Annotated in this window: 57 protein-coding genes, 1 other RNA gene and 1 pseudogene (1 of these 59 running past the window's edge); 24 read left to right on the top strand and 35 right to left on the bottom strand. The window is 45.4% G+C overall.

The genetic code is table 11. The features are described from left to right. Both BLQ13_RS26880 and catA read left to right on the top strand, forming a co-directional pair. Nucleotides 1-302, top strand: the final stretch of a protein-coding gene (locus BLQ13_RS26880; protein WP_090924752.1) for a YkvI family membrane protein. 757 nt of this gene lie to the left of the window's left edge; only the last 302 of its 1,059 coding nucleotides appear in the window; its start codon lies beyond the left edge, outside the window; the stop codon is at nucleotides 300-302. A gap of 148 nt (nucleotides 303-450) precedes the next feature. Then, entirely contained in the window at nucleotides 451-1,101 is a 651-nt protein-coding gene (catA, locus tag BLQ13_RS26875) for a type A chloramphenicol O-acetyltransferase (RefSeq protein WP_090924751.1), read from the top strand. A 68-nt stretch (nucleotides 1,102-1,169) separates the two neighbouring features. Here catA and BLQ13_RS26870 read toward each other — a convergent pair whose 3' ends face one another. The 6 genes from BLQ13_RS26870 to BLQ13_RS26845 all read right to left on the bottom strand — a co-directional run bounded on the left by BLQ13_RS26870 (nucleotide 1,170) and on the right by BLQ13_RS26845 (nucleotide 7,917). After that, nucleotides 1,170-2,294, bottom strand: a complete 1,125-nt coding sequence (locus tag BLQ13_RS26870; protein ID WP_090924762.1) for a glycosyltransferase family 4 protein — start codon at nucleotides 2,292-2,294, stop codon at nucleotides 1,170-1,172. A 372-nt stretch (nucleotides 2,295-2,666) separates the two neighbouring features. Next, nucleotides 2,667-3,215 carry a GNAT family N-acetyltransferase gene (locus BLQ13_RS26865; protein ID WP_244159483.1) on the bottom strand — a complete coding sequence of 183 codons (549 nt, stop codon included), beginning with the start codon at nucleotides 3,213-3,215 and terminating at the stop codon, nucleotides 2,667-2,669. Nucleotides 3,216-3,417: 202 nt separating this feature from the next. Beyond that, entirely contained in the window at nucleotides 3,418-4,509 is a 1,092-nt protein-coding gene (locus BLQ13_RS26860) for a hypothetical protein (RefSeq protein WP_090924750.1), read from the bottom strand. A gap of 129 nt (nucleotides 4,510-4,638) precedes the next feature. Beyond that, on the bottom strand, nucleotides 4,639-5,442 hold the full coding sequence (locus tag BLQ13_RS26855; RefSeq protein ID WP_090924749.1) for a Cof-type HAD-IIB family hydrolase: 804 nt from the start codon (nucleotides 5,440-5,442) through the stop codon (nucleotides 4,639-4,641). 22 nt (nucleotides 5,443-5,464) lie between these two features. Beyond that, nucleotides 5,465-6,226: a pseudouridine synthase gene (locus tag BLQ13_RS26850; protein ID WP_090924748.1), complete on the bottom strand. Its 762-nt coding sequence runs from the start codon at nucleotides 6,224-6,226 to the stop codon at nucleotides 5,465-5,467. Then, nucleotides 6,223-7,917, bottom strand: coding sequence for an RsmB/NOP family class I SAM-dependent RNA methyltransferase (locus tag BLQ13_RS26845; protein WP_090924747.1), 1,695 nt, complete (start codon nucleotides 7,915-7,917; stop codon nucleotides 6,223-6,225). Before BLQ13_RS26845 ends, BLQ13_RS26850 begins: the two co-directional genes overlap by 4 nt. Nucleotides 7,918-8,137: 220 nt before the next feature. On the opposite strand from BLQ13_RS26845, the gene BLQ13_RS26840 reads away from it, so the two are divergent. Next, a complete protein-coding gene (locus tag BLQ13_RS26840; RefSeq protein WP_090924746.1) occupies nucleotides 8,138-8,686 on the top strand; it encodes a thioredoxin family protein in 549 nt (182 codons plus the stop codon). A gap of 107 nt (nucleotides 8,687-8,793) precedes the next feature. Here the strand turns inward: BLQ13_RS26840 and BLQ13_RS26835 are convergent, their stop codons facing one another. From BLQ13_RS26835 to BLQ13_RS26825, 3 genes are all read right to left on the bottom strand, one after another. Further along, nucleotides 8,794-9,315 carry a DUF309 domain-containing protein gene (locus tag BLQ13_RS26835; RefSeq protein WP_090924745.1) on the bottom strand — a complete coding sequence of 174 codons (522 nt, stop codon included), beginning with the start codon at nucleotides 9,313-9,315 and terminating at the stop codon, nucleotides 8,794-8,796. Beyond that, nucleotides 9,302-10,117, bottom strand: a complete 816-nt coding sequence (yjbM, locus tag BLQ13_RS26830) for a GTP diphosphokinase (protein WP_090924744.1) — start codon at nucleotides 10,115-10,117, stop codon at nucleotides 9,302-9,304. The genes BLQ13_RS26835 and yjbM overlap by 14 nt, the downstream gene beginning before the upstream one ends. A gap of 134 nt (nucleotides 10,118-10,251) precedes the next feature. Further along, entirely contained in the window at nucleotides 10,252-11,349 is a 1,098-nt protein-coding gene (locus BLQ13_RS26825) for a quinone-dependent dihydroorotate dehydrogenase (RefSeq protein ID WP_090924743.1), read from the bottom strand. Nucleotides 11,350-11,603: 254 nt separating this feature from the next. On the opposite strand from BLQ13_RS26825, the gene BLQ13_RS28625 reads away from it, so the two are divergent. Then, entirely contained in the window at nucleotides 11,604-11,741 is a 138-nt protein-coding gene (locus tag BLQ13_RS28625) for a hypothetical protein (RefSeq protein ID WP_167375854.1), read from the top strand. A gap of 86 nt (nucleotides 11,742-11,827) precedes the next feature. Here BLQ13_RS28625 and BLQ13_RS26820 read toward each other — a convergent pair whose 3' ends face one another. The 3 genes from BLQ13_RS26820 to BLQ13_RS26810 all read right to left on the bottom strand — a co-directional run bounded on the left by BLQ13_RS26820 (nucleotide 11,828) and on the right by BLQ13_RS26810 (nucleotide 15,081). Next, on the bottom strand, nucleotides 11,828-13,267 hold the full coding sequence (locus tag BLQ13_RS26820; RefSeq protein WP_090924742.1) for a L,D-transpeptidase: 1,440 nt from the start codon (nucleotides 13,265-13,267) through the stop codon (nucleotides 11,828-11,830). Nucleotides 13,268-13,440: 173 nt separating this feature from the next. Further along, nucleotides 13,441-13,683 carry a ferredoxin gene (locus tag BLQ13_RS26815; protein ID WP_090924741.1) on the bottom strand — a complete coding sequence of 81 codons (243 nt, stop codon included), beginning with the start codon at nucleotides 13,681-13,683 and terminating at the stop codon, nucleotides 13,441-13,443. 120 nt (nucleotides 13,684-13,803) lie between these two features. Further along, nucleotides 13,804-15,081, bottom strand: a complete 1,278-nt coding sequence (locus BLQ13_RS26810) for a DNA polymerase IV (RefSeq protein ID WP_090924760.1) — start codon at nucleotides 15,079-15,081, stop codon at nucleotides 13,804-13,806. 476 nt (nucleotides 15,082-15,557) lie between these two features. Between BLQ13_RS26810 and cimA the strand changes: the two genes are divergently transcribed. Further along, nucleotides 15,558-17,177, top strand: coding sequence for a citramalate synthase (gene cimA / locus BLQ13_RS26805; protein ID WP_090924740.1), 1,620 nt, complete (start codon nucleotides 15,558-15,560; stop codon nucleotides 17,175-17,177). 129 nt (nucleotides 17,178-17,306) lie between these two features. On the opposite strand, the gene BLQ13_RS26800 is transcribed toward cimA, so the two are convergent. Next, the gene (locus BLQ13_RS26800; RefSeq protein ID WP_090924739.1) at nucleotides 17,307-17,858 is read right to left on the bottom strand and encodes a TlpA disulfide reductase family protein; all 552 of its coding nucleotides are present in this window, start codon (nucleotides 17,856-17,858) and stop codon (nucleotides 17,307-17,309) included. A 167-nt stretch (nucleotides 17,859-18,025) separates the two neighbouring features. Here BLQ13_RS26800 and BLQ13_RS26795 point away from each other — a divergent pair, with 167 nt between their 5' ends. After that, nucleotides 18,026-18,532: a M67 family metallopeptidase gene (locus BLQ13_RS26795; protein ID WP_090924738.1), complete on the top strand. Its 507-nt coding sequence runs from the start codon at nucleotides 18,026-18,028 to the stop codon at nucleotides 18,530-18,532. Here the strand turns inward: BLQ13_RS26795 and BLQ13_RS26790 are convergent. Genes BLQ13_RS26790 through BLQ13_RS26780 form a run of 3 tightly spaced genes read right to left on the bottom strand, consistent with a single transcriptional unit; the run spans nucleotide 18,518 to nucleotide 21,776 of the window. Next, on the bottom strand, nucleotides 18,518-19,255 hold the full coding sequence (locus BLQ13_RS26790) for an exonuclease domain-containing protein (RefSeq protein WP_090924737.1): 738 nt from the start codon (nucleotides 19,253-19,255) through the stop codon (nucleotides 18,518-18,520). The genes BLQ13_RS26795 and BLQ13_RS26790 overlap by 15 nt on opposite strands. Beyond that, the gene (locus tag BLQ13_RS26785; protein WP_167375855.1) at nucleotides 19,252-20,337 is read right to left on the bottom strand and encodes a DUF294 nucleotidyltransferase-like domain-containing protein; all 1,086 of its coding nucleotides are present in this window, start codon (nucleotides 20,335-20,337) and stop codon (nucleotides 19,252-19,254) included. Before BLQ13_RS26785 ends, BLQ13_RS26790 begins: the two co-directional genes overlap by 4 nt. Nucleotides 20,338-20,378: 41 nt before the next feature. Continuing rightward, complete coding sequence (locus BLQ13_RS26780; RefSeq protein WP_090924735.1) at nucleotides 20,379-21,776, bottom strand: ammonium transporter; 1,398 nt, start codon at nucleotides 21,774-21,776, stop codon at nucleotides 20,379-20,381. A gap of 350 nt (nucleotides 21,777-22,126) precedes the next feature. On the opposite strand from BLQ13_RS26780, the gene BLQ13_RS26775 reads away from it, so the two are divergent. Both BLQ13_RS26775 and BLQ13_RS26770 read left to right on the top strand, forming a co-directional pair. Continuing rightward, nucleotides 22,127-22,555: a MerR family transcriptional regulator gene (locus BLQ13_RS26775; protein WP_090924759.1), complete on the top strand. Its 429-nt coding sequence runs from the start codon at nucleotides 22,127-22,129 to the stop codon at nucleotides 22,553-22,555. A gap of 26 nt (nucleotides 22,556-22,581) precedes the next feature. After that, nucleotides 22,582-23,262 carry a zinc metallopeptidase gene (locus BLQ13_RS26770; RefSeq protein ID WP_090924734.1) on the top strand — a complete coding sequence of 227 codons (681 nt, stop codon included), beginning with the start codon at nucleotides 22,582-22,584 and terminating at the stop codon, nucleotides 23,260-23,262. Nucleotides 23,263-23,315: 53 nt separating this feature from the next. On the opposite strand, the gene gltC is transcribed toward BLQ13_RS26770, so the two are convergent. Next, nucleotides 23,316-24,227, bottom strand: a complete 912-nt coding sequence (gene gltC / locus BLQ13_RS26765) for a glutamate biosynthesis transcriptional regulator GltC (RefSeq protein WP_090924733.1) — start codon at nucleotides 24,225-24,227, stop codon at nucleotides 23,316-23,318. Between the two features lie 72 nt (nucleotides 24,228-24,299). Further along, nucleotides 24,300-24,926, bottom strand: coding sequence for a rhomboid family intramembrane serine protease (locus BLQ13_RS26760; RefSeq protein ID WP_090924732.1), 627 nt, complete (start codon nucleotides 24,924-24,926; stop codon nucleotides 24,300-24,302). A gap of 148 nt (nucleotides 24,927-25,074) precedes the next feature. Here BLQ13_RS26760 and tpx point away from each other — a divergent pair, with 148 nt between their 5' ends. Further along, entirely contained in the window at nucleotides 25,075-25,593 is a 519-nt protein-coding gene (gene tpx / locus BLQ13_RS26755; RefSeq protein WP_090924731.1) for a thiol peroxidase, read from the top strand. 75 nt (nucleotides 25,594-25,668) lie between these two features. On the opposite strand, the gene BLQ13_RS26750 is transcribed toward tpx, so the two are convergent. From BLQ13_RS26750 to cshA, 4 genes are all read right to left on the bottom strand, one after another. Beyond that, nucleotides 25,669-26,061, bottom strand: coding sequence for a DUF1499 domain-containing protein (locus BLQ13_RS26750; RefSeq protein ID WP_090924730.1), 393 nt, complete (start codon nucleotides 26,059-26,061; stop codon nucleotides 25,669-25,671). A 213-nt stretch (nucleotides 26,062-26,274) separates the two neighbouring features. After that, a non-coding RNA gene (gene ssrS / locus BLQ13_RS26745) (6S RNA) lies at nucleotides 26,275-26,465 on the bottom strand. Between the two features lie 51 nt (nucleotides 26,466-26,516). Next, nucleotides 26,517-27,335, bottom strand: a complete 819-nt coding sequence (locus tag BLQ13_RS26740) for a YesL family protein (RefSeq protein ID WP_090924729.1) — start codon at nucleotides 27,333-27,335, stop codon at nucleotides 26,517-26,519. A 201-nt stretch (nucleotides 27,336-27,536) separates the two neighbouring features. Then, nucleotides 27,537-29,117 carry a degradosome RNA helicase CshA gene (cshA, locus tag BLQ13_RS26735; RefSeq protein ID WP_090924728.1) on the bottom strand — a complete coding sequence of 527 codons (1,581 nt, stop codon included), beginning with the start codon at nucleotides 29,115-29,117 and terminating at the stop codon, nucleotides 27,537-27,539. Nucleotides 29,118-29,421: 304 nt separating this feature from the next. On the opposite strand from cshA, the gene BLQ13_RS26730 reads away from it, so the two are divergent. The 4 genes from BLQ13_RS26730 (at nucleotide 29,422) to BLQ13_RS26715 (ending at nucleotide 33,573) form a co-directional block, all read left to right on the top strand. Beyond that, nucleotides 29,422-30,243 carry a YitT family protein gene (locus BLQ13_RS26730; protein ID WP_090924727.1) on the top strand — a complete coding sequence of 274 codons (822 nt, stop codon included), beginning with the start codon at nucleotides 29,422-29,424 and terminating at the stop codon, nucleotides 30,241-30,243. 167 nt (nucleotides 30,244-30,410) lie between these two features. Further along, a complete protein-coding gene (locus BLQ13_RS26725; RefSeq protein WP_090924726.1) occupies nucleotides 30,411-30,605 on the top strand; it encodes a hypothetical protein in 195 nt (64 codons plus the stop codon). A 161-nt stretch (nucleotides 30,606-30,766) separates the two neighbouring features. After that, a complete protein-coding gene (locus BLQ13_RS26720) occupies nucleotides 30,767-31,957 on the top strand; it encodes a putative glycoside hydrolase (RefSeq protein WP_090924725.1) in 1,191 nt (396 codons plus the stop codon). Nucleotides 31,958-32,223: 266 nt separating this feature from the next. Next, a complete protein-coding gene (locus BLQ13_RS26715) occupies nucleotides 32,224-33,573 on the top strand; it encodes an MATE family efflux transporter (RefSeq protein WP_090924758.1) in 1,350 nt (449 codons plus the stop codon). A 126-nt stretch (nucleotides 33,574-33,699) separates the two neighbouring features. On the opposite strand, the gene pfkA is transcribed toward BLQ13_RS26715, so the two are convergent. Continuing rightward, the gene (pfkA, locus tag BLQ13_RS26710; protein WP_090924724.1) at nucleotides 33,700-34,671 is read right to left on the bottom strand and encodes a 6-phosphofructokinase; all 972 of its coding nucleotides are present in this window, start codon (nucleotides 34,669-34,671) and stop codon (nucleotides 33,700-33,702) included. A gap of 53 nt (nucleotides 34,672-34,724) precedes the next feature. Beyond that, a complete protein-coding gene (locus BLQ13_RS26705; protein WP_186809557.1) occupies nucleotides 34,725-35,804 on the bottom strand; it encodes a tetraprenyl-beta-curcumene synthase family protein in 1,080 nt (359 codons plus the stop codon). Between the two features lie 180 nt (nucleotides 35,805-35,984). On the opposite strand from BLQ13_RS26705, the gene BLQ13_RS26700 reads away from it, so the two are divergent. Both BLQ13_RS26700 and BLQ13_RS26695 read left to right on the top strand, forming a co-directional pair. Beyond that, a complete protein-coding gene (locus tag BLQ13_RS26700; RefSeq protein WP_090924723.1) occupies nucleotides 35,985-37,325 on the top strand; it encodes a polysaccharide biosynthesis protein in 1,341 nt (446 codons plus the stop codon). A gap of 103 nt (nucleotides 37,326-37,428) precedes the next feature. Then, nucleotides 37,429-38,601 carry an MFS transporter gene (locus BLQ13_RS26695; protein ID WP_090924722.1) on the top strand — a complete coding sequence of 391 codons (1,173 nt, stop codon included), beginning with the start codon at nucleotides 37,429-37,431 and terminating at the stop codon, nucleotides 38,599-38,601. Between the two features lie 109 nt (nucleotides 38,602-38,710). Here BLQ13_RS26695 and BLQ13_RS26690 read toward each other — a convergent pair whose 3' ends face one another. Beyond that, nucleotides 38,711-38,908 carry a cold shock domain-containing protein gene (locus BLQ13_RS26690; RefSeq protein ID WP_056700251.1) on the bottom strand — a complete coding sequence of 66 codons (198 nt, stop codon included), beginning with the start codon at nucleotides 38,906-38,908 and terminating at the stop codon, nucleotides 38,711-38,713. A 163-nt stretch (nucleotides 38,909-39,071) separates the two neighbouring features. On the opposite strand from BLQ13_RS26690, the gene BLQ13_RS26685 reads away from it, so the two are divergent. The 5 genes from BLQ13_RS26685 to BLQ13_RS26665 all read left to right on the top strand — a co-directional run bounded on the left by BLQ13_RS26685 (nucleotide 39,072) and on the right by BLQ13_RS26665 (nucleotide 43,202). After that, nucleotides 39,072-39,305, top strand: coding sequence for a hypothetical protein (locus BLQ13_RS26685; RefSeq protein ID WP_090924721.1), 234 nt, complete (start codon nucleotides 39,072-39,074; stop codon nucleotides 39,303-39,305). A gap of 3 nt (nucleotides 39,306-39,308) precedes the next feature. Further along, the gene (locus BLQ13_RS26680; protein ID WP_090924720.1) at nucleotides 39,309-39,494 is read left to right on the top strand and encodes a hypothetical protein; all 186 of its coding nucleotides are present in this window, start codon (nucleotides 39,309-39,311) and stop codon (nucleotides 39,492-39,494) included. A gap of 248 nt (nucleotides 39,495-39,742) precedes the next feature. After that, a complete protein-coding gene (pepF, locus tag BLQ13_RS26675) occupies nucleotides 39,743-41,533 on the top strand; it encodes an oligoendopeptidase F (protein ID WP_090924756.1) in 1,791 nt (596 codons plus the stop codon). A gap of 134 nt (nucleotides 41,534-41,667) precedes the next feature. Then, nucleotides 41,668-42,054, top strand: a complete 387-nt coding sequence (locus BLQ13_RS26670; RefSeq protein ID WP_090924719.1) for a LapA family protein — start codon at nucleotides 41,668-41,670, stop codon at nucleotides 42,052-42,054. 107 nt (nucleotides 42,055-42,161) lie between these two features. Next, nucleotides 42,162-43,202, top strand: a complete 1,041-nt coding sequence (locus BLQ13_RS26665) for a M42 family metallopeptidase (RefSeq protein ID WP_090924718.1) — start codon at nucleotides 42,162-42,164, stop codon at nucleotides 43,200-43,202. A gap of 187 nt (nucleotides 43,203-43,389) precedes the next feature. On the opposite strand, the gene BLQ13_RS26660 is transcribed toward BLQ13_RS26665, so the two are convergent. From BLQ13_RS26660 to BLQ13_RS26645, 4 genes are all read right to left on the bottom strand, one after another. Then, on the bottom strand, nucleotides 43,390-44,334 hold the full coding sequence (locus tag BLQ13_RS26660) for a hypothetical protein (RefSeq protein WP_090924717.1): 945 nt from the start codon (nucleotides 44,332-44,334) through the stop codon (nucleotides 43,390-43,392). A gap of 195 nt (nucleotides 44,335-44,529) precedes the next feature. Then, nucleotides 44,530-46,467: an ABC-F family ATP-binding cassette domain-containing protein gene (locus tag BLQ13_RS26655; RefSeq protein ID WP_090924716.1), complete on the bottom strand. Its 1,938-nt coding sequence runs from the start codon at nucleotides 46,465-46,467 to the stop codon at nucleotides 44,530-44,532. Between the two features lie 83 nt (nucleotides 46,468-46,550). Then, nucleotides 46,551-47,129 carry a TetR/AcrR family transcriptional regulator gene (locus BLQ13_RS26650; protein WP_090924715.1) on the bottom strand — a complete coding sequence of 193 codons (579 nt, stop codon included), beginning with the start codon at nucleotides 47,127-47,129 and terminating at the stop codon, nucleotides 46,551-46,553. Between the two features lie 14 nt (nucleotides 47,130-47,143). Then, complete coding sequence (locus BLQ13_RS26645) at nucleotides 47,144-47,953, bottom strand: DUF92 domain-containing protein (protein ID WP_090924714.1); 810 nt, start codon at nucleotides 47,951-47,953, stop codon at nucleotides 47,144-47,146. A gap of 241 nt (nucleotides 47,954-48,194) precedes the next feature. Between BLQ13_RS26645 and BLQ13_RS26640 the strand changes: the two genes are divergently transcribed. After that, nucleotides 48,195-48,599, top strand: a complete 405-nt coding sequence (locus tag BLQ13_RS26640) for a hypothetical protein (protein WP_090924713.1) — start codon at nucleotides 48,195-48,197, stop codon at nucleotides 48,597-48,599. A 149-nt stretch (nucleotides 48,600-48,748) separates the two neighbouring features. Here BLQ13_RS26640 and BLQ13_RS26635 read toward each other — a convergent pair whose 3' ends face one another. The 6 genes from BLQ13_RS26635 to hemE all read right to left on the bottom strand — a co-directional run bounded on the left by BLQ13_RS26635 (nucleotide 48,749) and on the right by hemE (nucleotide 55,216). After that, nucleotides 48,749-49,381 carry a fumarylacetoacetate hydrolase family protein gene (locus BLQ13_RS26635; RefSeq protein ID WP_090924712.1) on the bottom strand — a complete coding sequence of 211 codons (633 nt, stop codon included), beginning with the start codon at nucleotides 49,379-49,381 and terminating at the stop codon, nucleotides 48,749-48,751. Nucleotides 49,382-49,456: 75 nt separating this feature from the next. Next, nucleotides 49,457-50,209: a glycerophosphodiester phosphodiesterase gene (locus BLQ13_RS26630; RefSeq protein ID WP_090924711.1), complete on the bottom strand. Its 753-nt coding sequence runs from the start codon at nucleotides 50,207-50,209 to the stop codon at nucleotides 49,457-49,459. 27 nt (nucleotides 50,210-50,236) lie between these two features. Beyond that, nucleotides 50,237-51,643 carry a CapA family protein gene (locus BLQ13_RS26625; RefSeq protein ID WP_090924710.1) on the bottom strand — a complete coding sequence of 469 codons (1,407 nt, stop codon included), beginning with the start codon at nucleotides 51,641-51,643 and terminating at the stop codon, nucleotides 50,237-50,239. Between the two features lie 138 nt (nucleotides 51,644-51,781). Next, nucleotides 51,782-53,209 (bottom strand): protoporphyrinogen oxidase, encoded by a 1,428-nt coding sequence (gene hemY, locus BLQ13_RS26620; protein ID WP_090924709.1) that lies wholly within the window; start codon nucleotides 53,207-53,209, stop codon nucleotides 51,782-51,784. Further along, nucleotides 53,209-54,159: a ferrochelatase gene (gene hemH, locus BLQ13_RS26615; protein WP_090924708.1), complete on the bottom strand. Its 951-nt coding sequence runs from the start codon at nucleotides 54,157-54,159 to the stop codon at nucleotides 53,209-53,211. The genes hemY and hemH overlap by 1 nt, the downstream gene beginning before the upstream one ends. Next, nucleotides 54,152-55,216 (bottom strand): uroporphyrinogen decarboxylase, encoded by a 1,065-nt coding sequence (hemE, locus tag BLQ13_RS26610; RefSeq protein ID WP_090924707.1) that lies wholly within the window; start codon nucleotides 55,214-55,216, stop codon nucleotides 54,152-54,154. The genes hemH and hemE overlap by 8 nt, the downstream gene beginning before the upstream one ends. Nucleotides 55,217-55,419: 203 nt before the next feature. Here hemE and BLQ13_RS26605 point away from each other — a divergent pair, with 203 nt between their 5' ends. The 3 genes and pseudogenes from BLQ13_RS26605 to BLQ13_RS26595 all read left to right on the top strand — a co-directional run. Next, nucleotides 55,420-56,640 (top strand): MFS transporter, encoded by a 1,221-nt coding sequence (locus BLQ13_RS26605; RefSeq protein ID WP_090924706.1) that lies wholly within the window; start codon nucleotides 55,420-55,422, stop codon nucleotides 56,638-56,640. Between the two features lie 120 nt (nucleotides 56,641-56,760). Then, nucleotides 56,761-57,435 (top strand): helix-turn-helix domain-containing protein, encoded by a 675-nt coding sequence (locus tag BLQ13_RS26600; RefSeq protein ID WP_167375853.1) that lies wholly within the window; start codon nucleotides 56,761-56,763, stop codon nucleotides 57,433-57,435. After that, nucleotides 57,432-57,671, top strand: a pseudogene (locus BLQ13_RS26595) (IS3 family transposase); the annotation flags it as partial. The gene BLQ13_RS26600 and the pseudogene BLQ13_RS26595, both read left to right, overlap by 4 nt.

Below are 57,671 nucleotides of genomic sequence, written 5' to 3'. Positions count from 1 at the left end.
TCGCTTTTCAACTGGGATGGATAGTGCAATCTGTATATGTCTCATTGATTTTCATGGAAATATTTACAACGTTTGTTGCCGACATCTACGGCATGACTTTGCAACTTAGACAACATATCGATGTTCATCCCCGGTTGATTACACTAGTCATCATGATGTTATGTTACTCGTTTAGCCAATTTGGATTCAGCTCCCTTTTATCCGTTCTTTATCCCATTTTCGGATGCATGGCACTCTTTTGGGCGGGTAAGCTCATTAGGGATCGCTGGGGTACATTTCGTGGTCGGAATAATATGAATTGAAGGCGTAGATATGAGGTTGAAGCCGTTTAAATGGATAAAGTTATGGTACAATTTAAAGTAAACCTTAGTAAAGGATGGGTTCTGATGAAAAAAGCAGACAACTTGGCCTCCTAAATTCGTTTTAGATAAAATTTAGGAGGCTCATCTAATGAATTTTAACAAAATTGATTTTAACACTTGGAATAGAACAGACATATTTCATCACTATATGAATCAAAATACTTCATTCAGCCTAACCAATGAAATGGATGTAACTGCTGTATATCAACTCATCAAACAAAAAGAATATCGATTCTATCCTGCATTTATCTTTTTAATTTCAAGTGTGGTTAACTCAAATCGTGCTTTTAGAACGGGTTACAACAACGATGGAGATCTGGGATATTGGGATATGCTGGAACCGCTCTATACCATCTTTGATCACTCATCTGAGTCGTTCTCTGCCATTTGGACTCGTGTTACCGATGATTTCAACACGTTTCAAGATGCCTACATTATCGATGTAGAGAAATATAAACGTTCAGGCAAATTGTTTCCCAAGACACCTATACCTGAAAATGTGTTTTCCCTTTCGATGATTCCTTGGACATCTTTTACTGGATTTAACTTAAATATCAACAATAATAACCGTTACCTTCTTCCCATCATTACGGCAGGGAGATTCATCCATAAAGGTAATTCGATATTTTTACCATTATCACTACAGGTTCATCACTCAGTTTGTGATGGGTTCCATGCCGGATTGTTCATGAATGCTGTTCAGGAATTAGCAAACAATCCAGAGGATTGGCTGTTGTAAAATCCGTTATATACAAAAATGCCGCTGTATCACTACAGCGGCTTGTTTCATATATTTGCTTTCCCGTTTTACGCCTGAAATTGCAAGTACATTTTTTTCAAATCATTCACCGATCTACCCAGCGAGTAAAATGTTTTGGCTTTTTCACAAGCGGAACGAGCCAGTTCATAGCGATATGCCGGGTCCAGCATAACCTTTTCCAAGGCATCAGCCAGTGCAGATGGATCTTCAGGCGGTACGAGCAGTCCATTTACACCATCCTCAATCTGTTCAGGGATTCCTCCCACATCGGTGCCTACAAGCGCCAGGCAGCTAAGCGCCGCTTCGGCGAACACTGAACCGAAGGCTTCTGCACGCGATGGCAGTACAAACACATCAAAGAATGGCATAAACTCTTCAGGATGTAGCGTATATCCATAAAAAATCGTTTCATTATAAATTCCCAGACGCTGTGCGAGCTCTTCCAGATCGGGACGAATCGGTCCATCTCCAATAATATGAAGTACATAATCATGTCCCCTATCCTTTAACTCCGCACACGCTTTAAACAAAATGTCTAGCCCCTTGGCAGGAACAAGCCGGCAGACCGTTACCAGTTGCGGGACCGCATTATCATGGGGAATCGGTTTGAACCGCTTCTCATCAAAACCATTAGGTATAATGCCGATGCGGTCTGGATGTTTCACATACGGGCTCAAATATCGACGGAACGAATCAGATACCGTTAGCAGACGCTCGGCACGATACTCAAGCTCTCCATAGATCGCCTGCAGGAATTGATGTTCCAGCCCATCAGGCTCTATACGGCCATTCAAAATAAGCTCTCTCTCATAACTGGAGTGAATGGTTTGAATGAGGGGAACCTCAGGAAACACCGACTTCATGGCAAGCCCTGCAATAGGATGATGAGCATGAATCAGATCATAGGGCTTCTGAATGCGAAGCTTGGTCCACCATAGATAGTCACGATATGTCTGAATATACTTTTGTACCACAGGACTATCCTGATAGAGGGTCCAGTCAAACGTATCAAACTGTACTTCCTCTCTCCCTTTGTTACGAATACGTTTGGGCAAGGAAAACAGGTCCATCTCCCATCTTGGGCTTGCAAACCTCTCTTGCATATAAGGAATCATAGAGGATACACCTCCGGGCTGCTCTGGAGGAAAGAATAGAGCCTGTAGCAATTTCAACGTCATTATCCCCCTTTCCAACTTCATTTCTCTTTTTCCACATTCATTTATGATATATTAGAACATATGTTCAGTAAAGCGGCTCTTGAGCCTCCAACTCCGTTCTTTACACGAAAATGTATTTTCATGCATTTTATTGCATATCATTAATGTTTATTATGACATAGAAAAGCAAGAACATCCACCGCTTTGACAACTTAATTATTGAGTCGTATATACAACATATTCAGTCAACTCCACATGCAGAAGCTTATGTTTTACATTTATCTCTTCATCGAAGGACTAAGCTGAATATAGAAAACTAGACGCATAAGCTTAACTGCTTCCAGGTCCTTCCTCATGACGTTCTCAACAACTCGTTACGAATTCTTGCTACAATTCAACCGGTTTCTCGTAAATGCTGAACCCATCATGCTTACCTGCATAGCCGAATCCATTTCCTGCATAAAACGTGTTTAACGTGACATTGTCAGCCCCGCAATCCAATCGTACAAGAGACTTATTTGCGAATTGTATGCCACGACTCGACCATTCCAATATGGACTTCCCCAGACCTGTTCGAGCATATTTTCTTCGTATGGCAAGCCGATGTAGATAGAGCGCCCCATCTTCCGCGTGGGCCTGATCTCCCCACAGCTTGAGATCCCATGGACTCGGCTTCTGCATGAGAATGACCATTCCAGCAATCTGCGCTACTTTTTTGAAAACAAAGACGTCCCCTCGGCGAATGGCCGAAGGTGTATCATGAGAATCTTCCCCTTGTAACAATGCATTCCATTGGGAAGAGCCTTTACTTTTCAACCAGGATGCCGTCTCTGCAAGCAATGAGAGCACCTCTTCCGTGTCCTCCGGCTGTGCTTGAACAGCTTGAAAGCCATCATTAATGTACTGGCTGTGAATGGTGAATGTGTGTATCATCATGTCCCTCCTATATGCTCCGGTTTCTACTGCTCGCTTCCCTTGGTTTGTACTACGTCCAAATCCAAAAGTCGCTCCCATTCGATACCATCACACTGCATTAATTATAAGAACTAGTCGTAATAATAACGGGAAATTTTTTTTCCGTCAAAATCAAAACCAAAAAGCATAAAGACAAAAAAAATGGATAAAAGGCTTTCGCCTCTTACCCATCCATTCTGGCTTCATCAATAATTTGATTCCTGTACAGCATGGTGAGATGTAATGAGTCGAATTCAATCTCTCTGTTTAGCTCCCTCATTAGCATTTCTACCAGGGTTTTACGCTGTTCACTTGTGCCTGGTACATCGTAATCCATATAACCTGTCAGATCGGAATGTGACGTATCGATGGTCGCTGTGCCCACGGGCAGACCTCCGCGCTCCTGAACGAAAAGATCATAGATTCTGAACTCCCGATCCTTGTTCCTGAGCATTACATAACATGCTTCTTCCGCCTCTTCTGGCTCAATCATATCTCCGATCGCATCAATGGAGTTATCTTGCTCTTCATCTTCCTCCAGCTCTTCGGAAAAATCACGATGCACCCATTCTAGCGTCTGCAACTCGTTCCCCTGATGCCATATCCGAATGGTAATCGTATCAATGATCTCCTCATCCAGTTCCCGTACAAGCAATTCTGCCGCAGCTTCCTGTACCATGTCGTCAGGTTCTTCGTACCAGTGAATCTCCCCCTGTGCATCGGCTCCATACTGTTTGAGCGTAGCCTCTGCTACCTCTTCCCCTTCAACATCATTGAATACATAGCTAGATAAGTTACGACCGGCGCTGATCATCTCCATTTCCAGCAGATGTTCCTGGTCTTCATATGTAAACGATCCATCCCGAGATGCGGGAATGATATTCACCTCGCCTGGAAAGTCATCACCATAACGGCTCTCTTCGTCATACAGTTCATCATCTTCCGTAGCCGCTGTTCCGCGATAAGACCATAACGTCTCCTCACTTCGTTCCGCTGGTTGCAGGACGGAATGCAACGTGCCACAGCTCACCAATACTTCATAGTAGGATGCCGCCACCGCATCTGCAAGCGCACGAACATAAGCATGTACCTTATCAATAATGAGCTGCTCTACAGCCTCTTCTATAGACTCCTGTTCCAGTTGAAGGCTGCCTGACAGACGCTCCCCTTCTCTGTAGATCAGTAAAAGCGAACCTGTATATCTGCCATCTACCATAATATCCTGCACTTCACCACTTGCTGTGCGCAGATCCGCCGTTAAATCAATCTGTACCATTGACAGTCCTCCTCATTCCTAACGTATTCTCTTAGGATGCCCCTAGAGACAGTAGTTTATGAGGCACTGTACATTTTCGAACGATGATGGAGCCTTTTTCGTAGATCAAGTAAGGAAGCAGCAGAAGATTTATACGGACAAAATATACTTGTGGATCGCGTGCGCAACCCCTTCATCATTGTTGGACAAGGTCACTTCATCGGATGCGGCTTTCACCTCTTCTGGAGAGTTATCCATCGCAATCCCTTTACCGGCGAAAGTGAGCATCGTAATATCATTGAAATAGTTACCAATAGCCATGATCTCGGATGGCACAATGCCTTTGGAATCAGCGAGCCTTTTGAGCGCCGTTCCTTTGGAAGCTTCGGGATGCATCAGATCAATGAAAAAGTCACCGCTGCGTGTCATGTAATAAGGCAAATTCCAGGACGCCCATTCGCGCTGGACCATATCCATCTGCTCGATGGGGCCAAAAGCTGTAAACTTCGCCAGAGGTTCAGTCATATCTGCCCAACGGGGTAGCTTAAGCGGCTCAGCCAGGAAATTATAATACATCTGCCTTACCTGTAATTCCAAACCCTCGGGTTGATCCACATATAGTCCAAAGGCGGTATTAATGTCGAAATGTACACCATTTTCACGGCAGTATGTCATAATAGGTTCAAGTCCCTTAGTATCCAGAGCAAACTGATGAATAACTTCACGTGTCTCCACATGCGCAGTAACCGCACCATTATGAGTAATAACATAACCATCCAGACCCATCTGTTTCATAAAAGGAATCGTGTTGGCCGGGCCTCGGCCTGAACAAAGTACAATCTCTGCCCCTTGGCGTGAGGCCTGAATCAGTGTTTCTTGTGTCCATTCAGTCAATTCATGATCATCATTCAATAAAGTTCCGTCAACATCCAGTGCAATCAATTTGTACGTCATATGCTTCTCATCCCATCTGTGGTTAGTTGGTTGCATTGTTATTTCGCAAACAAGTCAGCTCTTCTGCAGTTAACTCGCGGTAACTCCCGATTGCCAGATCGGAATCCAGCTTAAGTTCTCCCATGGCTACACGTTTCAAATAGATAACACGTTTGTCCACAGCCTGGAACATGCGTTTGACCTGATGAAACTTCCCCTCATGGATAATAAGCGAAATAAGCGATACGATGCCTTCATCTATTTCTTCATATCCCAGCACAGTCAGCTCCGCCGGCATGGCCTCATACCCGTCATCGAGTCTAACGCCAGCTGCGAAACGCTGCACGTCATCCACATCCACTTTCCCGAGCACCCGTGCTTCGTATGTTTTGGGTACATGTTTTCGAGGGGATAACAGATCATGGGCAAGAGGGCCATCATTTGTCAAAATAAGAAGTCCCTCCGTATCTTTGTCCAGCCTCCCTACCGGGAATGGTTGAAAGATCCGATCTTCTTTGCGCAACAGATCCAGCACCGTTTTATCCCGAGCATCTTCCGTCGCAGATACAACACCGGGCGGTTTGTGAAGCATCAGATAGATCATTTCACGGTAAACAATCCGCTCACCATCCGCTTCAATGATGTTTATTGCCGGATCAACCTGAATGCCGCTGTCCTTTACCGCTTTGCCATCCACATGAATACGTCCCTGCTTCACTATTTTTTTAAGCTCGCTGCGTGTACCTACACCCATATGACTCAAAATTTTATCCAATCGCTGTGTTTGTTTGCCTTTCCCACTCATACCGATGTCCACCTCCATCCTGCAGGGTATTCATTTTTCAATACACCATCCAGCCATTTGCCCCAGCCGGCCGCATATCCATCCACGCATACGAGCACATACCCCTTAGGCGCTGCTCCTTCCAGAAGGTTAAGCCGTTCTTGCTCTATATTCAGCGTTTCCCCTTTCAAGTACCTCACTGCTTCTCCATCTTCAGAAGACAGATGCACACTTCGATGTGCCTCGGATGCACGCAAAGCGCACGCAAGGGGATGGGACGGAACGAATCTCCCATTTTTAACCGTGCCCATAAACCATCCGGGGCGAATCACTTTCAACCCTTCCAGACGGGCAGCACCTACCGCTGACTGGTATACACGATCCCCGTAACATACCGTCTCACCTTCAAGCGGTATAACCAGATTCTCATTTACAAACTGAGCATAGACCGCTAATGGATCAGCTGAACTGGAATCCGCACCTCGTCCTTGCCCTCGCTCAGACTTGCGACCACCAGCCTCTTTCCCTTTTTTGCTTGGTTTCGCGGTGTGTTTACCACCGCGTGTACTTTTGTCGTTGCTTGCTCTAGATTCAACCCGTAACAAACGTTCCTTTTTACGATCGGCTTTGGTTATAGGAAGCGAAGCCGATCGTAAAAAGGAACGATCCTCACTCGGTTCATGCAACAATCCGGACTCAGGCACACGTTGTCCAGCACCACGTTTTTCTTCATGTAACTCTTTACCTAACTCTAGATTAGATTCATCAGAGTGTTTGATCACAGCAACATAATGTCCCTCTCCTTCTAACAAGTGAGGCCACAATCGGGCTGTACCGCGCGTCTGATCCAGCACTTCTTCTGTCTCCGTCGCCTGATCTGGCAACATCTCACGCACCCAATCCGGACGTCCTGGGGCAAATCCAGCGGTATCAGCAATATTAACTACAGCAAAATCACGATTTAACTTCAAAAACTCGGCAATCATCGCTTCGTTTTCCTCCGGCGCAAAGGTACAGGTCGAATAAACAATCGTTCCTCCTGGAGCCAATAACCGCGCTGCCGTTTCGAGAATATCTCGCTGCATCAACACACACTTCTCCACAGAATGATGTTCCCATGATTTCACCATGTCTTCATCCTTACGGAACATGCCTTCGCCTGAGCACGGTGCATCGATCAACACTTTATCAAAATAATGAGGAAACGCATCCGCGATGCGCTCAGGTGACTCATTCAGCACAACGGCATTTCTTACGCCGTACAGCTCCACGTTTTTGGCAAGTGCTTTGGTACGCTCTGAATGAATGTCATTCGTGACAAGCACCCCCTTACCTTGCAACTTGGCAGCAATCTGGGTTGATTTCCCCCCAGGAGCAGCACACAAGTCTAGGACGCGATCTCCAGGCTGGACGTTCAGTTGCTCCACGGGAGCCATTGCACTCGGTTCCTGAATATAATAGAGACCCGCGTGGTAATAGGGATGCAGGCCAGGCTTCACCCCATGAGGCACGTAAAAACCAGTTTCGCACCACGGAATAGGTCTTAAGTCAAACGGGGCAATCTCTTTAAATTGTTCCATTGATATTTTAAGCGTATTTACGCGGAGCCCGGCATGCGGGGATTGTTCATACGATTGTATAAAAGATTCAAATTCATCGCCAAGCAAACGTTTCATTCGCTCTGCGAAGTCCAAAGGCAACTGTACGGCCATAGTTCCACTCATCCTATCCTGTTAAAATGACATATTGCTCTATGTTATCATATCCTGATTTTGCTTGCCTATCCTATCATGTGTATTCCACTACAGCGTGTAATGTAGTATAATGCTAATAGATTGTTTTATCAGCAAAAATTCGGTTGTTTATGCATATTATCCCAGCCTGCATTTTTGTTGCAAATTTTATCTCGATATGAAAAATGGGGGATGAACAATGAATTCCAAGAAGAAGAAGAAAAGCGCTACAATCCTTATCTTCCTCGGCATACTAGTCGTCATGATTGCTGCGCTGGTTCTCGTGAACCAACAATCCAAGAAACAGATGGATACTGTAGAAAACGCTTATGGCATTGCAGCTTCCAAGCTTAATCCGGCTACAAGAGAGTTGCTCAAAGATCCTAACTATCAACAAATCATTCTGCCGGCTGATCTGAAAACCAGAATCGATAACAAAGATAGCTTCTTTGTTTATTTCTTTGCTTCCGACTGCTCACACTGCCGTGCAACGACACCACAATTGATGCCGCTGGTAGACAGTGAAGGAATTAAGCTTCCACAGTTTAACCTGCGCGAGTTCGAATCCGGCTGGACAGATTACAACATTGAATTCACACCTACTCTCGTTTATTACCAAGATGGCGTTGAGAAAGACCGCATGGTTGGCGGTTTGAAAGAGAACGGAAGCGACAACGGTTATACTCTGGACGACTACAAGCAATTTTTTGATAAGTATAAAGGCAGTGCAACTCCAAGTAAAAGCTAGTTCAATGAACTTTGGTAAAATTAAATTCAATAAACCAAAAACACCCCGATCATTCCTGTAAAGGAGTCGTCGGGGTGTCTTGTTATACAAACATAGGATGTAGGACCCTAATTATTTGCTTGATGATTAGCGTTCTCGTCATGCTCATGTAACTCCGTCTGCTGTAGTGCCTTCATTTTCTCTTCGTAAATTCGTCCCCGGGTTGGACTTCGCCGTTGCGGAACATTAGGTTTCAGCTCCAGCGACCTTTTCTGTATATGCTGTACAAGTGCCTTATCCTCAATAAGGATAGACAGATCACGATACTCCAGTTTTTCAGAATCATGATCTTGTAACTCGTTTACAATTCTGTGAACGTCAGCTTTCAAATCGCCCAGATGGATACCGAGAATACTGTCAGGATACGATTCCAGCAGTTCGAGAGAACTTTGCAACATCATTCGTCCACCGCGAAAATTACGATTTCTATAGTGATACAGTCCCACCGCGATTTGCAACAGGCCTTTGTATAGCGGATCTCGATCTCGTTCCAACCACAATTCTTCAAGCACCTCATGACACTCGAAATAATCCCGATCCCGATTAAAATAAATCAGATAATCAATGTAGAGCGGTTCATAACTGCTCATCTGGATTTTCGCCCTTTCTGGCGTTGTTCAGAAGTTCCTTCACATCATCCAGCAGCACTTTGAGCCCCTCCATATCATTCCGTTCCCAGCAGTCATTGAATCGTCTCTGTGCTTCAATTGCCTCATGAACCAGATGATAGAAATACAGCTGTTGAATGATACTGAGCGTTCTTGACACAATATTGGAATCATCCTCGAAAGCCTTCTGCGCTTCCAGAATCTGCAGACGGATCGCTGACATCTCATTATCGAGGACGAAAGCGGCCTCCGCTGTTTTCTTAAGTCTCGCTCGCATGTCTTCCGGCAGACTTTCCCGGTATTTATAGCTCAAAGAATGTTCAATCGTTGCCCAAAAATTCATGGCAAGTGTCCGAATCTGAATTTCGGCAAGCACTTTTTTCTGTCCCAAGGCCGTCTGTACAGGATACTCAATGATCATATGAAAACTGCGATAACCACTTTCTTTGAAGTTGGTTATATAATCTTTTTCAATCAATACGGTTAAATCTTTCCGTGCTCTGATGTACTCGGCAACACGCCTAATATCATCCACGAATTGACACATAATCCGAATACCCGCGATATCCTCTATCCCCGTCTCCACATCATCCAGTGCCACATTCAGACGTCTTGATTTTTCCAGAATACTGGAGATTTTTTTGACACGGCCCGTAACGAATTCTATCGGGGCATATTCTTCCCGTTTCTTCAATTCGGCCCGCATCGTTTTGAATTTGACCTTCAATTCCTCTACCGCTTGTTCATAAGGAAGTAAAAATGTACCCCAGTCTCTACCGTCCATCGTTAAGCCTCCTGTCTCTATAGCATCCCCTGTTCTTATCCATTATACATGATGTTTGCCGGGGGGAAGAGTCCCGATCCATTCTACACTCTCCCACGCTTCTATTATTCCGTGTTCTGGGGGTATATCGCTCTTTAACGGTGGTCTGCACCAACCGCCTCTGAAATATGATGATATCCGTCCTTACGCAGTAATTCGCGCAATCCAGCATGGATTTTACGGTTTACTTCTGGTCCTTCATAGATTAACGCAGTATAGATTTCTACCAGGCTTGCTCCGGCTTTAATTTTCTCATAAGCATCCTCACTGGTAAAAATGCCACCGGAGCCGATAATGGGGAGCTTGCCTTCAGTCTGTCTGTATACCTGACGAATGATTTCTGTTGAACGTTCACGTAGCGGCTTTCCACTGAGCCCGCCCGTTTCCTTCGCGTGCTGATGCGAGAGACCTTCACGACTAATCGTTGTATTCGTTGCAATGATGCCCGACACCCCACTCGCCGCAATCGTCTCAACCATATATTCGAGTTCTTGCTCATTCACGTCAGGCGCTATTTTGACAAGCACGGATTTGGCTGCTCCACCAACCTTAGCCTGTTGGCGATTCATCTCTTCCATCACTGCGGCCAGCAGTTCTTTCAATTCATTCCCATGTTGCAGATTACGCAAATCCGGTGTATTTGGTGAACTGATATTGACCACAAACAAATCGGCATAAGTATATAACGCTTGTATACATTTCGCATAATCCAGATGAGCTTCCTCATTTGGTGTGACTTTATTTTTCCCAATATTGACCGCTACAGGGATACGACGTTCTTGCAGACGCGCCAGTTCTCCTGCCATCGCTTCTGCACCGAGATTGTTGAAGCCCATCCGGTTCACCAGCGCTTCATCTGGCGGTAAACGGAATAGGCGGGGTTGATCATTGCCAGACTGTGCGAGCGGTGTCACCGTTCCAACCTCCATAAATCCGAACCCAATCGAAGAGAAGCCGGTAACAGCCTGTCCGTTTTTATCCAGACCTGCGGCTAGACCAACCGGTGTAGGAAAATGACAACCGAACATGTCCACCGCCAGATCCGGGGTTTCACGCACGCCGTACATGACACGTAGTCCGGATGGAACTGGACGGACACTACCCACACCGCTTAGGCCACCAATAATCAGATGATGGGCCTGTTCAGGGTCCATTTTAAACAATAAAGGTTTAGCAAGACTTTTGTATAACAAATCACTCACTCCGTTCTGGTTCGGTACGCCATATGGCCGCTCTCCGTCTCTTATATGTAAAAAAACTCTACACACAAGTCTAGCCGTTTCTCCTTCAAAAAGAAAGTCATTTACGCATAGACAAACAAATTTCAAATCAGATGATCTAAGCATAAGAAATCGACCTACCCACTGGAAATAGCAGGCTGAATTCTTTACAATGAAAGCATGGTTACTCTAGACCATTTCGATACCTATGAAGGAGGAAAAAAGCCATGGCTCAGAAACGTAAACCACCTGCATTGCAACAAAAAAAAGAAGAGGTCAATCGCAAAGCCATCATATGGACAGCAGCCAGCGTTGGCGGTTTGATCGTTATCATTGGTGCTTTGCTTATTATTGCCAATATGTAGTTGAATCAGCATCCACTAACCGAACTTACATATAGTAATCTCTGAGCTTAAAGGGAACTTTACGATTATATCAGAGAACTGCAGGGTCAATTTAGCCAGTGATATGTTTTGTTTGGATTGTTCTGCTGAGGAACAAGTTTGTACTTATACCGCTGTTCGGCTTTTGGCACAGATGTTAGCTCTGGGAGCAGATCTTTACCAATGCGCACCGGAGTTCCTTGCGGAGCAAGAGCGAACAACTCTTCCACATCCGCTTTGCTCATCCTCACACATCCAAGGGACTCATCAAGGCCGATGCTATCAGGCTCATTAGTCCCGTGGATGGCATAATTCGTATTCGAGAGCTGCATGCCTCGAGTTCCGAACTCTCCATTAGAGTGGCCATTCGGATTAACCACTTTATCCGTAATGACATAAGAGCCCTCAGGCGTCCGCTCTCCGCCCAGACCCACTTCATACATCCGAATGATCGTATCCCCGCTGATGAGTGCCAACCTGTGGTTACTCTTGTCGATCACAATCTCAAGCGGCTCTTCAAAAAATGGCTGTCCCCCTAACGTATCAGCAAACGGTGCCTTTTTCGTCTTGGATGACCCGGTAGCCTGTTGTTTCCCGTTACCGTTAGAACTTGCCTCTTGAGCCTTGGATTGATGAGCGGCTAACAGCTGTGGAAACATCTCACTCATTTCAGCTGAAGTTTCTCCCAAAATATTGTTAGGAAACGGCTGGGCCAGTGCTGTGACAGTCTTTGGCCAGGATTTGTGTTGTTTATGATATGAAAGGATTGCACTTGACAACGCTGCGGCTGTCTCCTGTTTAGCTGTCCACGCGGATGCCATACGTTTGATCTTAGAGGATACTTTAGGCGGTTCACAGTTACATTGTTCTGCGTCATAACTTTGGGCCGTGAGCTTGCCTTTTTCATTAGTCTGCACAATGTATTTGACTGGCATATCCCGCTTCCAGACAGACCATTTCTCTGAGGTCTGCATGCCGAGAACAGCCGTCGTATTCATTCCAGCACCTGATCCGGACCAGGCAGTAGCAAGAGCATCTCCCCCATCGTTTCCATTGCCAAATCCAGCCGCTGTGAACACATTGCTCTGCTCTATGGACGTTGGACTCACTCCTTGTTGCTCTTTAGCAGGCTCTGCAGGAGGTGTGTCGTCCTCTGACTCCAAGGCTTCAGACAGGGCATCCGTCGCTCCTTTATGGGCACCAGGAGCATCTGCAGGCGGTAAACCCGCTAAGAGTAGTAGCATTAACAGAGTCAGCCACATTTTGCGTCTGCGTTTCTTTTTCTCCTTAAGCTCAGACATCTCTACTAACTTATCCTGATAGTCCATCCATATGTCAGCAGGGGCTTTACTCCGCTCGAAAGCTTCATACACTTCGCCCGCTTGCTGAAAACAATAATTGGCCTTTCCTTCCTGTCCTTCGCCAAGGTACTCTTTGCCTAACAAATACCATGCCATTTTATTATCTGGATGTTTCTTGACATATGACCTTAGATCTGTATTTTGCATCTAATCCTCCACTATTCCGGCTTAAGCTTATAGAGTTATATATCGGCATCCAGCGTCAAAATATGCATAGGACTTCAGTACTTGGTACTAACCATTTGAATTTAACATATAAAAAAGCACATCTCCTGTCTCTGCGACAAAAAATGTGCTTTGATGTACATGAAATGAAAAACTTAACCTTCTTTATTAAAAGGCTCGTCCGCTACTTTAATGGAGTCTGTAGGGCAACCATCGCATGCATCCTGCATATCATCGAACAAATCATCAGGGATGGCCTTGATTCCTTTGTTAGCATCGCCATCAAAGATCACTTCTGCCAAACCTTCATCATCATAATCATAGATATCTGGAGCTGTTGCTCCGCAAGCGCCACATGCAATACATGTGTCTTTTTCAACCCAAGTATATTTACTCATTGTACAATCTCTCCTCCTAGAGTTCACCACGAACCGTGTTTTTATCTAAAAACATATTAAACCAAAGTTTGAATAATTACAAATCAAATTGCAACAACCACAACTTTATATTATCCCTGTTTAGTCGAAACTTTGCAAGTTATCTTTTTGCAGTGACGTCCCCCTTACTTTGTGGTTACGAAGCAATACGGAAGGGTCATCCCCCAGCATACCTGCAGTCACTACCGCATTCTCACCGAATTTATCCCGGAGCTGATCCATAATTCGAATTAAACTTTCCTTTTTCGGCTTTTGTTCATATTCAAACAAATCCATCTGCACAGCTGACTCTTCTCGCGGAATCAATGTCTGCAACGTGATGCCAAGCATTCGTACAGGTTTTCCATTTCCCCAGTGTTTTGCAAAAAGCTTACAGGCCTCACGATAGATGACTGCCGCGTCCTCTGTAGGTATATCCATCATGCGGGACCTCGTGATCGTTTTCATATCAGGTGTACGAATCGTGATCTGTATGCCTTGACTGAGCATTTCGTGTTTGCGTAATCTTCGGGCTACCTGATCACTGATGTTGAGAAACACGCGGTGGATATCCCCCATTTCAGAGACATCGGCTGGCAGTGTTGTTGTATGCCCAATCGATTTATTCGCTTCCCGCTCCGCAACGACAGGCGAGTGATGAATGCCATTAGCCGAATTTTTGAGCCAAGTTCCATTTACACCAAACAGGTCTATTAGCATTTTTTCGTCCGACTTAGCCAGTTGGCCGATCGTATCAATGCCCAGCTTTTTAAGTTTCTCGGCCGTCTTTTTCCCGATACCAAACATCTCGTTACATGGTCTATGCCATAAAATGCGCGGCACGTCCCTCATTCGCAAAATCGATATGCCGTTCGGTTTTTTCAGATCCGAAGCCATTTTGGCAAGCAGCTTGTTCGGCGCAATCCCAATGGAACAGGGCAGGCCAAGTTCCTCCATGATTCTCTGCTGAATCTGTTCAGCGATTTCAATAGGTGTACCGAATTGTTTCGAACCCGTAATATCCAGATAACACTCATCAATTGAGGTTGCTTCCAGCAAAGGCGTATAACTATACGCAATCTGCATAAACGCTCTGGAGTATTGACGATACAGGTGGAAATCCGGTCGAATGACAATCAGATCAGGACATTTTTTCATCGCCTGTTGCACAACCATGCCGGTTGAAATCCCTCTGCTTCGGGCTGTATAAGAACAAGTGACAATAACACCCTTACGCAACTCGCTGCTACCCGCAACAGCAGTCGCTTTTCCTCTATATAACTCCGGCTCTTCTGCTTCATGTACTGAGCAATAAAAGGCGTTCATGTCGACATGCAGAATCACTCTGCCAGCCGCTGGATAATACTCGCTTACATTCATTGGAGGATTGTTGTCTGAAGACTTCACGCCCCCCACCCTTTCTCTCCTCCCGGCCGGGAGTTCGCTTTATTTTCATCCAGGTCTATTTTTGTTTCTTGAACACGGCCCTCACAACCAGACCAATCACAATCAGAAGTACTACTGTAACAACTACATTCTCCCATAGTATGGTCACTATTACTCCCTACCTTTCGTTGTTAAAATTATAACATAGGTCGCCTTTTGATACCCCGGACCCTTTTTCACAATTAAATCAAAATTGTTTACGTCAACCTGCGAATTCTATGTAGCATTTGGCTATAATGATGCTATAATAATTAATTATACAAATTCACGAGTTTGGGACAAATCCATCTAACCAGTTTAACACAGTGTAGCGTTGCTACATCGAAGGATTTATCCATTAACGTTCTTGCCTTTTTTCAACCATACCATCAAAGCTTATAAAAAAGCGCTTTACCTTAAGGAGGATCTTCATGTCAAAGGCCATTTCCATCTTCGATACAACATTACGCGACGGCACACAAGGAGAGGGTGTCAGCTTATCAGCAGATGACAAACTCAAAATTGCCAAAAAGCTGGATGACCTGGGTGCTCACTATATTGAAGGCGGAATTCCCGGTAGCAATACCAAAGACATTGAGTTTTTCAAAAGAGTCAAGGAATTGAAGCTGAACGCCAAAGTTGTTGCATTTGGAAGCACGCGCCGCAAAGGCAGTATCGCCAGCGAAGACGCCAATCTGAAACGTATGATCGAATCCGGTGCACAGGCTGCAACGCTGGTCGGAAAATCATGGGACTTCCATGTGCACACCGCCTTGCAGACAACGCTTGAAGAAAATCTGTCCATGATCTATGATTCCATCGCGTATTTGAAACAAAATGGCATGGAAGTGATCTTTGATGCGGAGCATTTCTTTGATGGATTCAAACACAACCCGGAGTATGCACAAGCTGTCATGACCAAAGCCCACGAAGCCGGGGCGGACTGGCTCGTCATGTGTGATACTAATGGAGGAACGATGCCTCACGAAGTTCACGAGATCGTATCCACCCTGCACCGGATGTTGCCGCAAGCACATCTTGGTATCCATACCCATAATGATTGTGAGCTTGCGGTTGCAAACACGCTTAGTGCGGTACAAGCAGGGGCCCGACAGGTTCAAGGCACAATGAACGGTTATGGAGAGCGCTGCGGTAACGCTAACCTCGCTTCCATTATCCCGAACTTGCAGCTCAAACTGGGTTACGAATGCGTCTCTGAGGATTCCATGAAACAACTCACGAATGTTGCTCGTTATATCAGCGAAATTGCGAATGTGAATATGCCAATCAACCAGCCTTATGTGGGTAATGCCGCATTTGCTCATAAAGGTGGGATCCATGTATCTGCCATCTTGCGGGATTCCCGGACCTATGAGCATATCGTGCCTGAACTTGTTGGCAACAAGCAACGTGTGCTTGTCTCCGAACTGGCTGGACAGAGCAACATTGTGTCCAAAGCACAGGAAATGGGATTGGAATTTGATCCAAGCAGCCCGAACTCTCGTCAAATCATCGAAAAAATCAAAGACCTGGAGCATCAAGGTTATCAATTCGAAGGCGCCGATGCATCACTGGAATTGTTGATTCGTGAAGCGAACGGAGATATGAAAGAACTTTTCACCTTTGAATCGTTCAAAATGCTTGTGGAGAAAACGGCAGGCAAATCCGTGGTATCCGAAGCTTTTGTCAAACTGAATGTTGCCGGAACAAGTGTGTATACCGCAGCAGAAGGAAACGGCCCGGTCAACGCACTGGATAATGCACTTCGGAAAGCACTTGTGCAGTACTTCCCTTCTCTTGCTCATATGCACCTGTCGGACTACAAAGTTCGTGTACTGGATGAAAAGGATGCGACCGCAGCCAAAGTTCGTGTATTGATCGAATCCAAGAACACTGAGAATACTTGGAACACGGTCGGCGTATCCGAGAACGTCATCGAAGCCAGCTGGGAAGCGCTCGTACACAGCTTCCGGTATGCTCTACTCCAGGAAAATATCTCGGATGGGCCGGAATCCTTTTCGATGCCAACCCCAGGTCTAATCAATCACTAGAAGTCTAAATCAAACACTACACATAATCCTGCTTCTTATTTCCCGGAAAATAAACAAAGCTTCTGTCACCATTAACGATGGTGGCGGAAGCTTTTTCAATGCAAAACGATAAGCAAAAAATCTTTTCTTTTAGTTTGCGATCAGCTTTTTAATTTTTTTCTCCAACTCTTTTTCTGGCAGGATGCCAAGAACGATCTCTTGGATTACTCCCCGGGAGTCAATAAGAACGTTCGTTGGAAATGCAACGCCATTATACTGAGCATAGACGGTTCCCTTTTCATCAAGCGGAATCGGGAATGTCAACTTGTACTCGTCCACAAACGCTTTGGCATCCTTCAATTTATCGTATGAAGTAACGTTTACACCGTAAAGATCCAGCTTATCTTGGTATTTTTCAGCCAGATGGTTCAGTTCAGGTGCCTCTTGTTTACAAGGGTCACACCATGACGCCCAGAAACTGACAAAGGTTGCTTTCTCTTTCGCCCCGCCTACGCTATATGTCTTGCCATCGAGTCCAGTCAGCGAAAATGGCGGTGCCAGCAACCCTGCCTTCGGCCCCGTCTCCGTTGGCATAGGCTGTTCCTGTTTAAAAACAGCGGCAATACCACTATCCGTATTCTGAGCAAGAGCTATACCAATAAGCAGGACAGCTCCGAGCAGTATGTATATGTTACGTTTCATCACTCGCCACCCTCTTGTTCATTCAATGTGTATCCAATGGAATTACATCATTCCTTTCTCATATTGTACCCTTTTCCCTTAAAATTTTACAATCGGCACCGAACAAAATAAAATAAAAAAGGACTCCTGCATTAAGCAGGAGCCAAAAGAGAGAGGGGTGAATACAAATGGCAGCACTTCACGGGCAGCAAAATACCTTAACCCTTCCTCGCTCGGTGGAACGAGAAATGTCCAGGCACATGCATCTTTCGCTGCCGCAAGAAGCCTGCGGGGTTGTGCTGGGTGAATCCGCAGCGGGCGGCATACGAATCAGTCGGTTTCAGCCCATTCGTAACGTAGCGCCTGACCCGCTGCATCACTTCTCGCTGGATCAATCAGAATGGATTCAATGTTTTTTCTCTGATGTTACGATCGTTGGCATTTTCCACACCCATCCGTGTTCATTGCCGATTCCTTCGCAAGAGGACCTGCAAGCCCTCCCGAACTTCGCGGGAATGATGCACACATATCTGATTGGTGCACCCGATCTTTCGGTTTCAGCTTCAGAGAACTCCAGATCATCTATGCTCCTGAACGCTTATCAAATTATATCGAATGAAGCACAGCCACGTGGTGAGGCTTCGTTTCAACTATACCCCTACAGCTTAATACCATTAACGTTACGTATGACTTAATTGGGTGTAAAGGTCACCCAAAGTCTCTATATTTTTGCGTTGCATATCCTCAAGATAACAAGACCATAACTGCGCCGTCATTTTAGCATCTTCAAGCGCATGGTGCCGTCCATAGATTGGAATGCCTCTGGATTCAAGCAGTTCATCAAGCCCATATCCGGGTCTCGAAGGTTCAAGCCAGCGGGCGAGCATCATCGTATCAATTAAACGATGAGTCAACCTAACTTTGGAGGTTCGCCACAACGCTGCATTGAGAAAAGCCCGGTCATGCGCACTCGCGTGAGCTACCAGTACGTTCCCGCCCACAAAGGACATGAAATCATGCAATCCTTGAAGCAGTGTAGGCGCCTTCTCTGTCATCTGTTGCGTAATCCCGGTGAGTTCGGTAATATGCTTCGGCACTGCCGTTTTTGACTGGACCAGCGTATAGAACTGTTCCTCTTCCAACACAACGCCACCTCGAAGACGCACTGCACCAAAGGACAAAATTTCATCTCCATGCTGGGGGGAAAAACCTGTTGTTTCCAGATCAAATACAACAGCATCCAGTTCGCCCAGAGGCGTATGCAACACTTCAGGTCTACGTTGCTCCCTCATCATGGAACGGATAAACGCCATATGTTGCGCCGTAGGGGCTCCCATAATGGAAGCGATGGCGGAAGGAACCCCTCCCTGACGCAGCGAATTCCAAAACCCTGTACTGCCCCTTGCCGGCTCTCTCATGGACGTCTCCTTTCTGCAAAACGCAACTGTCTTTGCAAAGCACGATGCACTCGCTTGACCAATCCCAGTGTCTCCCTCAGTTCATAATGAATTTGCTTCTGCTTCATCTGTTTCTCATCCAGAAAACCACTGCTCTGCTGTAAATCCTCACGTATAACAACCGGCGTGTTTCGACGTAGCTTCAAAGCAGACTTAAATGCACGCTGGCATGTGTCCGTTAACTGAAAAGGAATGGCCTCAAGCGAAGTCAGCCTCTCCATACGTTTTAATGTTGATGATTCCTGGATCCCATGCTGCAAAGCCAAAAATCTTGCACTGTTGACCAGCGGGATATAAACGCCATATTTGACATCAAAGCCGCCCGCATGTTCACCAAATCGCTCTGTAACGACACGACCCAGTATATTTAATGTCGCCTTATGTTTTACCGTATTACGTAATACCGCATCAGAGAGCTGTGGAACCCGGCGAAACTGTTCATAAAAGCTCGTAAGCCAAGCCTCTGCCAAATTAGATTCCCCTGCAATAAAACGCATATCAGAAGCGATGATCAGGTTACGCACCGGTTCCCAGTTTAAGTCGGAACTCCATTCGAATAATTGCTTTTGCCAATCCGCCAGCGTTTTCCGCCAAAGAGATTCCGAGCACATCACCTTGCCCTCGCATTTGGCATAACCCAGCTCTTCCAATAAATCCGCAATACGGTTTCCCAGTTCCTTGAAATATTCTTCTTTAGTTGCATGCGGAGCATCACTGATAATCATGCCATTATCCTGATCACTCCATAATGTCGCTTCTTCCCTGCCGGAGCTTCCAAATACGATAAAGGCATAGGGGACGGGAGGCTGGCCGAAGCCCTCCTCTACCATCCCCTGAATGCATAACTCTAATGCTTTCCGTGCAATGCGGTCATGCAGTTCATTTACCATCTCGTACCATTCGACCAGCGACAAGGAAACGGACATTGATTTCTGGAGTTCTCTCTGCAAAATAACACGTGCCTGGCGCAGTTCATGTGCAGAAGTTGCACCATCGATCCCTCGATAAGACCAGGAAAGGTTTGTTATTGAGATAGGTTCCATCATATCCAGCCTCCTTGAAGCAATTTCAATCTTGATTTACCTCAGGAGCTGAATGTACCACCTGATTTGGATTCTGCATGTTTCATTTGCTCAGGATATCCATATGTCCCGTGTTCACTAAGATCAAGCCCCATTGTCTCTTCTTCTTCCGTGACACGAATACCCATTACAGCTTTCATACCGCCGAGAATAATGAAGGACATCACGAGTACGAAGGCAAATGCGCCAGCAAGACCTAACAATTGAACACCCAGTTGGTGGAATCCACCGCCATAGAACAGACCCGCTTGACCTACGCCTACTTTCTCAGCAAGCTCAGGTGTTGCGAACAAACCGGTGGAGATGGCACCCCACATACCAGCGATACCGTGTACAGAGAACGCATAGATCGGATCATCAATACCTTTGCGATCGAAATATTGAGCAGTGAAGAATGTAATGATACCTGCGATTGCACCAATGACTAGTGCAGCCCAAGGTTCTACGAACGCACAAGCACCAGTAATCGCTACGAGTGCAGCAAGCACCCCGTTCAACATGCTAGGAATATCTGATTTTCCGAGAACTGCCCAAGAGATCAACAGTGCGGCAACTCCACCCGCAGCAGCAGCCACGTTTGTAGTGAGCGCCACGTAACCGAAGAATCCTTCACCCATCGCTGACAACGTACTACCTGGGTTGAAACCGAACCAACCGATCCAGAGGATGATGACCCCGAGTACGGAATACACTTGGTTGTGACCTGGAATGATGTTAGGTTTGCCGTCTTTGTTATATTTACCGATACGAGGTTTCAGCAAGATGGTAGCTACCAACGCTGCTGTCGCACCCGTTAAGTGAACTACTGTTGAACCCGCGAAGTCTTGCATACCCAGCTCTGCGAGCCAGCCACCGCCCCATACCCAGTGAGCAACGACCGGATACATAATAATGGTATACAGTGTACCAAACACGATATATACGCTCATCTTTGCACGTTCTGCCATACCACCGCAGGCAATAGCCAGGGAGACAGCAGCAAATGCAAGGTGGAAAACAAATTTAATCGTTAGTGGAACATCGGAGAAAGCGAGTGATTCAAAGGAAGCTGCCATGTTGTCTCCACTCATGAAGAAACCGGTTGTTCCGAAGAATCCGTTACCGTTACCAAACCCGAGGCCAAAACCTAGGCCCCAGAACGCAATAACTGAAATGCCCAATGTCAGGATCGTCTTACCCGCAATGTGTCCTGCATTTTTCATTCGTGTCGAACCCGCTTCGAGGAGTGCAAATCCCCCTTGCATAAAGAATACCAGCACTACAGCCAGAAACGTAAATGCCGAGTTCAGACCGCTTTGAAGCTCAATAGTACTTGGACCCTCCGCAGCAGCGAATGCACTTACCGGAAAAGCCAGTAAAGTAAGCATTGCTAACATTGAAATCAACCATTTCTTTCTCATTTGCCCCACTCCCTCGTGTGTTATGTTTCTTTACATATCGTGAAACTCTTAATGTCATTATAAGCAGAAGTAAGGAAAGTTGACAAGAGTATTTTTATCATTTCCAAAAATATTTTATGGGAATAAAGTCTTACGTCTTTTTCTTGCACTTAAGTACATATTCATACACTTTGAGTACATAGATATAGGAATAAAGCAAGCTATCTTCAAAGCATAACGTTTGACTGTACGGTTCATGATCATGTATCATACTTATTAGAAAGAAAAATTGAGCGTGTACATTGAGGCGCTTGTGGAAACTACATTTCCCTACATTTGAACTTGCAAGCGAGGTGAATATCATTGGGGATATGAAACTTTTTCGAATTGGCGAACTCGCCAAAACGGCTGGTGTAAGCGAACGGACAATTGACTATTACACAAAGCTCGGGTTAATCGCTCCTGAAGAACGAACCCAAAAAAATTATCGTCTTTATAGTCATGAAACCTTAACCAGACTTGAACGTATTGTACAGATGAAACAAGAGAAGTATAGTCTCGAAGAGATTAAACAATCTCTTGAGAAGTGGCGTCTGGTCAGTACTGAAGAACAAGTAGCCAGCAAACTGACAACACTTGAACTTCATGTTCAGCAACTTGAGCGAGAGGTCAATGAACTCAAACCATTGCTTGGAGAGATGAAACCTGTACAAGCACGTAAGATGATGGCAGGACTACTCACCAAAAGCGCGGGTACAATGGAGGCATTAAAAATCTTGCTTGAAAACACCATGATGTAGCTTATTATGAAAGCGGAGGAATGGATATGAGTTTTAATAACGGTATGTTCGTATTGATTATCATCGCCTTTTTGCTCTCGTTATGGGCGCAATTTCGCGTTAAGGGCACCTTTAGACGTTGGTCCGAAGTACCAAACCAGAACGGAATGACCGGTTACGATGCAGCCCGTCATATGCTCGATGCTAACGGCCTGCACGATGTGCCGATTGAACCGGTTCGCGGCTCACTCTCCGACCACTATGATCCGATCAATCGGGTTGTACGTTTGTCAGAACCTGTGTACTACGAAAAGTCCATCTCGGCATTATCCGTTGCATGTCACGAAGTCGGCCATGCCATTCAACACAAGGAAAGTTACCCTATGCTCGCATTGCGTCACCGGATTTTTCCGATTGTGAACTTTGCCTCTGGGCTCGCACCATTCCTGTTGATTGCAGGTTTCCTCTTTAACGCGATGAACCTGGTCGGAATCGGCATTATCTTCTTCTCTGTCACTGTTGCATTTCAGTTGATTACATTACCGGTCGAATTCAATGCCAGCAATCGAGCACGTGAAATAATGGTATCTGAAGGATATATCCGTAATGAAGAAGAAAAAGGCGTAGCCAAAGTATTGAATGCCGCAGCTTTAACTTACGTTGCCGCTGCATTGATCTCTTTACTTGAACTGATTCGTTACATCGGAATCTTTAATAGCCGGGACTAATTGCTGCGAATACTCAATGAACAAGTTAAATAAATAAAAACAATACCCCACCGTTATTCGGATGGGGTATTGTTTTGTTGTAAACCAAAATAATGAAGCAAAAATGAGCGGAAAGACTGAGCAACGAGTGGCAACTTATCATCTGCACGGTGAATCAATCCAATCGTTCGGGTTACTTTCGGCTGAGAGATCGCCACATGCGCAGGTTGCAAGGGATTCGTCTGGAATAACGCCATTTCCGGCAACAGACTTACTCCCATACCTGCCGCTACCAAACCACGAATCGTATCCGTCTCCTCGCCTTCAAAGGCAATTTTCGGTGTGAATCCAGCTTCCAGGCAGGCATGCCATACAATAGGCCGCAGGGAGTAACCTTTGCTGAACAACACAAACTTCTCATCTTTCAGCTGTTCGAGTGCAATGGTCTCTTCTCCCGCAAGCGGATGATTCGGCGGCAAGATCGCATGCAATTCCTCAGTAAGCACAATATCACCAGCCACCTGATCATGTTTTTCTGGAAATGGTGAAATAAATGCAAGATCCACTTCTGCCGACAATACATCCCGAATCAATGTCGGGTACATCCCTTGCTTAAATCTGAATTTTACGTTCGGATACTTCTGACGAAAAGCCGCCACTACAGAAGGTATGAGATGAATTCCTAGACTGTGCGGAAAGCCGATCCGAATTTCCCCGTGCTCCGGGTCAAGAAATTCATGTACTTCACCTACAGCTTTGTCGAGATCCTTCAAAATACCTTCAACCCGTTTGCAAAAAAGCTGTCCTACCGCAGTTAACTGCAAATTCCGTCCTTTTTGCATAAAAAGATCCACACCAAGCTCCTCTTCAAGCTGATGAATCTGCCTGCTGACCGCAGACTGTGCCACATGCAACTCTTCCGCCGCCTGTGTAACATGTTCCTTTTGAGCAACTTTCAGAAAATAATGCAACTGTCTTAATTCCACTTGCCTGATCGCTCCAATCTGTTATACCCTACTATATCGTTCACCGCACATTCCACCTCGAGAACGTTCTACCTATTTCCTAAAAATCCGTGGTTTCCATAAACGAATAATCAAACCATAAATAAAGAATCCACCGAGCAAACCACCTAAATGCGCCATCCAATTGATATTAGACACTGCAAAGGAGAAAATAATCCCGAACAACAACAGTGTATACATCGTTTTGCGCGAGGTTTCATCCATAATGTTACGCTGGAACAATGCCACGTAGAGAAATGCCCCGTAGACAGCATAGATTGCACCAGACGCGCCTACCGAAATCGTGATTTTGTCGATCGAATTATACCAGGCAACAGCAAGAATATTACCTACTACTCCTCCCCCAAGATACAAGACACCGTATCTCAACGATCCAAGCAAGCGTTCCATCGGCGGAGCAAATACAATTAACGCAAAACTGTTAAACAAGAGGTGACCGAACCCTGCATGCAAAAACATGGAAGTCACATAACGCCACCAATCCTGGGCAAACAATTCGTAATTCGTCAGCGCCCCAAACTTGAGCAGTACCATATTGTTGGTGGAGCCACCATTAAACGTTAACACGATAAACATAACAACATTCGCAATTAAAAGAATCGACGTCAAAGGGAAATACTTCAAGTAATCTTTCCAATTTTCATAACGGATAAATATCATAGATTTTTACTTTCACTCCACCCTGTTAAAATCAGACCTTCTCTTGAATCCATCACAATGATACACGCCCAGATTGGACAATGTCTTTCATAAAAGATTATAATGGATTTTGGCACGGATCACCAATTTATAAGGAGGAACATTATTTATGACACAAGAACGTAAAGGCGCAGCCACATTTAAAGGCAACCCTATCACATTGATCGGACCTGAATTGAAAGTGGGCGATCAAGCACCTGACTTCACTGTGAGCAAAAACTTGATTGAAGATGCATCTCTGAAAGACTTCGCAGGCAAGATTAAATTAATCAGCGTTGTTCCTTCTCTGGATACTGGCGTATGTGATGCTCAGACTCGCCGCTTCAATGTTGAGGCAGCTGAACTCGGCGAGAACGTTGTTGTTCTAACCGTCAGCGTAGACCTTCCATTCGCACAGGAGCGTTGGTGCGGTGCGGCCGGTGTTGACCGCGTGGTTACCCTTTCCGACTACAAAACACGCTCTTTCGGCGAAAACTATGGCGTTCTGATCAAAGAATTCCAACTGGATATGCGCTCTATTTTTGTCCTGGATGCCGAAGACAAAATTACATATGTGGAGTACTTGCCTGAAATGACAGACTCCCCTAACTTCGAGCAAGCCATTGCTGCAGTAAAAGCTTTGCTGTAAAACAACTTTCGTAATTGCAGAATAAAAGCGAGGAAGGTCATCCTTCTCTCGCTTTTTATTATTTCATCATTTATTTCACTCATTCGCCTTATACTTGCTGAGCTTTTTATCAAGCACGGAGAACAAGTGCATAATCGTACGATAGTTGGAACCGAGATCTCCCAATGAACCGCGGGAAGCAGAGTACATATCCACTGCACTTCGTACAGGACTCACCGAAATAATGGAAACCGTAATATCCATTGTACGCCCAAACGTCGTGCGTTTTTCCAGTATAATCTCGCCTACAGAGTGCACCTCATGCAGTACCTTATAACCCGGAATTTTTTTTAGTGTCGAAGATACTTCTTCCCAGGCTTTTTCTTTGGATAAATTGTAATAGCGTGTTTTTAATTTGGGATCCTTGGCTCGATCGCTGGTCCCCTCCATACTTCGGATGATACCGACGAGCGTTCTCTTTAAGGTCAAGACCCTTCCTCCTTTGAGTGTAACCGTTCCATTATGTATTCTAGTGTAACATTGTTCAAGTAGTAACAAAAGGGTAAGCATCATATTTAACAAAAATACTAGGATCAACAATAATCCGAATTAAATCATTCATCAGATCCACCCAAAAATCAACATAAAAACACCCTGGCTTCCTCGTAAAAGGAAAAGTCAGGGTGCTGTACATGGTGAAATTAGAAACCCGCCTATGCCGTCCGGCTACATTGTCTTATGAACCTGCTTGGCAGGTGGGTGACTGCAAAAATGCATTTGAAGTCCCCATGTCGTATAGACAGGGCTTTTCAGCAACACTTTGTATTAATCTCCCGAAGACATCATCATTGGTTCAAAACAACGAATAACCGAAACGTACATCGCAGGATGTACACCTATTATATCCCTAACTGTGTAAAAAGTAAATGCCATACAGACATGTTTTATTTTTGCTGTGTAAACTCTTTATTTTCAGCAGATTCAGAACTCTGTGCTTCATCCTGTTCTCCTGATTTTTCAGCCAAAGCAGCTGCCTCTTCTTCCTCTTTTTGCAATTGAATCTTTTGCATCTGCTCCTGCATTTTGTTGTAGGTTGCATAGAAGTTAAAGAACGCAAACCATGCCACGATGCTCATGATGAAGAAGATAAACAGCACCGGGTAACGCAATCCGATATAGAACAGCAACCCGCTTCCCAGTAATGTGGAGAACACACGGAAAGGTCGAATCAGCGTTAACAGAACTGCATTTTTGATAATAAGCCCGATCGACATATGGTAATGTACAACCATTGAGAAAAAGTTAAACAAGGATACAAACAACAATAACAGCAACACAAGCATAATAATGCCAACCAGCTGCATGTTACGGAACTGCGTCATATAAACCGTATAGTCCAGATACATGATTGCGAACAGCAGTGTGTAAAAAATACCCCCGATTAAACTTTGTTTGTAGTTTTCCTTGTAACCTGTAAAGAATGTACGGAAGATCGGCACATCCGTATCTCCCATATTCCATTTACGAACAACCGTGAACAAAGCCGAGGTCGCCGGAAACAGTGTAAGCGGTGCCACAATGGCTATAGCCCAGTTCATTTGTAATGATTCGTTCGCGAGATTCTGTTGCATGACGAGCAGCTTCATAATCATGAAAAACAAGAAAGGTGAAGAACAGATCGCCCACAAGAGATTGCTTGCGGCCAGTCTTGTAATCCATTCTGTCAGCCGGTAAAGCCCGCCCATAGCTCCTTTAAATTCCAAACATTTCTCCTCCTCCGCACCTTGCGTCTAACCTGAATTCTAATATTAATATACCTTATTATATATAGGAAAAGCCAGCACTTCCCGAAAGTAGATCACTTTAGGCAAGCCTGATCGTTCTAATAAATGGAAAGTTTATGAACTTTTACAAAGTAAAAAAGATGGAGCAGCTTCCTGCCCCATCCTCATTAAATGTTACACTTATTCGAAAGAGTTGTCTCTAGCCGGACGACGTCCTTCGTTATTACTTGGACGCGGTTTGCGATCACGGTTGTAGCCGCCTTCTCTGCTTCCACTTCCACCACTGCTGTTGCGGTCACGGTTGTAACCGCCACGTCCACCACCACTGCTGTTGCGATCACGGTTATAACCACCACCGCCACCACTGTTACGGTTACCGCTGTAACCTGATGGTTTGCGTCCGCCAGAACGAACATCTGGTCTACGACGTTTAGCACGGATTGGATCTTCAGGAGTCAGATCAACCTGAGCATCTTTTTTGTCGCCTGTCAGGAGTTTCAAAGCTGCGGACAACAATTGTACGGAATCATATTGCTCCAGCATTTGAATGGCAATACCTTTGTATTCGTTCAGCTCACCGGATTGTACAATCTCCAGGAGACGTTCAGCCGTTACGCGTTGTTTTCCTTCAACCGCTTCTGCCATCGTAGGCAACGGTTTACGCGGAATACGGTGACGTGTAACACGCTCGATGAAGTGCAAGTGATCAATCTCACGCGGAGTTACGAAAGACCATGCCGCACCCTCTTTACCCGCACGACCTGTACGGCCAATACGGTGAACATAACTTTCCGGATCTTGCGGAAGGTCAAAGTTCACAACGTGTGTTACGCCAGATACGTCGAGACCACGCGCCGCCACGTCTGTTGCAACGAGTACATCAATGCTGCCATCACGGAACTTACGCATTACCGTATCACGTTGGTTTTGAGACAGGTCACCATGCAAACCATCAGCGGAATATCCACGTTTTTGCAAAGCTTCAGCCAATTCGTCAACACGACGCTTTGTACGTCCGAACACGATTGCCAGTTCTGGGGATTCCATATCCAGCAAACGGCTAAGAGCTTCAAATTTTTGGCGCTCAGGTACTTCAATATAAGCCTGATCAATCAACGGAGCGCTGACTTGTTTAGGAATAACAGAAACGTGTTCTGGATTAGTCAAGAATTGTTGAGCCAATTTTTGAATGTTAGGAGGCATTGTTGCAGAGAACAGCATCGTTTGACGGTCGTCTGGAACTTGTTTCAGGATCGATTGAATATCCTCCATGAAACCCATGTCGAGCATTTCATCTGCTTCGTCCAATACAACAGTTTGTACATCATCAAGTTTGATTGTTTTGCGGTTGATGTGGTCAAGGAGACGTCCTGGTGTACCGATGATAATCTGTGGTTTTCTTTTCAATGCACGAATCTGGCGTACGATATCTTGTCCGCCGTAGATTGGCAGGGAGCGTAGACCTTTGAAGCGAGTAAGTTTTTCGATCTCTTCAGCGACTTGGATCGCAAGTTCACGTGTAGGTGCCATAATGAGGGCGCGGATTTTATCATCCGTTTTGGAGATTTTGCTGATCAACGGAATACCGAATGCAGCGGTTTTACCTGTACCTGTTTGAGCTTGACCGATCAAATCTCTACCTTCAAGTGCAAAAGGAATCGATTTGGATTGAATCGGTGTTGCTTCTTCAAACCCGAGCTCAGTGATGGCTTGCAGCACCAGTGGTTCAAGATTGAAATCTGTGAAATTTAAATTTGTCAAAATTATTCATACTCCTTTTATATGGTGGACATGGTGGACAATCCACTTTGTTGTCTGTATTCTTAAGTAGCGTTAATATTTATAGGGTATCCCAACGGGACGAATTATTTTCATGAACGAACATAATTCCATGAATGGGTCCCCAAGATAAGACTAAAACTACAATCATGTGTTTGAAACATTTCAAATTTTAGCTTTCGATTTGGGAAAAGTTTCCTACTCAAGAATATCCACAAATCATTATATCATAAAACTATTCAAGATTACCAGCAATCTGGTTTTAAATAAAAATGAGGTGATTAAATTGCCCAAAATAATTTGGCACTCTTTGGTGATCATTTTGGGTGCTGCAGCTATTGCTTGCGGCTTTAACTGGTTTTTGGTGCCCCACCAGCTTCTGAGCGGTGGAGTATCCGGTATTTCCATGCTTTTAGGTTATTTTACCAATTTGAATCTTAGTATAATGTATTTTGTTCTTAACATCCCTCTGCTCATTGCAGGTTGGTTTATTCTTGGACGACGTTTCATTATATTGAGCATTGTGTCGGTAGCAGCCACTTCCTGGTTTATTGGACTGCTGCCTGTTTCTGCTGTAGCGACCGATCCAATTCTAAGCTGTGTGTTTGGCGGCGTGCTGGTTGGAATAGGTACCGGTGTTTCCTTTAGAGTGGGCGGCTCTACTGGAGGCTTGGATATTGTCGGTTCCATTTTCACCAGAAATCGTGATTTCCCGATTGGCACCGTCATGGCGGGTATGAATGGAGCTATCATTTTACTAGCTGGTTATCTGAATAATAACTGGAATACCGCTCTGGCCTCCATGGTTTCAATCTATGTTACAGGTAAAGTGCTGGATCTCATCCATATCAGTCACGTCAAGGTTACGCTCTACATCATCACCAATGAAACCGAAGCGATGCTGAAAAAACTTCTGACTCGTCCACGTGGCGTCACAAAAATTAAAACCCAAGGGGCATATACTGACATTGAAAAGGATATGTTAATGACTGTGACTACCCGTTACGAATTGGTTGAGATCAAACGCATTATCAAAGAAACCGATCCAAAAGCATTTGTTAACATCGTGGAAACCGTAGGCGTGATGGGCTCATTCCGCCGCAGTTAGTTATCTGCCCGTTAACAATTCGCAAGTTTGTGGTATAATAATGGTGCACCGCTCTTAAATATGTTGTAAGCAGGTTCTAACCTTTACTTTTCACAAAGCCATATGCTTTCCCGATTCGCGCCGAATGACTTACCATTTTGGAATTCGAGTAGGAAAGGGTGATTATTGTGGATACGGAAACGGTAAAACTGTTTGAAATTGTCAACAAATGGTGCCCGGAAATGCTCCCTTTCTTAAAACCGAATGAACTCGACTCTTTGATTGTTCTCCGGGATGGGCTGGGCATCCTGGAACAGGGAGATGCAATGGAAATCATTCAGTACAGTATTTGTGAGCATCAGAATGATGTGTATATTCAATAATATTTTTCAGATCGATTACGCCGCTTCTTGACGAGGTATTCCTCAGTCAGGGAGCGGTTTTCATTTTTTCCACATGTTTCATAAAAGGATTAATATGGTTAAAAGCACGGAGGCTTTGTTGTATAATCAAGTATGGAATGTACATAAAGGGAGTGAAAAGTATGAACATACTGTGGGCTTTGTTCGCAATGGCCTTGGGAGGTTTCGGAGGAACGTCGGTAGCTCCGGATCTGGGTCATAGCAATAATAGTCAATTACCCTCGTTAAGCAACAGTTTTAACACAGCCATTATTCAATCACAAAAAGAACAAGTCGTCATTGATGCTGACAATCCCCCTGCCAAAGTCGATCCGCAACCTGATGCTCCTGTTGTTAAAGGCATATATGTCACAGCGTACAGTGCTGGTGGCGCAAGAATGGCACAACTGCTCGAACTAACCGATCAGACAGAACTAAATGCTATGGTTATTGATATCAAGGATGATCTCGGGTATATCACATATCCGTCCAAAAACAAGGCCGTGAAAAATATGGGCGAAGCAAAACCTTTTATTCGAGATATCAGTGCCTTGATGAAACGATTAGAGAAACACAAGGTGTATCCTATCGCACGAGTTGTTGTATTTAAGGACACCATTCTAGCGAAGAAGAACCCCGAACTATCCTTTCGTAATAAGGACGGCTCTGTATGGGCCAACGGTAAAGGAGACAGTTTCGTGAATCCTTACAGCAAAGAGGTATGGGATTATAATATTGAAATTGCCAAAGAAGCAGCGAAGCTCGGTTTCAAGGAAATTCAGTTTGACTACGTTCGCTTTCCCGAGGGATTTGAAACACGCGCAGATACACTAAAGTACACACAGACCGATCAATCACGTGTTGACGTTGTCGCCGAATTTGTGCAATACGCACGTAAAGAGCTTGCACCTCTTGGTGTCCGAGTTTCGGTAGATATTTTTGGATATGCAGCCTCTGTGCCGGCAGCCGAAGGTATTGGTCAGGATTTTGTGAAAATATCAGAAAACGTGGATGTCATCTCACCTATGGTCTATCCAAGTCATTATTCCACCGGCTGGTATGGTGTGAAAGACCCTGACAAAGACCCCTACACAACGATTAAAGGTTCTATGAAGGATACACATAAGAAGCTCGACCCTACCAAAGAACTCAAACCAATTATTCGGCCATGGATTCAAGACTTTACCGCAAGCTGGCTGGGTAGCGGACATTATATCAAATACGGTAAAAAACAGGTCGAAGATCAGATTAAAGCGATGAAAGAAATGAATGTGGATGAATATTTGCTATGGAATGCATCCAATCGCTATACTCCTGGCGTACAGTACAAATAACTTAATTAGCACTTATAAAATTTTACTCGTTTAACCGCAGATTTGATTATGAACTCCATAATCTCGAGCCTCGTCCCGTTTATCGCGGGAGCGAGGTTTTTTTTATATTTTAACATCCTGAATATTTGTTGAGGCACTCTGTTCCTGTTTCAAGCCCCTTTCTCCTGTTGCACTACCCAAATTCGTAAAAATCCTCTACAATTAATAGCTGTCTGATATGACATCAGCATGATAACTATATAGATCGTGAGGCACCTTAAGTGAATATGAACACATCGAGCTTTCCACAAAAGATCAAACAGTTCCTGATTATATTTTTGCCCATCTTCACCACTCAAATTGCACTTTCGGCCATGTCGTTCTTTGATACGAATATGTCCGGCAAATTTTCGCCAGCTGACCTCGCAGGTGTCGCTATAGGTACAAGCCTATGGATGCCCGTGCAGACCGGACTTAGCGGGATTTTAATGGGAATAACCCCTGTTGTCTCTCACCTGCTCGGCTCCAGGCAACATGATCAGATTGGACGGAGCGTCATTCAGGCGCTCTACCTGGGCATTGCTGTAGGTCTTATTGTGCTAGGAGCAGGCGCTTTATTGTTGAGTCCCATTTTAAACGCGATGCCCCTCGAGCCGCATGTTGCAAATGTAGCGTTTTATTTTCTGTGTGCGCTAGCTTTTGGCATTATGCCCCTATTCGGATATACAGTACTTCGCAGTTTTATGGATGCACTTGGACAGACACGTGTTACCATGCTCATCACACTCGTCTCGCTCCCTGTTAATATTTCGCTCAACTATCTGCTCATTTTTGGGCGGTGGGGTTTCCCTCAATTAGGCGGTGTTGGTGCAGGTGTGGCCACAGCATGTACATATTGGCTTATTTTTTTGATTAGCCTGTTTTTCGCCCATCGTATCGAGCCATTCGCCAAGTATTCTATTTTCCGTCAATGGTCACGGATCTCGTTTAGCAAATGGAAGGAACTTCTGGTCATTGGGGTCCCGATTGGATTTGCAACCTTTTTTGAAACGTCTATCTTCGCTGCGGTCACCTTGCTGATGAGCCGATTCGATACGGTCACGATAGCCGCCCATCAGGCAGCACTGAACTTCGCTTCTACACTATATATGTTACCTGTGAGCATCTGTATGGCACTCACCATTCTGGTTGGCTTTGAAAATGGTGCAGGCCGGCTGAAAGACGCCAGACAGTATAGTCTGCTAGGAATCGGGGGAGCTATTGGCCTTTCCTTGATTACAGCGATCATTTTGCTGGTTTTCGGAGAGCCGATTGCGAGAATTTATTCCAACGAACAGGAAGTAATTACACTAACGCAGCATTTTCTAATCTACGCAATTTTCTTCCAAATTTCCGATGCCATTGCTACGCCGACACAAGGAGCGCTACGGGGGTACAAAGATGTCAATCCGGCGTTAATCATTACCTTTGTCGCTTATTGGATTATCGGTCTGCCCGTTGGTTATTTTACGGCAACTTACACTTCACTTGGGGCATTTGGATACTGGATTGGTCTTATTGCAGGACTCGCAGTGGGGGCAACTGCGCTGTTGTGGAGACTGTTCCGGGTTCAGAAGAAAGCTTCCCTTCGCGCGTAAGCAAACTGCGTTCTCCTCGCATGCTTTTCTTCTTTCTTCACACAGAAGAAAGAGAATACACCGAATACAAAAAGAAGAGCACAGCTCCGAATCATACGGAGTGTGCTCTTTTTTTGTTGAAAGGAATTATTGAGACAAGCGTTGTGCAAGCTCATACGTTTCCATATCAAATGCTTTTTTCGTATTTACGACTTTATCGATGTCCGTAAGAACCAGCTCACCTTTAATAATCCCACAGCCTTTATCCGTTTCGCCTGCAATCAAGCTACGCACTGCGAAATCACCCAGACGGCTCGCAAGGTTGCGGTCGAATGGTGTTGGCGTACCACCACGTTGAATGTGTCCGAGAACGGTAACACGCGGCTCATACGTCGGGCAACGTTCCATCAATTCTTTGGCAACGTCTTCTCCCTTACCTACGCCTTCAGCTACGATAATGATACTGTGGCGTTTGCCATGTGCAAAGTTAGCTTTCATACGCTCAGCTACTTCGTCCATATCAAAAGGTACTTCCGGCACCAGGATCGTCTCCGCTCCTGAAGCAAGCCCCGCATGAAGCGCAATATCACCGCAGTGACGGCCCATAACCTCAACAATCGATGAACGTTCATGGGAAGACATCGTGTCACGAAGCTTGTTTACCGCATCAACCACGACGCTTACGGAAGTATCGAATCCGATTGTATAATCGGTGAATGAGATATCATTGTCAATGGTACCTGGCAAACCCATCGTATTAATGCCAAGCTTGCTCAATTTGTTTGCGCCATTATATGAACCGTCTCCGCCAATAACAATGAGACCATCAATACCACGAGCGCGCAAAATGTCTGCTCCTTTTTGCTGGCCTTCTGCGGTATAGAACTCTTTACAACGTGCAGATTGCAGAACGGTTCCCCCGCGCTGAATAATATCCCCAACACTGCGCAGATCCATCGGGAAAATATCATTGTTCAAAAGCCCTTGGTATCCGCGCTGAATACCGAACACTTCCAATCCGTGAAATAGTCCGCTGCGAACAACCGCACGAACAGCCGCGTTCATCCCCTGTGAATCGCCACCACTCGTTAGCACTGCGATTTTCTTTACTGCTGTCATGATGTTTCTTCCTCCTCTAGTTTCACTTCAGGCTCCGCAACAATACACCTGACTTACATATGCTTCCGTATCCACCGACTGAAAATGAAGAAAAACACACGTGTCATTGGACTGTTCTTCATCAAGCGTTTGGACACGACGCGAACTTCATGCTGTTCGCTGACTTTGGGATCAGACAGGTAAATGGCTATCAGTCCTTCAATAATCATCCGGTGAAAAGAAGTTCCCGGAATCTTCTGCACATCACTGCGAGCCATCTCCACAATAAAAGCAATTCGATCCAGCATCATCTCTACATTCTCATAATAATTGCAGAAGTTGAGATCCCCACCGACACGATCCTCATCCTGATCGATCAAATAATCGAGCATGATGTGTAATGCGCATACGTGCGGGAAATAGGCAGTGTGGATCGATACCGCCTGCTCTTCGGTCAGCTGATCGTCACTTGCAGCGAGAAACAGCATAAATACACCCAGAGTAGAGCCCGTAGCAGCGGCAAATTCGTTCCAGCGAAACTGAGGTGTGCGGTGGCGATGCTCCGACCACCATTCGAGCAAAGCCGTCTCTCTCAGTTCCGGTTTGATATGCTTATATACCTGCAGGTCCGTGTATAGGCCTGCCAGATCCTGTATTTGGGGCTTGGCTGACGCATATCCTGGTAGCTGACGAGTGAGCTCCTGACATGTCGTCACCAGATTCCGTAGGTACCCACCGTCATCCTGATCCTCACGGAGCGCATAATAATTGACAGGTGTTGCCTCGGGATCTACCGCATCAAGCATAGATTGATGGAGCAAGCGAAAATCAGCCGGGTCCATCGAGGTGCTGCGGTCACACAGATTGTCCAAATAATCACTTATGGTTTGATACGAAACGATTAGCGGAATAAGAATATGTCTATTGGACATATCCGCTAATGCATAGACAGTTCCACCTTCACAGTGAAATTGCTTATCCCTTAGACTGGCAAGTGCTTGAGTACGTAATTCCTCATTTGGAATGGTCTCTGCCTGAGCACGCCATCCATCCAATGCCTTACGCGTTTCCGGAATGGTGTATTTGTACACCCCTCTCATCAATGCCAGCGGTCCTCGCGGGTACTGATGACGTTTTCGATTTGATTGGCTCAAAATAAATGTGCCTCCACTTTGGTTGAATACGTATTAGAGCGATTTTAACCATTCCTATTATAATATGATCCCCTTAATTGTACAAATGATCTACCGCATAAACCGCGTAAAAAATCGCATCCCCGTTCAAAGCTTTATGATATACTATCCATATTTCTATCCATCAAAGGAGTCGTTGACATGTCGTCAGGTGAACCACTTTCGTGGAGACGGTTATTTTCTTTTTTTGTGCCACTTGGCATCTCCGCCTCTCTAGTTACGATATCACACGTAATCATTAACAGCACACTTGCACGCTCTGCTCATCCAGAGACTGTTATTGCAAGTTATGCCATTGCGGGAAGTTTGCTTACCCTCACGGAGCGTCCCTCCACCTTGCTACGTCAAACCTGTTCCGCCCTGGTGCGTGACCGCCTCTCTTTTCAGGCTCTTACGTTTGTGACCAAAATATTTCTGGCTTGCGTGCTACTCATCGGATTTCTTATTGTGTACTCACCCATTGGTACCGGTGTGTTCAAATATTTATTCGGCGTCAGCCCGGATCTACTAAGCAAAGTGATCGACGTATACGAGATCCTGATGTACGTTAGTATTTTTTCTGTCATCCGTAACATCTACCAAGGCATTATCATCACGAACAATCGAACCAAATGGCTCACCATTGGTATGGTATTCAGGTTAGCAGGTATGTATGGGTTATCCTTGTACTTCATCTACACAGACTCTATTAACAGCGGTCGTGTAGGCGCTATCATCTTTGCTGCGGGAATGATGATTGAAGCTCTGGTTAGCTACTTGGAAGGCAGAAACATTATGAGAAAAATGCCTGCCAAGCTCGAGGATCATCCCGTTGAGAGCAAGGGAGATGTGTATCGCTTTTACAAACCACTGCTATTATCCAGTTTTGTAGCCCTGTTTATAGGTCCTGTCATTAACATTGTTCTTGGTAAAACAACCGGAATCGCGCTGGCTATCTCCTCTTTTGCTGTAGCGAGCAGTCTGATGCAGCTCATGTTAAGCTTTTTTACCTACATTCATCAGATCGTGCTCAACTTCTATCTGATCGATGCCAAACTCGTTAAGAAATTTGCGCTCGTTACCGGTTTTATACCGTTCGCGATGACTGTCTCCATTGCGTATACGCCTTTGGGTCCATGGGTACTCGAAAATATTATGAGCGTTCAAGGCCAGCTGCTGGAGCAAAGTCTCTGGACACTTCGCGCCTTTGTGTTATTTCCGCTGATCTCTCCTTTTCTGGACTTCAGCAATGGTCTCATTCTGCTTCGCGGTCAGACCAAAACGATGTTTCGTTCACAGAGCGCCAATGCGATTTGCACTATTATTGTTCTGCTTGTACTGGTCAGTATTTTCCCGGCGTGGAACGGCATGATCGGTGCAGCCGCCCAGTCGCTTGGTTTGCTTGCTGAGCTTGTTATTGTCTGGCTGGTCATCCGGCGCACGCAAAAAGAACCAACGATGTCCATACCGCCATCTCGCGGCTCTTCATCCTTGAAAGGCTAGTCCATTTGGGAACACATTCATATCATATGATCTATGAAACAAATTATCAGAAGTCTAAATCATGAAATAATCTGAATTAGATTTAAGAACGGAGTCTCTCATCATGAAATCAAGTCATACGGCCCGGCCAGATCAGAACTGGCTCCGGGCACTGATGTTCACCATCTTTGGTTCTACCGCACTGGTAGTATCGTACTTCCAGCTTTACTTCAGCCATCTTGGCTTCAGTCCTGCCGAGATTGGTTACCTGTATGGCATCGGACCGCTCATTTCTGTATTCTCCAATATGTTCTGGAGCATGGCGAGTGATAAATACAAGACCGTACGGAAAGTTATGATCCTACTGCTCGGCGGCCAGCTAATCACTGGAATTCTGCTTGCCAATGCATCAAGCTTTGGCGAAGTGTTTGTCCTTGTAACTCTATTTTACTTTTTCTATTATCCGGTCTACCCACTGTCGGATACGATGGCAATTACAACGGCGAATAAATATGGTCGAAATTTCACGTCCATTCGAGTGTTCGGTTCCATCGGATATGCTTTTTTTGCCCTTAGCATCGGTTATGTCCTTGGCTCTTTTGGTTCCGAATGGACGATGTGGATCTGCATTAGCCTTGCAGCTGTAACCTTACTGATCAGCTTCCAGTTACGGGACCAGCCTGCTGGTAGCAGTAGCAAAATGGATTTATCCGGATTGTGGGCTATCCTGAAACGCCGAGATGTTCTTGCTTTTTTCGGCTGTGTGTTTCTGCTGGCTATGGGTCATCGGATGAACGAAGCCTTTCTGACGATCACACTCAAAGATTTGGGTGCCAGTGAAGGATTAATCGGCTGGTCCCTGCTCATCTCCTCTGTGAGTGAGATTCCGATATTTTTGCTACTAAGCAAATACGGGAACAAATATAAGGAACTCCCACTTCTCACCTTAGCGGCCTTGATGTATACCATTCGATTATTGTTCATGTCTGTCTCGCATACACCAGCAGCCGTTGTTCTTATTCAAACGATGCACAGCGTTACATTCGGTATTTTTTATGTCACTGCGGTTCGTTATATAACCCGACTCGTTCCCGATCATTTTCGAGCAACGGGCATGGCTTTATTTACGATTGTGTGGTCTAGCGCTTCTGGACTTTTAAGTGGAACCTTGGGTGGCTTGTTATTAGAGCTTACAGGACGTCAGACGTTCTATCTTACCGCAATGTCCTTTGCACTAGCTTCATTGATTGGTTTCGGCTTTCAATTGTTACGCACAACAACGCATCGTTCCACATGAGCGCTGAAAACCAAAAAAAGCACAGTCTCCAAATGGGGACTGTGCTTGTGTTTGTGATGTTCAGCTATAATCGATCATTTATAAGAAGTCCGTGAATGACGGAAAAATCTTACAATTTAGTTACGTTAGCTGCTTGAGGACCACGGTTTCCATCAGTGATTTCGAATTCTACCGCTTGACCTTCTTCCAATGTTTTAAAGCCGTCGCCTTGGATTGCGGAGAAATGTACGAATACGTCCTCGCCGCCTTCAACTGAAATAAAGCCATAGCCTTTTTCTGCGTTAAACCATTTAACTGTACCTTTCAAATGAACAACCTCCTAAAAATATCGCCATCTATGGCGAATATCCTTATTATACTGTATGGGCTTCCATTTTGCAATTTATCTTTTCCATAATTGATGAAAAAATTTGCTTTGCATCGTAGTGTACGGTATCATTTTACCAAAACCGTTAGTTTGGAGACTACCTATGATAAAAAAACATGAAATATACAAAACAGACAAGTGGAATATGATGACTGTAGAAGTACAAGGTAAGTATCTCGTTCTGCGGGAAATATCCGAAGAATGGGGCGAAGAATGCCACACATTCCTTAGCCGTCCTGCCTTAATGCATTGGGCCGAGCGTCGTTTCCCGAAAGAGGATTTCGAAAATCGTGAAGAGGAATGGCGTGCACTAATGGCTGCCTTCAAGGGAGTTTAATCGATGCAACTTGATTCAGGCAATGTCGTTATCTTCATTATCCTTGCCTTCGCGCTCGGGTTCGCACTGATCCTGGGACGTAATTCCGTTCCGGATCGTCTAAGAAGAGGAATGGCGCTAATCGCTACATTGCTCGTTTGTTTTGCCTTTTTCCTCATCGTATATTACCTCGTTAACATGGGAGCCTGATACAGAATTCTGAACGTGTTTACACGCGATTCAAGGCTCTCAAATATTTCGGCTGTGCCCAGGTCATACTATACGAAGTTATTAGGGACGAGTGATTCGTATGGTAAGGAGGAAGGCCGTTGAAATATCAGAAATCGTTATCTGTTCTTCTGGCTCTTAGTCTTATTCCTTCGTCTCCTGCTGCACTTGCACAGGAGACGAAGACGGCTATGCCCGTATTTTCAGCACATAATCAAAGGAGGATTCCCATGAGTAAACTATTGAAACGTTCCGAGGTGCCAGCCGAGCATACATGGAAACTGGAAGATTTATTTGCCGATCAGAAGGCTTGGGATCAGGAGTATGAAGAAGTATCTTCTATGATGAAAAAAGCCTCTGAATTCCAAGGCAAATTAAATCAGCCTGACGTCCTTAAAGCCAGCTTCGAATTCGAAGACGAAATCGGGCTCAAGCTTGAACGGCTTTTCGTATATGCTCGCATGCACCAAGATGAAGACACAGCTAATCCTACATATCAAAGCCTGTCCCAAAAAGCTCAGAAACTCGGAGTACGGGTAGGCGAAGCACTTTCCTTTGTCACACCTGAGATTCTTTCTTTACCGGATTCAGAGCTTGACGCCCTTATTAAGAATGAGAGTCTCTCCGCATATACGTTTACCTTGGAAGAGATGAAGCGGGAAAAGGCACATGTATTAAGCCAGGCGGAAGAAGCACTGCTCGCACAAGTTGGCAATCTGTCTCAAGCACCGCAGACCATCTTCAGCATGCTGAACAATGCGGATCTCAAGTTTCCACGGATTAAAGACGAGAATGGCAAAGAAGTCGAATTGACTCACGGCAGCTATATTCAGTTTCTTGAAAACCCAAACCGTGAAGTTCGGGAGCGTGCTTTCAAAGCAGTATATGAAACCTACGCAAAACAGAAAAATACGATCGCCGCAGCACTGAATGCCAACGTAACCAAAAATATGTTTTATGCCAACGTGCGGAAGTACCCTTCTGTCATGGAAATGAACCTGTATGGTGACAACATCCCAACGGATGTGTATAACAACCTGGTAGACACGATTCATGAAAGTCTTCCTCTCTTGCACCGTTATATGGATCTCCGTAAAAAACTGCTGGGTGTGGATCAACTGCATATGTATGATCTGTTCGCCCCGCTTGTAGATGAGTACAAAATGGACATCACCTATGAAGAAGCTAAAAAGACGGTCAAGGAAGGTCTGGCGCCGCTCGGTAAGGAGTATGCAGAAGCTCTTCAAGCTGGTTATGATAACCGCTGGATTGATGTATACGAAAATGAGAACAAACGCTCAGGTGCATATGCTTGGGGTGCTTATGGCACTCACCCGTATGTACTGCTTAACCATAAAGACAATCTGAACAGCATGTTCACATTGGCACACGAGATGGGTCATGCGCTGCATTCCCATTATTCGGATACGACCCTGTCGTATCGTGATGCACAGTATACGATTTTCCTTGCAGAAGTAGCTTCAACGACAAACGAGGCACTGCTCATGGACTACATGTTGAATAAATCAACAGATCCGAAGGAAAAACTGTATTTACTTACGTATTATGCAGATCAGTTCCGGACTACGGTATTCCGTCAAACCATGTTCGCAGAGTTCGAGAAAATTATTCATGAACGCGCTGAACAAGGCGAAGCTCTTACACCACAGTTACTGTCAGAAATTTATTACGATCTCAATGTACAGTACCATGGCAAAAATATGGCCGTTGACAAAGATATCGAGATGGAATGGGCACGTATCCCCCACTTCTATAACAGCTTCTATGTATATAAATACGCTACAGGTTTCTCGGCAGCGACCAGCTTCTCGAAGCAAATTCTGGAAGAGGGCCAGCCTGCAGTCGATCGTTATCTCGGATTCCTGAAGAGCGGTGGAAGTGATTACTCTATCAATATTTTGAAAAAAGCGGGTGTGGATATGTCAACACCGCAGCCTATCCGCGAAGCGATGAGTGTATTCAAAGAATTAATCGAGCAGATGGAACAGTTAACCAAATAAGGTTGCAATCCCCTGTAATCTATATCCCTTGCCCCGGGCGGGCAAGGGATTTTATAATCAAGCGAGATGCAGTACTCTTGAAAAAGGGTAATGCATTCTAGTTCGCATTTGGTTCACAACAAGGAGGCAACATCATGAAAATGCAATGGGCACTTATCGCAGGTCTTGTTTTTGCGCTGCTGACAGGAATTTTTGCAGTCATCAATGTAGATTCTGTTCAGGTTAACCTGCTGTTCAATACGGTTCGGGTTCCATTGATTTTGCTGATTTTAGGCTGTACTTTAATTGGTGGTATCATTGTAGGTTCTTACGGAATTTACCGTCAATATCGACTGCAACGGGAGAATAAACGCCTACATCTGCGTGTAGCTGAATTGGAAGCTTCTGCAGCCAGCGCTACTACACCCGTTTCTTACGATAACATGGATTCCACCCGCTCAACCGAACTTGAACACGATCACCAGCTGCACAACGATTCAATCCAGACTCAGCAAAAAGGCAACAATACAGGTACGTTGTAGAAATCAATCAGAAACAGCCTGCTGGTAGATCGGAATGGACATACATTCCCCCAGACAGGCTGTATTCTATTTGACCTGTACCTGCAAGACAAAGGAGGAAAATATTGATGAGTTTTACTATTGATGAATCTTACGTTCTGTCTTTTTTGAAAAAATTACTGGATACACCCAGTCCAAGCGGATACACCCACCACATTATAGAGATGATTCGCAAGGAAGCGAGTTCCCTGAACATCTCCTGTGAACTGAACAACAAAGGTGGAGCTATGCTCACACTGCCCGGTGAAGATCCTTCCAGAACCATTGCTTTAAGTGCGCATGTAGACACGCTCGGTGCCATGGTGCGGTCCATCACCTCTTACGGCACGTTAAAACTGACCTCTGTTGGCGGTTTTACGATGCATAGCATCGAGAACGAGTATTGCTCCATTCACACTAGAGACGGCAAGGTATATACGGGAACGATTCTTTCTCTGCATCCATCCGTGCACGTATACCCTGATGCTCGTACGTTTGAACGCTCGGAAAATCATATGGAAGTCCGGATTGATGAAGTGGTATCGTCCAAGGAGGATGTATTAAAGCTTGGTATTGGTGTCGGTGACTTTATCTCTTTTGATGCCCGGGCTGTCATTACACCAAGCGGTTACATCAAATCTCGCCATCTCGACGATAAAGCCAGTGTAGCGGCCCTGTTTGGTATTCTTGAATCCGCTCATCGTGAAGGCTGGAAGCCTGTACATAACGTTTCTCTGCTTATCTCAAACTATGAAGAAGTTGGACACGGAGCGGCGTATATTCCGGCAGAGATCAGCGAAATGATTGCTGTGGATATGGGTGCCATGGGTGATGATCTTAGCTGTAAAGAAACGGATGTATCCATCTGTGCAAAAGACTCTTCCGGTCCTTATGACTACGATATGACAAGTCGTCTAATTGAACTGGCCAAACAGGATGGCATGGACTACGTAGTAGACATTTATCCTCAATACGGCTCTGATGGCAGTGCTGCCTTGCGCGGAGGAAACAATATTCGTGCTGCCCTGATTGGCCCAGGCGTTCACGCTTCTCATTCTATGGAGCGCACACACAAAAGCGCGGTAATCAATACAGCCAAGCTACTTGCTGCATACATCACTACGAAGTAAGGAATGACGGTAGATTAGGTTACTTCTTAATTCACAATTACTTTGTTTATTACTTTGATTCAGTTCATTCAGTTAATTTGAGCTTTTCTCAATATTAAAAAGGACACATTCTTTCACCGCATGAACGGCGTGGAAGTTGTGTCCTTTATTATTTGAACCAAGTAGGCACAATAGGTACATCTCATGATCAGGCCTGTTCCACGTACTCTCGATAACGGCGTTCCTGAACCTGAAGCCGGGCTTCGTGATCCTTAATCTCTCCATGTAAAACCTGTATTGTCTGTCGTACCATGCTAAGTCCATGTTTCACCTGTTTCTCGGCACTACGAATTTTATCCTGAATCATCCAATCCACAAAGAAGTTATCAAAGAAATAGTCCGCAAAGGACAGCAGACCGCCCAAATTTAAATCGGCGTTTACCGCCATCTCTACATCTTCTAATTCCTTCTGAAAACGACGCAGACGCTTACCCGCATCCATAATAGCCACTTGTGCATCATCCATACGACTGCGCTTGATATGTGTGGAGATTGCACCTCCACCCATCATGTCATATATCCCCCAATTTCCTGCTGATTCTAAAGCTTTCTCTGCACGTTCAAGCGCATATACCAAGTAATCCCCTTCTCTGAGAGCTTCGTTAAGCTCCTGAAGTTCGCTCGCCAGATGTTCCTGATCTTCGGCCAATTGTTGCAGTTCTTTATCCTGCTTAAGCAGGCTTTGTTCTTTTTTCCCCCATAAAACTAGGTAGTCACTCTCCCAGAACTTATACTGCGATTGTCTTTGAAGCTCTTGCTCAACTTGAACCCGTTGCTCTTGTACATCCTGTAACATTCGGCAAGCTGTATCATAAGCTGACTTGCTCTCCAGCAGCTCAAGCTCTTCTTTCTCCAAACGTTCCGTCTTCTTGCCGATCAGATCATAGAAAAATGAGGCCAAGCTCATGCCGTTCAGCCGATCCACGTCCTTCTGTTCTTTCTGAAGAGCTACGGTGCAATGTTCCACTTTCGCTTCCCACTGCTTCTCCTCCTCTTGGAGCTTATGAAGTCTTTTCGTCCATTTTTCGTAGATTCTTCCTTTTTCCTTAAGCATGGCGAGTTGTTCATTGATTTCATTATTGATCAATTTCACGCTCTCTCCCTTCTATGGAATTCATTACTAATAAAACGTAATAAACAAGGGTAACGTTTCATCATTTATGTTAAATGTTTGGATTCATCTATGTTATTTAAAGCAAAAATGCCTCCTCCAAAGCGGCACTAAGCCGCCTGATGAAGAAAGGCATTGGTATGGTATAGTATGGTTTGTTTGCTTACGTCAACCAAATTAAGATTTGTTTTGCTCAATCTGCTCTGCTAGCTCGTTAAGTACAGTCCAGCGCTCCATCAATTCGTCCAAGTGACGCTCTGCCTCAGCCTGTTCTGCCATTAACTCTTGCAGACGCGCTGAATCGCTAAAGGCAGCTTCCATCTCCTTGTTAATCCGGGCGAGGTTTGCTTCAGCCTTTTCGATATTTTCGTCAATTTGATCGTATTCGCGCTGTTCCTTGAAGCTAAATTTCAATTTAGGTTTTGCCTGCGTTGTAACTGGAGTCGAAGCTTCAACGCTTTTCTCAGTGACCTGTTTCTTGGCTGCACTCGCACCGCTCTCTTGATTCCCGGCGGCATTTTTGAGCATCCATTCCGCATATTCACTATAATCACCTACGTGCACACGTACAGCGCCGTTCCCCTCAAACGCCAGCACTTTGTCCACTGTACGATCAAGGAAGTAACGATCATGGGATACAACAAACACAACCCCCGGAAAATCATCCAGATAATCTTCAAGCACAGCAAGTGTCTGAATATCCAAATCATTAGTCGGCTCATCCAGTAGCAGTACATTCGGAGCAGCCATCAAAATGCGAAGCAGATACAAACGACGTTTCTCTCCGCCCGACAACCTGGCAATCGGTGTCCATTGGGAGGTTGGGTTGAATAAAAAGCGTTCAAGCATCTGTGAAGCGGTGATCAATGAACCATCTGCTGTTTTTATATTTTCAGCCACTTCCTTGATGTATTCGATCACGCGCAACGTTTCATCCATCTCCTGATGTTCTTGAGTAAAATAACCCAGATTCACGGTTGGCCCGAGAACAACTACTCCAGCGTCCGGTTGCAATCGACCTGAAATCATCTGTAGTAAAGTAGACTTACCACTACCATTCGGACCTACAATCCCTACGCGGTCGCCAGGCACAGCAATGTAGTTGAGATCGTTGATCAGCTTGCGGTTGTCAACCGATTTGGAGAGATGTTCAATCTCCAGTATCTTTTTCCCCAGACGCGTAGAACCCACAGACACTTCCAGAGAGCCCGAGCGTTGGACACCCTGCTGATCTTTCAGTTGTTCGAAGCGATCAATTCTCGCTTTTTGTTTTGTAGTCCGTGCTTTAGCTCCGCGGCGAATCCACGCAAGTTCGGTTCGTAACAGATTCTTGCGCTTTTGTTCTGAGGCCGACTCCCGTTCTTCCCGTTCAGCCTTCAGCTCCAGAAACCGCGTATAATTCGCCTCATATCGGAACAAACGCCCGTGATCAAGCTCCAGCATGACATTGGCCACTCGATCCAGGAAGTAACGATCATGCGTGATCATAAGTAATGCGCCACGGCGTTTCTGCAAATACTGCTCCAGCCATACAACAGAATCATTATCGATATGGTTCGTAGGCTCATCGAGAATGAGCAATTCACAAGGATGGATTAACGCGGAAGCAAGCGCAACCCTTTTTCGTTGTCCACCTGACAATGTCCCCATAAGTGCATCGAACTGCTGTATACCCAGCTTGGATAAAATGCTCTTCGCTTCACTCTCCATCTGCCAAAGTTGAAGCTGTTCCATTTGTTGGTTCAGGCGCATCAGACGTTCATTCAAAGCCGTATCTGATGGGTTTAATTCCAGTAGTTCCATCGTTTCCGTGTACTCGCGCACGGTTCTCATCTCGGCACTGTCACCTTCAAACACTTGTTGCAATACGGTGTTGTTCGAATTAAAATCCGGATTCTGCGCCAGAAACTGCACGCGTACATCATTGCCGATGGAAATCTGTCCCTCATCCGCAGGCTCCATACCTGCAATAACGCGCAAAAACGTCGATTTACCGGTGCCGTTTACACCAACAACACCGATTTTATCCTGATCCGCCATACCGAATGAAGCATCCTTAAACAGGATTTTCTCGCCATAACTTTTTGCAATCTGCTCTACGGTCATTATATTCATTGCACGTTACCCACACTTCTCTATAATTTGAAATGCTCTATCCTCTATCAGCTATCCTCAACTACACGATCTTGCATACCAGCTTATACTCGCAGAAAGGAACGGCATCCGTCCAAAAACAGCGCCGCTGCGAAAGCAATTCGTTTGTTAAGATCTTGTTCATTAAACTCTGGATTCAGCATAATATCCATCTTCAGTCGATCCAGAATGCCGATATACGCTTCAGCCAGCAGCACAGGCTCAGGTACACCCGCACTTTCCAGAACCCTGCATACCATGCTCATATACTCGTTCATAAAAGCTTTCATAAACTTCATCAAATCCGGATCATTATTCGGTGCCATGAAAAATAACTTCGTATGATTGCGCCGTTCATAATAATACGTCAGATGTGTCTTGGCGATCGCGCCAAGCTTGTCACCCGTGTTCTCGTGCGCTTGTAATGCATATTCCAGGCGGCTGATAAAACTGTTACAATCCCGCTTGGATACAGCGACAAACAGTTGTTCCTTGCTTTTAAAATATAAATAAATCGTGCCTTTGGCAATGCCAGCTTCATCGGCAATATCGGACATTTTAGTCTCATAGAATCCTTTTGATCCAAATATGCCGTAGGCCGCATCCAAAATCGCCTCCGATTTGTCTCCCTGCACCGTATTCAATCTGTATCCCCTCCCTACAACGCCAAAAGGCTACCTAATCCTATAGCTATACATGCACCAATCACAGAACTGAGCACATTGACCAGATCATTACTCATCCAGGTCCAGCCTCGAGCCTGTATTGTTGGCTGACCACAATGTTCATGAACTTCAACTTCTCGGCCACATACTGTGCAACGATACATCTTTTGCACGGTTGCACCGAGATAGGAATCAGCGAATGCTCCTGCTAGCCCACCGATCAGTCCAACCAGAATCCAGCCAAACCAGGCTGTTTGCTCCAATCCGCTAATCGACGCAAAAGCAAATGCCCCGGTACCAATTACAATACCGCCGAGCGCAGCCGCTGAACTCCCTAACATAGAAACGCCTCCCGAGGCTCCGGGGGTTAACACCTTCCATGTGAGTATAGAGCGAGGGGGCTTGCGACTGAGACTTCCGATTTCGGTTGCCCATGTATCCGAGGTGACCGTTGCCATAACTCCGATAAAAGCATACAGCCACGCTGGATGCGGCATGATCCAGTTGGCCAGACATAACAGCATGCCTATACCGCCATTGGCCATCACTTGCCCGGCATCCCGATTACCTGTCTTGGCATAAGACTTCTCCATCTCCTGCTTGCGATCTTTGCGAAACCTGGAAAGCAGTGTTGACGTGATAAAAAATAACAGCAGTGTGCCAAACCAGAACAGATTGCCTGCCCCGTAATATATCGTACCCATCAGAATTGCAGCAAGGCATCCCGACAGGGTTAGCGATTTCTTTGCATAAGCGGCCCCCGCTACCAGAGAAGCGCACACAGCGCCAATAATCCAATCCATAAGCTCTCCTGCATGTGACATCAATACCTTGCACATGACGTTTATATATTTTTGAAAGTTAATTATACCACGGTTTTACGCCAAAGCAGAAACTGAACATGCGGCTAGACAAAACCTTATTTATTTTTAAGTTTTACTTCAGGTTTCCGAGTTACAATTGATCTAGCTCAAACAACAAAATTAACTGAACTACTTCGATTCAGTTCATAAACAACAACACAAAACAAGGAGCATAATAACGATGAATATAAAAAGAGTTTTTATTCTAGGCACAATGATTGTTACAATGTCTTTCGCTGGTTCTGCATGGAGTAAATCTACCATCTCCCCTATTCCCGAACCCAAATGGTCTATTGTTGATCTGGAGAACAGCAATGAGAATGAAGATGATGATTTGCTTAGTGCACTGAACCAGGCTTCAGAAGAGGAGCTGGCGGAGAAACTGTATCAAGGACATTCACTACGAACAATTGCAGAGGGTAGCGGAGGCGATTTTGCTAAGGCCATTGCCATTCAGATTAAACAGCTTCAGTCACAGCTGGATGAACGCCTTGCTAGCGGAAGTATCAGTTCTGAGCAGCACGCTCTTCAGTCCCTGGAAATTGCAGAGTTGCTCACAGAGAGTGCTAACAAAACATATATCTAGTTCCCGTTTCATTTCAATCTATAAAAACTTCAAGGCAGCGCAACGCAAAAAAAGGAGCGCATAATCACGCTCCTCCTGTTAACACGAATCTATTTTGATTCTGTTTGCGCTCGGTGGCATAAACCTTATGGATTACAGCGTTGATTCAATTACTCCGCTGCCTTGATCGTACATGCTCCTAATGATTCATCCGCCCATGCCAGCTCAAGCACATCTCCAGGCTGCGCAGCACCTACTCCTTCAGGTGTACCTGTAAAAATAATATCTCCCGGCCCCAGGCCATAATGACGACCTACATAATCCACAATATCTTGTAAACTGAAGATCATGTTGACGATATTGCCGCGCTGAACCTGAATGCCGTTCTTCGTCAAGGTGAAATCTTTTTCGAGTAGTGCTACTGCTCCAGGAAATGTCTGAAAGGGTGTGATGGGTGCGGAGTTTTTAAACCCTTTGGCGGCCGTCCACGGGTGTCCCTTTTTCTTAATCACGGTCTGCACATCACGCAACGTAAAATCAATACCAAAAGCATATGCATCGACCAGTTCATCGACACGCACTCCCGGCTTGTAATCCTGACTAATGCGAATGACCAATTCAGCCTCATAATGAACTTCGCCTTTAGAAGCTGGCAATTCTAAACTTTCTCCATTCAATGGCACAACCGCATGAGAAGGCTTCATAAAAATCATCGGTTCATCTGGAACGGCATTACCCAGTTCCTCCGCATGAAGCTTATAATTTCGTCCTACACAATACACATTGCGAATATTCGTCAACATAGAGTTGCAACCACCTTTACTGGATTAATTACTTCGTTCATTGCTTCGTGTATTAGTTCGATTACAGCCTTACAATTAAGGTCTGAAAAAGCGGCTACTCGTCTCCTGAAATGCATCTTCCCAAACATCAGGACGATTCGTACATATCATCACATCCGGGTCGATGGTAGCCAGCTTTTTCATACTTGCCTTGTCATCCACTGTCCACGCCATCACTCGAATGCCGGCAGCATTCATCTCATTCATTAACGCTTTATCTACATTGGTGTATCCGATGGAGAGGAACGTGCAATGCATTTGTTTCAATGCTACAAGCAGATCCCCGGGTTTGGCATCAATGATGAGACCCGTTTCTAGTTCAGGAGCAAGCTTTTTTACTTCAACCAGTGCGGCTGGCTCAAACGATGTGATGACAACATCATGCTGCATATGTCTTTTTCTAATTTCGTGAATCACCGCTGCAGGCAAACCTGGATACATGTCTCCTTGTGTTTTCAATTCGATGTTTAATCGGACTTTGCCACAGGAACGATCCAAGAGTTCACTCAGGGAAGGTATGCGCTCCCCCGTGTAGTTCTTACCTTTCCATGATCCTGCATCCAGTTGTTTCAAGACAGACCAATTGGTATCCTTCACTCGACCTTTACCATTCGTCGTACGCTCCAATGTGAAATCATGAATCACCACAGGCACGCCGTCCCGGGATAGTTGCACATCCAGTTCCATCCACTGGACTTCCGGTCTTTCCATCGCCATATTAAATGCGGCCATCGTGTTCTCTGGTGCAATGGAAGAAAATCCACGATGCGCTACACACAGATTGTTCATTATCATCTCTCCTCAGCAAAACGCTACTTAGTTGGGCACTACAGTTCCATCTGCGTTCACTCGAATACCTGATGACATCTTAGCCATCTGCTCCAGTAGAAGTCGGTTAGCCTCATCAAGCATTGGAACAGCCTGCCCAAGAGCAGCCTCATATGGAATCACCTTCATACTACACACCGCTTCGCGACTGCAACGCGCCTGAAAGACAGCTGTTTTCCACGTTTCTTCATTCGTCGATTTCGTAAAAATAAAATTCCCCGTACTATATGCAATCCATTTGCCTTTATAGTACTCAAGCCCCTGTAAGACATGAGGATGACCGCCAATAATCAGATCGGCTCCCGCATCTACAAACTCGTGCGCAAGCCTCGTTTGATCGGCATTCGGGGTACTTGCACGCTCTTCCCCCCAATGCGCAACGACGATAACCAGATCAGCCTTCTTGCGGGCCGACTGAATGGCTGCGATCGCTCTTGTGGAGTCATACGCTTCCGCTACGCCTGCCCGATTCCCGTCTGCCTTCCAGCTAGCCACAGGAACAACCCGACTGAACCCAAGCAAGGCAATTTTCATGCCTTTGCGCTCAAAATAGGCAGGTTCATAAGCCTCGGTACCATTCATACCCGCGCCAGCATGTGCGATACCGTAATCATTAAGATACGTTAACGTATCGACCAGCCCTTCCACGCCTTGATCCAGAATGTGATTGTTTGCCAGATTAACGGCGTCAAACCCCGCTGCAGACATCGCTTGCAACGCTTTAGGGGAGGATTTGTAAACATAGGTTTTATCCGCAGCGCCCGTACCACCATGGGTCACCGGGGTCTCCAAATTACCAATCGTTAGATCGTCATTCTGAAACATAGAGCCAAGCTTGGCAAAGGGATAATCATATCCGTTCTTCTCCAGCAATTCTGCAACTTTTCCGGAAAATTGAATATCTCCAACAAAATGAATGGTGACATCCTTGGATGAGTCAGATGTTGAGGGGGTTCCCTTATTTCCATCTATCTTACCCGAATTTCCTTTTTCAGTAGTGGTGGCAGGCTTTGTTCCCGTTGTCGGCTTATCACCGCCTGCCCCCGAGGTTTCATCGGTACCCGATTCAGAGCTGTCTACAGCGTCCGGCTCTGCTTTTGGTTTCCCATCTACCGAAGCAGCATCTTTATCCGGTGCTTCAGCTGAATCAGCATCAGACTCGGGCTGGCTCAATGCATTCCCACCCTTATCGTCCGCTCCTGAAGGCGGCTCCTGTTGCACAACCTCTGAATTAGCAGGTTGGGACGGTTGCTGTTCACGTGTGTTCAAGAGGTAATATAAGCCGATAAGACCAATGGCTACAATTAATATTACATTTACAATCCTGATTTTTGTATTACGGGTTCGTCTTACTTTTTTCTTTTCTGAGCTTCGCTGTGATCTTGGGGGATACATAAGCAACTCCTCTTCTTAACAATAGATCCATATGCATACCATTATATCAAGCATATTCTGGATGTACATCCTATAAAAAAGGCCGTCTCTTCTGTAGATGTTGCTACATTGGAGACGGCGGATCTATAATTCATACTTTTAGTTCGTCGAACTCAGCTGTGCGGAGGCCTGTATGGACATTTCTTTCGCTTGTCTGATACAGTCCGGTAACCCCACACCCTCATAACCAGCCCCTGCAATGTAAACACCCGGAATTTTTTCTCCAAGCTCTTTACGAAGGTTAGCGAGATGCTGAAGATGGCCGACAGGATACTGCGGCATCGATTTACGCAATCTAGTAATCTCGGAGAAGATCGGAGTTGCTTCAATACCCATCGTTTCTCTCAGATCTTTCATGACTAACTCCGTAAGTGCCTCATCGGGAAGCTCCACATTCTGTTCGTCTCCAGAGCGGCCAACGTAACAACGAAGCAATACTTTGTCGTCCGGGCTAGTATGAAGCCACTTGGTAGATGTCCACGTGCAGGCCGTAATATTACGTCCCTCTTTTCGTGGCACCAGGAACCCTGATCCGTCGAAGACATGTTCCACTTCTTTTTTCTCAAAAGCCAGAACGACGTTAGCAACAGATACATAATTGATTGCATCCAGCGCCGATGTGTCCACATGCGGTTTTAGAAGCCCAGAAGCCACATAGGTCGGCACGGTGATCACAACGTCATCTGCTTCCAAAAATTGTCCGTTATCGAGTTCAACCCGATATCTGGCTTTCTGTGCATCCACACGCTCCAAGGATTGGGCGGCTGTATTCAAACGCTGATCCACATCATGAAGCTCATGTACAAGCGCATGCACAAGACTTTGCAACCCCTGACGGAAGTTCAGAAACGCACTCCGTTTGGTGCCTGTATGTGTCTCGGTCGGTTTGCGTCCTGTCATCATGCCTCGGATTAAGCTGCCATAATCCCGCTCCACCTCTCCGAACTGCGGGAAGGTCGCTTGTAGGCTGAGCTTTCGCATATCTCCTGCATATATACCAGCCAGAAGTGGCTCAGTCAGGTTTTCCAGCACTTCCGGGCCAAGCCTGCGCTCAATCATATAACCGAGAGATTCATCCTCTGTTGTACGCTTAGGCGGAATAATAAAATCCATCAGTGCTCGCAACTTGCCTGCCGGAGAGACCAGCCCACTTCTCAGAAAAGGTTTCAGTTCTGTCGGGATGCCTAACACCAGACCCGCTGGCATGGGATGAAGCTTACCACGCTGCATAATGTATGTTTTCTTCGACTCCGGGTTTTGGCTGACGAGTTCATGATCCATCTCCAGTTCCTTTGCCAGATCAATCATCGCTGTTTTGCGAGCCAGGAAAGAGTCAGGACCTTTCTCGATTACAAATCCGTCCCGATGCAACGTTTCGATCATGCCGCCCATAGACGAACTCTTCTCAAGCAAGGTAATCGCAGGTTCAAAACCAGCTTCCCTGTAATGCTTGCGGATATAAAATGCCGCGCTGAGGCCCGTCAGGCCCCCGCCGACAATAACAACACGTCTTTTCTTGTCTTCCATTAGTTATCAGACCCTTGCTGCCATTGGCTAATAATAGAGTCGCTCAATGTCTCCATGTACAACGGGTCACTATTAAGCGAATCGATGCGCATCAATCGCATGTCCATTTCTTTAGCAATCGCTTTGGCTTCAATGTCGAGATCATACAACACTTCCAGATGGTCTGAAACAAAGCCAATCGGAGCCACAAGTACATCTTCCACTTGTTCGCGCGAAAGCTCTTGGAGTGTGTCCAGGATGTCTGGGCCGAGCCAAGGCTCAGCAGTTCGTCCAGCACTTTGCCAAGTGAACTGCCAGTTCGCAATCCCCACTCGGGAAGCGATGGCCTCGGAAGTTTCCAGCAATTGATTCGGATAAGGATCTCCCATGTCAACAATACGGGCGGGCAGACTGTGAGCGCTGAATAGCACTTTCACATCTCCACGCTTCGCACCCGCTTCCTCAAATGCATCAAGCTTGGCACTTACTCGCGTAGAAAGAGCCTGAATAAGCTTCGGATGCAAATGATAACTTTCGATGAAGGACATCTGGATACCAAGTTCTTCGGCTTTTTCTCGTGCACGTTTGATGTAACTGCCCACACTCATGGTGGAGAAATGAGGCGCAAGCACAATGCCAATAGCGGTCTGAATGCCATCTTTCGCCATCTGTTCCACCCCATCCTCAATAAAAGGATAAGCGTGTTTCAATCCTTGATAACAGCGGAATTCAACCTCGCCGCGACGCTCATCCTTTTGCAACGTCTCCTGAAGGTTTTTCACCTGGTTATCCGTGTTCTCACGTAGCGGGAAAACACCGCCAACAATTGCTTCATAGCGATCTGTCAGCTCTTTCAGTTGTTCCGGCTCAGGCGGACGCCCTCTGCGGATATGCGTGTAATACGCCTCAACACTTTCCATATTTTCAGGTGTGCCATATGACATCACCAGAACGCCTATTGTATTAGTCATTACTTACCGTCACTCCCGTCTTCAAAGCTTCTGTTGAATATTCATGAATATATGCTGTGAGTTCTTTTAATTTATCAAGAGAAGCTTCAGGGAACAATCCATGTCCCAGATTGAAAATATAACCCGGGTCCTTGATCCCTTCATCTATGATTACTTTTGCCTGTTCTTTAATTAACTCCATTGGCGCAGTCAGAATGTACGGATCCAGATTACCCTGCACCGCAAATTTACCGCCCAAGCGCCTACGTCCTTCTGATATGGAAACTCTCCAGTCCAGTCCGATGACATTCGCCTGCAAATCCTGCAGGGTTGGCAACAACTCACCCGATGCCACACCAGGGAAATAGATTTTCGGTACATTCAAATCGGATAATTCGGTAAAGATACGAGTAATCGTTGGCAGCACGTACGTTTTGAAATCTTTGGGAGAGAGCGCCCCTACCCAGCTGTCAAACAACTGAAATGCCTTACCGCCATTCGCGATATGAGCACGAATATATGTAATGACCATATCGCCAAGCTTCTGCATCAGTTTGTGCCACACTTCCGGCTCACTGTACATCATCGTTTTGGTTCGAATATATCCTTTGGAAGGTTGACCTTCGATCAGATAACTTGCAATCGTAAACGGAGCCCCTGCAAATGTAATTAGCGGAACGTCAAGTTCCTTGTCCAGAATGCGAATGGTTTCCAGAATGTGAGACAAGTCCCCTTCCACGTCAATGGGGCGCAGACGATCTACATCGGCAGCCGAACGAATGGGGTTATCAATCACCGGACCTATATTTTTTACAATGTCAAAATCAATGCCAAGTGAAGCAACCGGATTCATAATATCGGAATACAAAATAGCCGCATCCACACCCAGTTTACGTACAGGCATTAGCGTAACTTCAGCCGCCAGCTCAGGTTGCTGACATATTTCAAGCAAGGAGTACTTTTCTTTAATTTTGCGATATTCAGGATCGTAACGTCCAGCCTGACGCATATACCATACCGGCACACGGTCAACCTGCTGTTTGAAACTTGCCCGAATCAGTCGATCATTATAGCTCATGTAAGAAGCCTCCAATAGTTTTTGGACTCATAACTACCATTATGCCCTTTTTAAACAGCCGTAACAACTATATGGGGATGTGTTCCAAGTGACAATACTATGACATTCGTTACACCCCTCATGGATATGCCATTTGTGATATACTAAAAGAATCGCTTTTTTTGAGAGTTACAGAAAAATCTTTGAAAGGAAGTGAAAGCACTTTGAAAACGTGGAAAGTCAACCTCATTGTGCTTTGGTTTGGACAATTTCTGGTCAATGCAGGCATGACCATGATCACACCTTTTCTATCGCTGTTCCTTGCCAGAGATCTGGGCGTTGTAGGTGAGCACGAAATTGGAATTTGGGCCGGATTTATTTTTGCAGCCAATTTCCTCACCTCTTTTTTGTTCCAGCCGCTCTGGGGCAAGTTGTCGGATAAATACGGACGCAAAATTATGTTGCTTCGCTCCGGTTTCGGTATGGCTGTTGTTATCGCATTGATGGGTCTCGTGCAAAACCCTTGGCAACTTCTCTTATTACGGTTGCTGAACGGAACCATCTCCGGCTTCAACCCTGCAGCTGTTGCTCTGATCTCAGGCACAACGCCGAAGGATCGTATGGGATTTGCGATGGGGATCAGCCAGTCCGGTCAGGTGGCAGGTACGATTTTGGGTCCACTTATTGGCGGATTGCTTGCAGATGCGGTGGGGTTCCGTCCTATTTTCTACATTACAGGTGGGCTCATCTTTGCAGCTTCCATGCTTGCAATGTTCCTCGTAAGAGAGACGTTCGACCGTGAAAAAGCTGCAAAATTGCCAGATCAATCGGTATTATCTGGATTGAAGGAGCTCAGCAAATCACCTCAGCTACCGGCACTCTTTGCTGTGACGTTCCTGTTGCAATTTGCGATGATCAGTCCAATGTCACTCTTGCCCATATATGTACAAAAACTGCATGGAACCGCAGTTGACGTGGCCTTCTGGGCAGGTATGGTTGGTGCAGTTACAGGGATATCCAATATGGCGATGTCTCCGGTACTCGGAAAACTCAGTGACCGGATCGGATCACACCGCGTCCTGACTTTTTCACTGATCGGAACCGGACTCATGCTTATTCCGCAAGCTTTTGTGCAAACGGTGTGGCAACTCATTCTTGTTCGCTTTATGATGGGGATATTTATGGGCGGCTTGCTTCCAAGCGTAAATGCGCTAATTAGGGGGTATTCGCCAGATAGCATGATCAGCCGGGCATTCAGCTTTAACACAAGCACACTTGCTCTCGGTAATATGCTGGGCGCAGTCATTGGCGGATTCCTCGCTGGTTTCATCGGTATTGAGGGCCTGTTTATCGTATCCGGCGGCCTACTATTACTCAATATGGTATGGGTCCGATTCAAACTTTACAAAACACCTGTCCGCATTAAAGAATCGAAGACAACTTAAATTTTCTAACGGAAATAAACAGCAAAAGCCGCTTCAGTGCCATGACTTGATATGCTCCCATCATAGTAGACAGTAGAAAAAACAAAACTTTCTACGTCTACTATGATGGGAGTTTTTTTAATGTCTAAACGAAGTCAGGTGTCCCTTGAAGCGAAACTACGTGCAGTGAAGCAGTGCCTTGGGTTGGGGTCTAGTCCAAACCAGGAAGCCAAGCAATTAGGATGTAGTGCGTATACGATCAGGCAATGGATATGGAAATATAAAGAAGAGGGCTTGTCCGGATTAGTGGAATCAAGAACAAAGCATGCATACTCCAACGAGCTTAAACAAGCTGCCGTGCAGGATGTATTATCTGGACGTTCCTCCATAGAAAAGGCAATCCAAACCTATCATATTTCAAGCCGAAGCGTTTTATCGAGATGGATTTCCAAGTATACTGGGGAGATCGTATGGAAAAACACCCTTCAAGGTAAAGGACGATCTCACATGAAAAATGGACGTAAAACCACATTCGAGGAACGAATCGAAATTGTAAAATATATCCTCTCACATGAACTGGACTATCAGAAAGCGACTGAGAAGTATGATGTGTCTTATTCGCAAGTATATGCATGGGTTCGGAAATATCAAGCAGGTCAAGAAGAGGCTCTCCAAGATCGTCGGGGGCGTAAAAAGCCTGTAGAAGAACTGAGCGAGCAGGAACAACTTAAACTGCGGATCAAGGAACTGGAAGCCCGAAATGAATACCTGGAGATGGAGAATGCCTTCGCAAAAAAGTTGGCAGAGATCGGGTGACGAAAACCACGTTAACCCTGGTCAGGCATGTAGAACGGTATCAAGCGATACAAGAACTACACCGTGAAAAGGGATACGCTATTGCGGCATTATGTTTGTTAGCTGATGTAGCACGATCTTCCTATTACAAATGGTTAAAATGGATACCTTCTGCCAGAGAACGTGAAGTGCGTATGCTGGCTAAAGAAGTGAAGCGTCGTTATGACAAGCGAGATGGAATTTTGGGCTATCGTCAA

The organism is Paenibacillus polysaccharolyticus (assembly GCF_900102085.1).
Taxonomy (GTDB): Bacteria; Bacillota; Bacilli; order Paenibacillales; family Paenibacillaceae; genus Paenibacillus; species Paenibacillus polysaccharolyticus.
Note: the sequence above shows the minus strand (reverse complement) of the source record. Positions and strands in the feature narration are given on the sequence as shown.

Excerpts from the sequence above, each read along its gene's own strand:
- catA (WP_090924751.1), top strand. The coding sequence starts at position 451 with ATGAATTTTAACAAAATTGATTTTAACACTTGGAATAGAACAGACATA.
- BLQ13_RS26865 (WP_244159483.1), bottom strand. The coding sequence starts at position 3,215 with ATGATGATACACACATTCACCATTCACAGCCAGTACATTAATGATGGC.
- BLQ13_RS26860 (WP_090924750.1), bottom strand. The coding sequence starts at position 4,509 with ATGGTACAGATTGATTTAACGGCGGATCTGCGCACAGCAAGTGGTGAA.
- BLQ13_RS26855 (WP_090924749.1), bottom strand. The coding sequence starts at position 5,442 with ATGACGTACAAATTGATTGCACTGGATGTTGACGGAACTTTATTGAAT.
- BLQ13_RS26850 (WP_090924748.1), bottom strand. The coding sequence starts at position 6,226 with ATGAGTGGGAAAGGCAAACAAACACAGCGATTGGATAAAATTTTGAGT.
- BLQ13_RS26845 (WP_090924747.1), bottom strand. The coding sequence starts at position 7,917 with ATGGCCGTACAGTTGCCTTTGGACTTCGCAGAGCGAATGAAACGTTTG.
- BLQ13_RS26840 (WP_090924746.1), top strand. The coding sequence starts at position 8,138 with ATGAATTCCAAGAAGAAGAAGAAAAGCGCTACAATCCTTATCTTCCTC.
- BLQ13_RS26835 (WP_090924745.1), bottom strand. The coding sequence starts at position 9,315 with ATGAGCAGTTATGAACCGCTCTACATTGATTATCTGATTTATTTTAAT.
- yjbM (WP_090924744.1), bottom strand. The coding sequence starts at position 10,117 with ATGGACGGTAGAGACTGGGGTACATTTTTACTTCCTTATGAACAAGCG.
- BLQ13_RS28625 (WP_167375854.1), top strand. The coding sequence starts at position 11,604 with ATGGCTCAGAAACGTAAACCACCTGCATTGCAACAAAAAAAAGAAGAG.
- BLQ13_RS26820 (WP_090924742.1), bottom strand. The coding sequence starts at position 13,267 with ATGCAAAATACAGATCTAAGGTCATATGTCAAGAAACATCCAGATAAT.
- BLQ13_RS26815 (WP_090924741.1), bottom strand. The coding sequence starts at position 13,683 with ATGAGTAAATATACTTGGGTTGAAAAAGACACATGTATTGCATGTGGC.
- BLQ13_RS26810 (WP_090924760.1), bottom strand. The coding sequence starts at position 15,081 with ATGAATGTAAGCGAGTATTATCCAGCGGCTGGCAGAGTGATTCTGCAT.
- cimA (WP_090924740.1), top strand. The coding sequence starts at position 15,558 with ATGTCAAAGGCCATTTCCATCTTCGATACAACATTACGCGACGGCACA.
- BLQ13_RS26800 (WP_090924739.1), bottom strand. The coding sequence starts at position 17,858 with ATGAAACGTAACATATACATACTGCTCGGAGCTGTCCTGCTTATTGGT.
- BLQ13_RS26795 (WP_090924738.1), top strand. The coding sequence starts at position 18,026 with ATGGCAGCACTTCACGGGCAGCAAAATACCTTAACCCTTCCTCGCTCG.
- BLQ13_RS26790 (WP_090924737.1), bottom strand. The coding sequence starts at position 19,255 with ATGAGAGAGCCGGCAAGGGGCAGTACAGGGTTTTGGAATTCGCTGCGT.
- BLQ13_RS26785 (WP_167375855.1), bottom strand. The coding sequence starts at position 20,337 with ATGGAACCTATCTCAATAACAAACCTTTCCTGGTCTTATCGAGGGATC.
- BLQ13_RS26780 (WP_090924735.1), bottom strand. The coding sequence starts at position 21,776 with ATGAGAAAGAAATGGTTGATTTCAATGTTAGCAATGCTTACTTTACTG.
- BLQ13_RS26775 (WP_090924759.1), top strand. The coding sequence starts at position 22,127 with ATGAAACTTTTTCGAATTGGCGAACTCGCCAAAACGGCTGGTGTAAGC.
- BLQ13_RS26770 (WP_090924734.1), top strand. The coding sequence starts at position 22,582 with ATGAGTTTTAATAACGGTATGTTCGTATTGATTATCATCGCCTTTTTG.
- BLQ13_RS26760 (WP_090924732.1), bottom strand. The coding sequence starts at position 24,926 with ATGATATTTATCCGTTATGAAAATTGGAAAGATTACTTGAAGTATTTC.
- tpx (WP_090924731.1), top strand. The coding sequence starts at position 25,075 with ATGACACAAGAACGTAAAGGCGCAGCCACATTTAAAGGCAACCCTATC.
- BLQ13_RS26720 (WP_090924725.1), top strand. The coding sequence starts at position 30,767 with ATGAACATACTGTGGGCTTTGTTCGCAATGGCCTTGGGAGGTTTCGGA.
- BLQ13_RS26715 (WP_090924758.1), top strand. The coding sequence starts at position 32,224 with ATGAACACATCGAGCTTTCCACAAAAGATCAAACAGTTCCTGATTATA.
- pfkA (WP_090924724.1), bottom strand. The coding sequence starts at position 34,671 with ATGACAGCAGTAAAGAAAATCGCAGTGCTAACGAGTGGTGGCGATTCA.
- BLQ13_RS26700 (WP_090924723.1), top strand. The coding sequence starts at position 35,985 with ATGTCGTCAGGTGAACCACTTTCGTGGAGACGGTTATTTTCTTTTTTT.
- BLQ13_RS26695 (WP_090924722.1), top strand. The coding sequence starts at position 37,429 with ATGAAATCAAGTCATACGGCCCGGCCAGATCAGAACTGGCTCCGGGCA.
- BLQ13_RS26685 (WP_090924721.1), top strand. The coding sequence starts at position 39,072 with ATGATAAAAAAACATGAAATATACAAAACAGACAAGTGGAATATGATG.
- BLQ13_RS26680 (WP_090924720.1), top strand. The coding sequence starts at position 39,309 with ATGCAACTTGATTCAGGCAATGTCGTTATCTTCATTATCCTTGCCTTC.
- pepF (WP_090924756.1), top strand. The coding sequence starts at position 39,743 with ATGAGTAAACTATTGAAACGTTCCGAGGTGCCAGCCGAGCATACATGG.
- BLQ13_RS26670 (WP_090924719.1), top strand. The coding sequence starts at position 41,668 with ATGAAAATGCAATGGGCACTTATCGCAGGTCTTGTTTTTGCGCTGCTG.
- BLQ13_RS26665 (WP_090924718.1), top strand. The coding sequence starts at position 42,162 with ATGAGTTTTACTATTGATGAATCTTACGTTCTGTCTTTTTTGAAAAAA.
- BLQ13_RS26655 (WP_090924716.1), bottom strand. The coding sequence starts at position 46,467 with ATGAATATAATGACCGTAGAGCAGATTGCAAAAAGTTATGGCGAGAAA.
- BLQ13_RS26645 (WP_090924714.1), bottom strand. The coding sequence starts at position 47,953 with ATGGATTGGATTATTGGCGCTGTGTGCGCTTCTCTGGTAGCGGGGGCC.
- BLQ13_RS26640 (WP_090924713.1), top strand. The coding sequence starts at position 48,195 with ATGAATATAAAAAGAGTTTTTATTCTAGGCACAATGATTGTTACAATG.
- BLQ13_RS26635 (WP_090924712.1), bottom strand. The coding sequence starts at position 49,381 with ATGTTGACGAATATTCGCAATGTGTATTGTGTAGGACGAAATTATAAG.
- BLQ13_RS26630 (WP_090924711.1), bottom strand. The coding sequence starts at position 50,209 with ATGAACAATCTGTGTGTAGCGCATCGTGGATTTTCTTCCATTGCACCA.
- BLQ13_RS26625 (WP_090924710.1), bottom strand. The coding sequence starts at position 51,643 with ATGTATCCCCCAAGATCACAGCGAAGCTCAGAAAAGAAAAAAGTAAGA.
- hemY (WP_090924709.1), bottom strand. The coding sequence starts at position 53,209 with ATGGAAGACAAGAAAAGACGTGTTGTTATTGTCGGCGGGGGCCTGACG.
- hemH (WP_090924708.1), bottom strand. The coding sequence starts at position 54,159 with ATGACTAATACAATAGGCGTTCTGGTGATGTCATATGGCACACCTGAA.
- hemE (WP_090924707.1), bottom strand. The coding sequence starts at position 55,216 with ATGAGCTATAATGATCGACTGATTCGGGCAAGTTTCAAACAGCAGGTT.
- BLQ13_RS26600 (WP_167375853.1), top strand. The coding sequence starts at position 56,761 with ATGTCTAAACGAAGTCAGGTGTCCCTTGAAGCGAAACTACGTGCAGTG.